At 72.5% G+C, this 40,644-nt stretch carries 31 protein-coding genes and 3 pseudogenes; 16 read left to right on the top strand and 18 right to left on the bottom strand.

Features of this window, described 5'->3' with window-relative positions; translation table 11 throughout:
- The 9 genes and pseudogenes from ACEPPI_RS09560 to ACEPPI_RS09520 all read right to left on the bottom strand — a co-directional run.
- Nucleotides 1–189 (bottom strand): annotated as a pseudogene (locus tag ACEPPI_RS09560) (sulfate adenylyltransferase small subunit); the annotation flags it as partial.
- A complete protein-coding gene (gene cysC, locus ACEPPI_RS09555; RefSeq protein ID WP_373914796.1) occupies nt 186–731 on the bottom strand; it encodes an adenylyl-sulfate kinase in 546 nt (181 codons plus the stop codon). The gene cysC and the pseudogene ACEPPI_RS09560, both read right to left, overlap by 4 nt.
- A 44-nt stretch (nt 732–775) precedes the next feature.
- Entirely contained in the window at nt 776–1,483 is a 708-nt protein-coding gene (locus tag ACEPPI_RS09550; protein WP_373914790.1) for a phosphoadenylyl-sulfate reductase, read from the bottom strand.
- Entirely contained in the window at nt 1,480–1,659 is a 180-nt protein-coding gene (locus ACEPPI_RS09545) for a hypothetical protein (protein ID WP_266843340.1), read from the bottom strand. Before ACEPPI_RS09545 ends, ACEPPI_RS09550 begins: the two co-directional genes overlap by 4 nt.
- The gene (locus ACEPPI_RS09540; protein ID WP_373914788.1) at nt 1,656–3,362 is read right to left on the bottom strand and encodes a nitrite/sulfite reductase; all 1,707 of its coding nucleotides are present in this window, start codon (nt 3,360–3,362) and stop codon (nt 1,656–1,658) included. The genes ACEPPI_RS09545 and ACEPPI_RS09540 overlap by 4 nt, the downstream gene beginning before the upstream one ends.
- A gap of 218 nt (nt 3,363–3,580) precedes the next feature.
- Nucleotides 3,581–3,664, bottom strand: a complete 84-nt coding sequence (locus ACEPPI_RS09535) for a putative leader peptide (RefSeq protein ID WP_312847410.1) — start codon at nt 3,662–3,664, stop codon at nt 3,581–3,583.
- A gap of 373 nt (nt 3,665–4,037) precedes the next feature.
- Nucleotides 4,038–4,601, bottom strand: a complete 564-nt coding sequence (locus tag ACEPPI_RS09530; protein ID WP_373914787.1) for a GNAT family N-acetyltransferase — start codon at nt 4,599–4,601, stop codon at nt 4,038–4,040.
- A 26-nt stretch (nt 4,602–4,627) separates the two neighbouring features.
- The gene (locus ACEPPI_RS09525; protein WP_373914795.1) at nt 4,628–5,899 is read right to left on the bottom strand and encodes a GAF domain-containing protein; all 1,272 of its coding nucleotides are present in this window, start codon (nt 5,897–5,899) and stop codon (nt 4,628–4,630) included.
- 385 nt (nt 5,900–6,284) lie between these two features.
- The gene (locus ACEPPI_RS09520; RefSeq protein ID WP_373914786.1) at nt 6,285–7,928 is read right to left on the bottom strand and encodes an acyl-CoA dehydrogenase family protein; all 1,644 of its coding nucleotides are present in this window, start codon (nt 7,926–7,928) and stop codon (nt 6,285–6,287) included.
- A gap of 17 nt (nt 7,929–7,945) precedes the next feature.
- Between ACEPPI_RS09520 and ACEPPI_RS09515 the strand changes: the two genes are divergently transcribed.
- Together ACEPPI_RS09515 and ACEPPI_RS09510 are read left to right on the top strand one after the other, a co-directional pair.
- A complete protein-coding gene (locus ACEPPI_RS09515; protein ID WP_078950480.1) occupies nt 7,946–9,061 on the top strand; it encodes a YihY/virulence factor BrkB family protein in 1,116 nt (371 codons plus the stop codon).
- Nucleotides 9,062–9,170: 109 nt separating this feature from the next.
- Nucleotides 9,171–9,905 carry a helix-turn-helix domain-containing protein gene (locus ACEPPI_RS09510; protein WP_373914785.1) on the top strand — a complete coding sequence of 245 codons (735 nt, stop codon included), beginning with the start codon at nt 9,171–9,173 and terminating at the stop codon, nt 9,903–9,905.
- On the opposite strand, the gene ACEPPI_RS09505 is transcribed toward ACEPPI_RS09510, so the two are convergent.
- A complete protein-coding gene (locus ACEPPI_RS09505; protein ID WP_373914784.1) occupies nt 9,836–10,237 on the bottom strand; it encodes a VOC family protein in 402 nt (133 codons plus the stop codon). The two genes, ACEPPI_RS09510 and ACEPPI_RS09505, sit on opposite strands and share 70 nt — an antisense overlap.
- 518 nt (nt 10,238–10,755) lie before the next feature.
- Here ACEPPI_RS09505 and rsgA point away from each other — a divergent pair.
- Nucleotides 10,756–11,856: a ribosome small subunit-dependent GTPase A gene (gene rsgA, locus ACEPPI_RS09500; RefSeq protein WP_373914783.1), complete on the top strand. Its 1,101-nt coding sequence runs from the start codon at nt 10,756–10,758 to the stop codon at nt 11,854–11,856.
- 114 nt (nt 11,857–11,970) lie between these two features.
- Here the strand turns inward: rsgA and ACEPPI_RS09495 are convergent, their stop codons facing one another.
- The gene (locus ACEPPI_RS09495) at nt 11,971–12,456 is read right to left on the bottom strand and encodes a DUF456 domain-containing protein (RefSeq protein ID WP_373914782.1); all 486 of its coding nucleotides are present in this window, start codon (nt 12,454–12,456) and stop codon (nt 11,971–11,973) included.
- A 24-nt stretch (nt 12,457–12,480) separates the two neighbouring features.
- Nucleotides 12,481–13,458, bottom strand: coding sequence for a helix-turn-helix domain-containing protein (locus ACEPPI_RS09490; RefSeq protein WP_373914794.1), 978 nt, complete (start codon nt 13,456–13,458; stop codon nt 12,481–12,483).
- A gap of 200 nt (nt 13,459–13,658) precedes the next feature.
- On the opposite strand from ACEPPI_RS09490, the gene ACEPPI_RS09485 reads away from it, so the two are divergent.
- The 4 genes and pseudogenes from ACEPPI_RS09485 (at nt 13,659) to ACEPPI_RS09470 (ending at nt 20,550) form a co-directional block, all read left to right on the top strand.
- On the top strand, nt 13,659–17,420 hold the full coding sequence (locus tag ACEPPI_RS09485; protein WP_373914781.1) for a S8 family serine peptidase: 3,762 nt from the start codon (nt 13,659–13,661) through the stop codon (nt 17,418–17,420).
- 591 nt (nt 17,421–18,011) lie between these two features.
- Nucleotides 18,012–19,022 carry a hypothetical protein gene (locus tag ACEPPI_RS09480; RefSeq protein ID WP_373914780.1) on the top strand — a complete coding sequence of 337 codons (1,011 nt, stop codon included), beginning with the start codon at nt 18,012–18,014 and terminating at the stop codon, nt 19,020–19,022.
- 72 nt (nt 19,023–19,094) lie between these two features.
- Nucleotides 19,095–19,980: pseudogene (locus tag ACEPPI_RS09475) on the top strand (thiamine pyrophosphate-dependent enzyme).
- Nucleotides 19,981–20,112: 132 nt separating this feature from the next.
- On the top strand, nt 20,113–20,550 hold the full coding sequence (locus ACEPPI_RS09470) for an ATP-binding protein (RefSeq protein WP_373914779.1): 438 nt from the start codon (nt 20,113–20,115) through the stop codon (nt 20,548–20,550).
- 88 nt (nt 20,551–20,638) lie between these two features.
- Here the strand turns inward: ACEPPI_RS09470 and ACEPPI_RS09465 are convergent, their stop codons facing one another.
- Both ACEPPI_RS09465 and ACEPPI_RS09460 read right to left on the bottom strand, forming a co-directional pair.
- On the bottom strand, nt 20,639–21,703 hold the full coding sequence (locus ACEPPI_RS09465) for a DUF2637 domain-containing protein (protein ID WP_373914778.1): 1,065 nt from the start codon (nt 21,701–21,703) through the stop codon (nt 20,639–20,641).
- Nucleotides 21,704–21,895: 192 nt separating this feature from the next.
- Nucleotides 21,896–22,771: a (2Fe-2S)-binding protein gene (locus ACEPPI_RS09460; RefSeq protein ID WP_373914777.1), complete on the bottom strand. Its 876-nt coding sequence runs from the start codon at nt 22,769–22,771 to the stop codon at nt 21,896–21,898.
- Nucleotides 22,772–23,018: 247 nt separating this feature from the next.
- On the opposite strand from ACEPPI_RS09460, the pseudogene ACEPPI_RS09455 reads away from it, so the two are divergent.
- Together ACEPPI_RS09455 and ACEPPI_RS09450 are read left to right on the top strand one after the other, a co-directional pair.
- Nucleotides 23,019–24,073: pseudogene (locus ACEPPI_RS09455) on the top strand (RNA-guided endonuclease InsQ/TnpB family protein).
- Nucleotides 24,074–24,168: 95 nt separating this feature from the next.
- Nucleotides 24,169–24,846, top strand: coding sequence for a GntR family transcriptional regulator (locus ACEPPI_RS09450; protein ID WP_373914776.1), 678 nt, complete (start codon nt 24,169–24,171; stop codon nt 24,844–24,846).
- A gap of 50 nt (nt 24,847–24,896) precedes the next feature.
- Here ACEPPI_RS09450 and ACEPPI_RS09445 read toward each other — a convergent pair whose 3' ends face one another.
- Together ACEPPI_RS09445 and ACEPPI_RS09440 are read right to left on the bottom strand one after the other, a co-directional pair.
- A complete protein-coding gene (locus tag ACEPPI_RS09445) occupies nt 24,897–25,655 on the bottom strand; it encodes a hypothetical protein (RefSeq protein ID WP_373914793.1) in 759 nt (252 codons plus the stop codon).
- 197 nt (nt 25,656–25,852) lie between these two features.
- On the bottom strand, nt 25,853–27,532 hold the full coding sequence (locus tag ACEPPI_RS09440) for a PucR family transcriptional regulator (RefSeq protein WP_373914775.1): 1,680 nt from the start codon (nt 27,530–27,532) through the stop codon (nt 25,853–25,855).
- Between the two features lie 254 nt (nt 27,533–27,786).
- On the opposite strand from ACEPPI_RS09440, the gene ACEPPI_RS09435 reads away from it, so the two are divergent.
- The 7 genes from ACEPPI_RS09435 (at nt 27,787) to ACEPPI_RS09405 (ending at nt 37,428) form a co-directional block, all read left to right on the top strand.
- On the top strand, nt 27,787–28,680 hold the full coding sequence (locus ACEPPI_RS09435) for an FAD binding domain-containing protein (RefSeq protein ID WP_356215781.1): 894 nt from the start codon (nt 27,787–27,789) through the stop codon (nt 28,678–28,680).
- Nucleotides 28,681–28,682: 2 nt separating this feature from the next.
- Nucleotides 28,683–29,288 carry a (2Fe-2S)-binding protein gene (locus ACEPPI_RS09430; RefSeq protein ID WP_373914774.1) on the top strand — a complete coding sequence of 202 codons (606 nt, stop codon included), beginning with the start codon at nt 28,683–28,685 and terminating at the stop codon, nt 29,286–29,288.
- A 2-nt stretch (nt 29,289–29,290) separates the two neighbouring features.
- Nucleotides 29,291–31,687: a xanthine dehydrogenase subunit D gene (pucD, locus tag ACEPPI_RS09425; protein WP_373914773.1), complete on the top strand. Its 2,397-nt coding sequence runs from the start codon at nt 29,291–29,293 to the stop codon at nt 31,685–31,687.
- 319 nt (nt 31,688–32,006) lie between these two features.
- A complete protein-coding gene (locus ACEPPI_RS09420; protein ID WP_373914772.1) occupies nt 32,007–33,470 on the top strand; it encodes an NCS2 family permease in 1,464 nt (487 codons plus the stop codon).
- A gap of 72 nt (nt 33,471–33,542) precedes the next feature.
- Entirely contained in the window at nt 33,543–34,694 is a 1,152-nt protein-coding gene (locus ACEPPI_RS09415; protein ID WP_373914771.1) for an XdhC family protein, read from the top strand.
- 181 nt (nt 34,695–34,875) lie between these two features.
- Entirely contained in the window at nt 34,876–36,129 is a 1,254-nt protein-coding gene (locus ACEPPI_RS09410; protein WP_373914770.1) for a YncE family protein, read from the top strand.
- 60 nt (nt 36,130–36,189) lie between these two features.
- Entirely contained in the window at nt 36,190–37,428 is a 1,239-nt protein-coding gene (locus ACEPPI_RS09405; RefSeq protein WP_373914769.1) for a GNAT family N-acetyltransferase, read from the top strand.
- Nucleotides 37,429–37,490: 62 nt separating this feature from the next.
- Here the strand turns inward: ACEPPI_RS09405 and ACEPPI_RS09400 are convergent, their stop codons facing one another.
- Together ACEPPI_RS09400 and ACEPPI_RS09395 are read right to left on the bottom strand one after the other, a co-directional pair.
- Complete coding sequence (locus ACEPPI_RS09400; RefSeq protein ID WP_373914768.1) at nt 37,491–39,707, bottom strand: germacradienol/geosmin synthase; 2,217 nt, start codon at nt 39,705–39,707, stop codon at nt 37,491–37,493.
- Between the two features lie 213 nt (nt 39,708–39,920).
- On the bottom strand, nt 39,921–40,604 hold the full coding sequence (locus tag ACEPPI_RS09395; protein ID WP_373914767.1) for a hypothetical protein: 684 nt from the start codon (nt 40,602–40,604) through the stop codon (nt 39,921–39,923).
- Between the last annotated feature and the right edge of the window lie 40 nt (nt 40,605–40,644).

The raw sequence follows: 40,644 nt of genomic DNA, 5'->3' as shown, positions 1-40,644 counted from the left end.
CGCCTTCAGCGCCAGGTGCAGCATGACGATGGAGTCCTTGCCGCCGGAGAACAGGATCACCGGCTTCTCGAACTCGCCCGCCACCTCACGGAAGATGTGCACCGCCTCGGATTCGAGGGCGTCGAGGTGCGACAGCGCGTAGGGCGCGTCGGAACCGGACTCGGCGTGCAGGTGCGCGGCGGTGGTCATGCCAGACCCCTCTCGGTGAGCAGTGCGTGCAGGGCCGAAGCCGACTCCTGCACGGTCTGGTGGTGCGACTCGATGCGCAGGTCCGGGGTTTCCGGTGCCTCGTACGGGTCGTCGACCCCGGTCAGACCGGAGATCTCGCCCGCGGCCTGCTTGGCGTACAGGCCCTTCACGTCCCGTTCCGAGCACACCTCGACCGGGGTCGCGACGTGCACTTCGAGGTAGCTCGTACCGGCCTCGGCGTGCCGCTTCGCGACGGCCCCGCGGCTGTCGGCGAACGGCGCGATGACCGGGACGAGGGCCTTGACCCCGTTGCTCGCCAGGAGCTCGGCGACGAAGCCGATCCGCTGGACGTTGGTGTGCCGGTCCTCCCGGGTGAAGCCCAGGCCCGCGGAGAGGAACTCGCGGATCTCGTCCCCGTCGAGGACCTCCACCCGGTGCCCCTCGGCGCGCAGCCGCTCCGCCAGCGCGTACGCGATGGTGGTCTTGCCCGCGCTGGGCAGACCGGTCAGCCACACCGTGGCTCCCTGGCCGGTCACGCTCATCCGCTTCTCCGTAAGTTCCGTGGTGTCCGTAGGTGTCGTCGTCATCAGCCGTGGAGTCCGCACTCGGTCTTGCCGCGCCCGGCCCACCGGCCGGCCCGTGCGTCCTCGCCCTCCGCCACCCGGCGGGTGCAGGGGGCGCAGCCGACGGAGGCGTAACCGTCCATCAGCAGCGGGTTGGTCAGCACCCCGTGCTCGGCGACGTACGCGTCCACGTCGTCCTGGCTCCAGCGGGCGATCGGGGAGACCTTGACCTTGCGGCGCTTCTCGTCCCAGCCGACCACCGGGGTGTTCGCCCGGGTCGGGGACTCGTCGCGGCGCAGCCCCGTCGCCCACGCCTCGTACGCGGTCAGGCCCTCTTCGAGCGGCTTGACCTTGCGCAGCGCGCAGCACAGGTCCGGGTCGCGGTCGTGGAGCTTCGGCCCGTACGCGGCGTCCTGCTCGGCGACCGTCTGCCGCGGGGTGAGGGTGATGACGTTGACGTCCATCACCGCCTCCACCGCGTCACGGGTGCCGATGGTCTCCTCGAAGTGGTAACCGGTGTCCAGGAACACCACGTCCACGCCGGGGAAGGCGCGGGACGCGAGGTGGGCGACCACCGCGTCCTCCATCGAGGAGGTCACGCAGAACTTCTTGCCGAAGTTCTCGGCGGCCCAGGTGAGGATCTCCAGTGCGGAGGCGTCCTCCAGGTCCCGGCCCGCCCGCTCGGCCAGTTCCTTCAGTTCCGTGAGACGGGTGTCTTGAGCGGTGGTCATATCTCGTCCCCTCCAGCGGTGTTGGACCGAACACCCCGGGCCAGCAGCCCGAGGTACTTCAGCTGGAAGGCTCGGTTGCAGGCCCTGCATTCCCAGGCGCCGTGGCCCGTCTCGTGGGGAAACAGGTCCTCGTCGCCGCAGTACGGGCAGTAGAACGGTGCGGCGCGCTCGCTCATGAGAGGTCCTCGTCGGCGGCGCGGCCCACCCAGGCGGCGAAGCGCTCGCCGTCCTCGCGCTGCTCCTGGAAGCGCGTGACGACCCGCTCGACGTAGTCCGGCAGCCCGGCCGAGGTGACCTTGAGGCCGCGGACCTTGCGGCCGAAGCCGGCCTCCAGGCCGAGGGCGCCACCCAGGTGGACCTGGTAGCCCTCCACCTGCCGGCCGTCGTCGTCCAGGACCAGCTGGCCCTTGAGACCGATGTCCGCCACCTGGATACGGGCGCAGGCGTTCGGGCAGCCGTTGATGTTGATGGTGAGCGGCTCGGCGAAGTCCGGCAGGCGGCGCTCCAGTTCGTCGATGAGCGAGGCGCCGCGCGCCTTGGTCTCGACGATGGCCAGCTTGCAGAACTCGATGCCGGTGCACGCCATGGTGCCGCGGCGGAACGGGGACGGCTTGACCCGCAGGTCCAGTGCCTCCAGGGCCTCGACGACCGAGTCCACCCGGTCCGTCTCGATGTCGAGCACGATCATCTTCTGCTCGGCGGTGGTGCGCAGGCGGCCGGAGCCGTGCTGTGCGGCGACGTCGGCGATCTTGGTGAGGGTGGCACCGTCCACGCGGCCCACGCGGGGGGCGAAGCCGACGTAGAACCTGCCGTCCTGCTGCTGGTGCACGCCGACGTGGTCGCGCCACTGGCCGCTGGGCTGCTCGGGCGCGGGGCCGTCGGTCAGCTTGCGCTTCAGGTACTCGTCCTCCAGGACCTGGCGGAACTTGGCCGGGCCCCAGTCGGCGACGAGGAACTTCAGGCGGGCGCGGGTGCGCAGGCGCCGGTAGCCGTAGTCGCGGAAGATCGAGATGACGCCCTCGTAGACGTCGGGGACCTCGTCGAGCGAGACCCAGGTGCCCAGACGGACGCCCAGCTTGGGGTTGGTGGACAGGCCGCCGCCGACCCAGACGTCGAAGCCGGGACCGTGCTCGGGGTGGTTCACGCCGACGAAGGCGATGTCGTTGATCTCGTGCGCCACGTCGAGCAACGGCGAGCCGGAGATCGCCGACTTGAACTTGCGGGGCAGGTTGGAGAAGTCCGGGTTGCCGACGATGCGGCGGTAGATCTCGTCGATGGCGGGGGTGCCGTCGATGATCTCGTCCCGGGCGATGCCGGCGACGGGCGAGCCGAGGATGACGCGGGGCGTGTCGCCGCAGGCCTCGGTGGTCGAGAGGCCGACGGCCTCCAGACGGCGCCAGATCTCCGGGACGTCCTCGATCCGGATCCAGTGGTACTGCACGTTCTGGCGGTCCGTGAGGTCCGCGGTGCCGCGCGCGAACTCCTCGGAGATCTCGCCGATGACGCGGAGCTGCTCGGTGGTCAGCCGGCCGCCGTCGATGCGGACGCGCAGCATGAAGTACTTGTCGTCCAGCTCCTCCGGCTCCAGGATCGCGGTCTTGCCGCCGTCGATCCCGGGCTTGCGCTGGGTGTAGAGGCCCCACCAGCGCATGCGGCCGCGCAGGTCGTTGGGGTCGATCGAGTCGAAGCCCGCCTTGGAGTAGATCGTCTCAATGCGTGTCCGCACGTTGAGACCGTCGTCGTCCTTCTTGAACTGCTCGTTGCCGTTGAGGGGCGTGTGGTGTCCGACGGCCCACTGGCCCTCGCCGCGGTGACGGCCGGTCTTGCGGCGCGCTGCGGCTGCGGGGGCGGCTGCGGGCGTTTCGGGGGTGGCGGCCATGACGGGTACGTCCTTCTTCAACGGCTCAAGGCGGGGGCAGGGGGGAGCGGCGGCGCGCCCCTGTCACGCTGGAATCTCTGAGCAGGTGTGGCTGATTACCGCCCTTTTGCCGGGTTTGCCGGCGAGCGTGGGCGGTGTTCGGCCTCAAGGGGCTTGCGGGTGATCGACGTGTCCGCGGCAGCGGGGACCACGGCGATGTGCGGCGGTGGCTGGTTCCGTCAGCGCGCCGGACAGATGGCGCTGGACATGCGGCCGAGGTCGACGTGCCGCCGACTCACCAAGGCAATTCCAGCTCCATTCATGGCGGAAGCGTGTCATGCGCCGATTGGAGGAGTCCACTAGTGTCCACGATCCGGACGAAGTCGTCCCGGATCGTGGGACCGAGTGATCGGCGTCACCCCGGAGGGGACTTTCGCGCAGGTGGGAGCGGGTGGGCCGGGGGTCGGCCGGGCGGCCCCGACGAGGGGCGGAATCCGGCCTCCGGATCCTCTCCACGCTACCCCGGGCCGGGTCCCGTCGCGGCGGGACCCGGGTACGGCCGGAGCCCGGGTCCCCGTGGCGGGGACCCGGGCTCCGGTGGGCGCGGTGTGAGGTGCGGCGTACGGGCGCGGCGTACGGGTGCGCATGCGGTGTACGGGCGCCGCGCGGTGTCGCGGGTGCGGTGCGCGGACGGGCCTACGCGCCCGGCCAGGGGCCCGGGGTCGGGGTCTCCTGCTTCTCCTCGGTCTCGGTCCTGAACACCTTGAAGCCGCGGCGCTGGTAGTTGGCCATCGCCGTCGGGCCGTCCTGGCTGCAGGTGTGGACCCAGACCCGCCGGGTCCGCTCCCGCTCCGGCCAGCGGTCCGCGAGGTCCCAGGCGCGGGCGACCCCGAGCGACAGCAGGTGTCCGCCGATGCGGCGGCCCCGGAAGTCCGGGAGCAGCCCGAAGTACATGATCTCCACCACCCCGTCGGGCTGCGGGTCGAGCTCCACGTACCCGGCCGGGGTGCCCCGGTCGTACGCCACCCAGGTCTCCACCCCGGGCCGGCCGAGCTGCTCCACCCACTGGGCACGGGTCAGCGACAGCCGGTCCGTCCAGTGGATGTCCCCGCCCACCGAGGCGTACAGGAAGCGGCTGAACTCCGGCGAGGGGACCTCCGCGCGCTCCACGCGGATCTCGGGGCCGGGGACGGCCGCGGTGACCAGATCCTCGGGCGAGGTCATTTCGAGGGACCAGGTGGTGAGAGTGATGGTGCTCATGCGCCTCAGGGAATCACACCCCCCGGTCACGGCCGGAGGGTCCCCCGGCCCCCGCCGTGCCCCAGGCGGGACCGGACCACCGCCGGGGCGGTGGAGTGGGGGAGCAGCAGGTCGGGGTCCTCGGGGCGGATCAGCTCCACCTCCACGTCCTGCGCGAAGCGGTACGGCCGGTGGGTCAGCACCCCGGCGAGGTGGCGGCGGACCCGGGACAGCTCGGCGCGGACCGTCACCGTACGGGTCGGGTCCCCGAAGAGTTCCGCGGCGAGCTCGGCGGCGCTGCGCCCGCCCGGGGCCTCCGCCAGCAGGAACAGCAGCTCCGCGTGGCGCGGGGTGAGCTCCTGGGACCAGCTGCCCGCGGCCCCGTACACGGTCGCCGACCAGGCCTGCGGCCGGCTCAGGTCCAGTACGACCCGGCTCACCGCCGCCCCGGCCGCGCAGGGCTGCTCCAGCCGCAGCAGCCAGCCGCCGGGCAGCGGCTCCGCCACGCAGTCGCCGAGCTGCGGGATCCACAGCCGCCCGGGCCCCAGCCCCTTCGGCAGCGGGATCCGGTCGGCGGGGGCCAGCCCGGTCACGGCGGCCGTCCAGCCGTGCGGGTCCACGGCCACGGCCCGCCCGGCCAGCCGGGCCAGCAGCGGGGCGGCGACCGACCGCAGCCGCTCCAGGGACTCCAGGTGGCGCACCCGCAGCTCGTGCTCGGCGAGCCGGGCCACGGAGGTGACCCAGGCCAGGGTCGCCGGGTGCATGGTGGCGAGCGGCCCGCTGACGTCGACCACCCCCAGCAGCCGCCCGTCCCGGGGGTCGCTCACCGGTGCGCCCGCGCAGGTCCAGCCGTGGTGGCTGGAGACGAAGTGCTCGGCCGAGAACACCTGGACGGGCCGCCGGGCCACCAGAGCGGTGCCCACCCCGTTGGTGCCGACCACCGCCTCGTCCCAGTCGGCCCCCACCGCGAAACCCAGCCGGTCCGCCTTGCGCAGGATCGTGCTGTGCCCCTCCCGCCACAGCAGCCGCCCGTCGGCGTCGGCGACGACCATGATGTGCAGGGCCTCGTCGAGGGCGGGCAGCAGTCCCTCGCGCAGCACCGGGAGTATCTCCCGCAGCGGGGAGACGTGCCGGCGTTCCTCGGTCTCGGCGGCGGACAGCAGCCGCGAGCGGGCGTCCCGGTCGGGGTGCACCCCGCCGGCCAGCATGCGCCGCCAGGACTCGGCGATCTCCGGGCGGGGCGCGGCCGGTGGGCGGTCCCCGGCCAGCGCGGCGGCCCGCACGCCCTTGAGCAGACGCGCCGCCTCCCGCGCGTCCATGGCCGCGATGCGCGCCACGTCGACCGTGTCGCCTGAGGTGTGGGCCACCGGATCCTCCCCGTGCTGAACAGGACGTACTGCGCAGGCGTGCCCGCGGTCCCGTCCGTACCCGTTCCCCGGGCACGTGCGGATGGCACCTTCCCCACCGAAGGGTCGCAGGGTTGCAACGGTATGCAACCCTCGCCAAGCCCCGGTCACCCGACCGAAACTATCGGCACGCCGCCGAGCGGCGTGGCAGCTCCTTCCTCGGGGCTTCTCGGATCGCGGGGTGGTGCCGAGTCGGCGCGGCGCCACCCCCGGTCCCACCGTGGCGGGCCCGGATCCCGGCGCTGAGCGGTTCGGGCCGTGGTGGTTTGGGGACCGCGGCGGCCCAGGGGGACCGCTTTCAGCCCGTGATCCGCGCCCGTGCCACCACCGATGCCAGGTCCAGGGTGTGCGGCAGCGTCCCGAAGGCCGCGCCCCGGTCTCCGCCGAGCCGGGAGGCGCAGAACGCGTCGGCCACCTCCGGCGGCGCCCACCGCACCAGCAGCGATCCCTGGAGCACCAGGGCCATCCGCTCCACCACCCGGCGGGCCCGCGCCTGGATCCCGTCGAGGTCGGCCAGGTCGGTCAGCAGGTTCCTGATCGCCGCGTCCAGCCGGTGGTCGGCGCCCCGGGCCAGCCCGACCTCCTGGAGGAAGGCGTTCAGGGCCTGCGGCTCCCGCTGGAGCGCGCGCAGCACGTCCAGGGCCTGGACGTTGCCCGACCCCTCCCAGATCGAGTTGACCGGGGACTCGCGCAGCAGGCGGGGCAGTACGGACTCCTCCACGTAGCCGTTGCCGCCCAGACACTCCAGGGCCTCGGCGACCATCGGCGTGCACCGCTTGGTCACCCAGTACTTGGCGGTCGGCACCGCGAGGCGCAGGAAGGCCCGCTCCCGGTCCGTGCCGGCGTCGTACGCGGCCGCGAGGCGCAGGGTGAGGACGGTCGCCGCCTCCGACTCCAGGGCGAGGTCGGCGAGGACGTTGCGCATCAGCGGCTGGTCGATGAGCGGTGCTCCGAAAGCAGAGCGGTGCTCCGCGTGGTGGACGGCCTGCGTCAGGGCCTGTCGCATCAGCGAGGCCGAGCCGATCACGCAGTCCAGCCGGGTCGCCGCGACCATCTCGATGATGGTCCGCACCCCCCGGCCCTCCTCGCCCACGAGCCGCGCCCACGTCCCGTCGAACTCGATCTCGCCCGAGGCGTTCGACTTGTTGCCCAGCTTGTCCTTCAGCCGCTGGATCGCGAACGCGTTCCGCGTCCCGTCCGGCAGCACCCGCGGCACCAGGAAGCAGCTCAGCCCGCCCGGCGCCTGCGCCAGCACCAGGAAACCGTCGCTCATCGGCGCCGAACAGAACCACTTGTGCCCCGTCAGCAGGTACTCCCCGGAGGCGTCCAGCGGCAGCGCCGCCGTGGTGTTCGCCCGGACGTCGCTCCCGCCCTGCTTCTCCGTCATCCCCATCCCGAAGAGCACCCCGCCCTTCTGCGCGGCGGGCCGCAACCCCTCCTCGTAGACGTGCGAGGTCAGCCGCGGCTCCCACTCCGCGGCCAGTTCCGGATCGGCCCGCAGCGCCGGTACCGCCGCGTGCGTCATCGACACCGGGCAGCCGTGCCCCGACTCGGCCTGCGACCACAGGAAGAACCCGGCCGCCCGCCGCAGGTGCCCCGCGGGCCGGCCCCAGGCGTCGGTGAGCCCCGAGGCCACCGCGTGCCCGAGGAGGCGGTGCCACGCGGGGTGGAACTCCACCTCGTCGATCCGGTGCCCGTACCGGTCGTGCGTACGCAGCACCGGCGGATTCTCGTTCGCCTGCCGGCCCCACTCCTGGGCCTGCGCGGAACCGGCCGCCCGGCCGAGCGCGGTGAGCTCCTCGCGCACCTCGTCCCGGAGTTCGGCCTCCACGTCCGCGAGGTGGCGCTCGACGCCCTCGGTGAGGGCCCGGTCGCCCAGGTAGGCCTCGTACCCGACGAGCGGCGGGGCCTGGTTGCTGACTGTGTGGGTGGTGGCTGCCATGCGGATACGGTAAGGACGTGCAGCCAGCAAAAGAAACAACCGAGCGGATCCCAGGACGGCTCCATCGGGCCCGGGTCCTCTACCGCAACGTCTCCAAGCGAAAGATGGCCTGGCTGCTGCTCAAAGACACCGTCAACTCGTGCATCGAGTACCGGATCCTGGGGCTCGCGGCCGAGGCGGCCTTCTTCACCCTGCTCTCCCTCCCCCCGCTCTTCCTCGGCCTGCTCGGCCTCCTCGGTTACGTCGACGGCTGGACGGACACCCAGTCCGTGCAGAGCATCGAGGAGAACATCCTGCGCGCGGTCGGCACCGTCCTGTCCGACCGGGGCGTCAACGACATCGCGAAACCCATGCTCGACGACGTCACCAGCCGCGGCCGTCCCGACCTGATCTCCCTCGGCTTCGCCTTCGCCCTGTGGTCCGGCTCGCGCGCCGTCAACGTCTTCATCGACACCATCACCGTCATGTACGGGCTCGACGGACAGCGGGGCATCGTCAAGACCCGGCTGCTGGCCTTCCTCCTCTACGTGGTCGCCCTGCTGATCGGCGCGATCGTGCTGCCGCTGATGGTCGTCGGGCCCGACGCGGTGGTCCGGCTGGTGCCCTGGAGCACGGAGGTGATCGCGGTCCTGTACTGGCCGACGGTCACGCTGCTCTCGATCGCCTTCCTGACCACCCTGTACCACGTGTCCGTGCCCGTCCGCTCGCCGTGGATCGAGGACGTGCCGGGCGCGCTCGTGGCCCTCGCGATGTGGGTCCTGGGCTCGTTCCTGCTGCGGATCTACCTCACCAACACCGTCGAGGGGCCCACCATCTACGGCTCCCTCGCCGCGCCCGTCGCGATCCTGCTGTGGATCGGCATCTCGGCCTTCGCCGTGCTCGTCGGAGCGGCCGTCAACGCCGCCATCGACCGGGTCTGGCCCTCGGTGGCCACCGCCGCCGCACGCGAGGCCAACGAACGCGTCCGCGAGGCCGAGGCCGCCCAGCTGGTGGCGCGGGCCGCCGCCTGGCGGGCCCTGGCCGAAGGGGAGTCCGAGGACGACGAGGACGCCGGGATGCCGTCGGAGTTCCCGGAGCGCTGGTCGAAGTTCCTGCCGCCCGAGGACTACACCTCGCGGCTGCGCAAGCACTGACCCGCGCCGGGCCGGGCGGCCCCGGGAGCCGGCCGCCCCGGGGCGGGACGCCGGGCGGGGACGCCGGGACCGGGCGCCGGGACCGGACGGCCCGGCATAGCCTGGTGGCGTGTACGAGGAAGCACCGTCGGCCGCCGTCGCCGGAGCCGTGGTCTGGCGGGCCCGGGGCCCCGGCGGGGTCGTGCTGCCCGACGGGTGCATGGACCTGCTGTGGGTCGGGGGCCGGCTGCTGGTGGCCGGGCCCGACACCGGGCCGCACCCCGCCGGGGAGGTCCCCGGCCGGGCCTTCGCCGGGCTGCGGCTCGCCCCCGGCACCGCGCCCGCGCTGCTCGGCGTACCGGCGCACCGGCTGCGCGACCGGCGGGTGGAACTGGCCGACCTGTGGCCCGCGGCCGAGGTGCGCCGGCTCGCCGAACGGATCGCCGCCCACGAGGACCCGTGCGCGGGCCTCGAAGCGCTGGCGCTGGCCCGCGCCGGTGCCGCGGGCCCGCCCGATCCGCTCCCCGCGCTGGTGACGGCCCTGCTGCGGGCGGGCCGGCCGGTGGCCGGCATCGCCGACGACGCCGGCCTCGGCGAACGCCAGCTGCGCCGGCGTTGCCTCGACGCCTTCGGCTACGGGCCCCGCACGCTGGGGCGGGTGCTGCGCCTCCAGCGGGCCCTGGCCCTGAGCAGGCGCGGGCTGCCCCAGGCCGAGGTGGCCCACACCGCCGGGTACGCCGACCAGGCGCACCTGGCCCGCGAGGTGCGGGCGCTGGCCGGGACCACCCTCGGGGCCTACCGGGCGGCGTCGGAGGGGGCGAACAGCGAGACCCCGCAGCCGTCGGGGTCGAGGACGACCGCGTAGCGCTGCCCCCAGAAGGCGTCCCAGGGCTTCAGATGGCCCGGATGGCCGGCCTCCGTCAGCTCGGCGTACAGCGCGTCCACCTCTGCGGGGGAATCGCACAGGAATGCCAGTTCCCGGCGGACGCCCCCGGTGGGCGGGGTCCAGGAGGGGTCGAAGGAGCGCACGACGTCCTCGGTGTCCCAGGCGATCCGCAGGCCCCCGGGCAGGGTGGCCTCGACGTGCGGCTGGGCGTCGGCGTCGGCGGGCACGTCCAGGCCGAGCCGGCGGTAGAAGGCGAGCGAGGCGGCCATGTCGGAGACGACCAGGCCGATCATGTCGAGTCGTGGAGTCATGGCGGCAGGCTAGGCGGGCCCGCGAGCCCGCGTCTTGAAGGAAACGGACATCTTCCCGGAGGGGGCCGCGGCCGGGCCTGCGGAGGGAGCCGGGCGCGGTTCTGCGGCCGTGTCCGTGGCCGGGTCCGAAGCCGTGCCCGCGGCCGGGGAGCCGTTCCGGCCCGCGGCTGCCTCACCGAGGACGCCGGTGCCGAGGAGATCGCCCGCGTCCTGACCGCCGTCCGCTACGCCTACCGGCACGGGTTGGCCTGAAAACCGCGCCCGCGGCCGGCCGAAACAAATCGGTGGCCGAGTCGTACGGGGTGCCCCTATGGTTTCGCACGTCAGGGAGCGCGACGACGTGCCGCTCCCGCACAGGGAATCAGGAGGTGAGGACATTGATGACTGTCACGGAGACGGGCACGGCCCGCATTCAGGAGTTCATCATCGTTGCCACCTCCGTGGCCTCCGGCTGATCCCATACCTCTCCGCGCGCCCACGGGCGCGCGCTGCCGGGGCCACCCTGTGAAGGGTTCCCCTTGTCTCTCTCTTCTCTTTCCTCCCTCCCGCACGCCCTCACCCCCTTCGGCTGGGACGACGCGTGGGACGCGGACTTCGCTCCGTACGCCGACCAGGGCCTGGTGCCCGGCCGTGTCGTCCGGGTGGACCGCGGGCAGTGCGACGTCATGACCGCGGACGGCGTCGTCCGCGCCGACACCGCCTTCGTCACCCCGCACGACCCGATGCGCGTCATCTGCACCGGTGACTGGGCCGCCGTCGAGACGACCGGCAACCCGCGCTACGTCAAGGCGTACCTGCCGCGCCGGACCGCCTTCGTACGGTCCACCTCCTCTCAGCGCTCGGAGGGGCAGATCCTCGCCGCGAACGTCGACTACGCGATCATCGCGGTATCGCTCGCCGGTGAGCTCGACCTCGGCCGCATCGAGCGGTTCCTCGCGCTGGCGTGGGAGTCGGGGGCGCAGCCGCTGGTCGTCCTCACCAAGGCCGACCTCGTCCCGGACCCGACCGCCCTCGGCTACCTGGTCCAGGACGTGGAGACCGCCGCTCCCGGTGTCCCGGTGCTCACCGTCTCCTCCCACACCGGGGAGGGCACGGACGTGCTCGCAGCCGTCGCCGCCGGCGGCACGAGCGTGCTGCTCGGCGTCTCCGGGGCCGGCAAGTCCACGCTGGCGAACGCGCTGCTCGGCGCGGACGTCATGGACGTGCAGCAGACCCGCGAGGTCGACGGCAAGGGCCGTCACACGACCACCACGCGCAACCTCCTCGCCCTGCCGGGCGGGGGAGTCCTGATCGACACCCCCGGGCTGCGGGGCGTCGGGCTGTTCGACGCGGAGGCGGGGGTCGGGCAGGTCTTCTCGGAGATCGAGGAGTGCGCCGCCCGGTGCCGCTTCCACGACTGTGCCCACGAGGCGGAGCCGGGCTGCGCGGTGCTGGCGGCCGTGGAGGCCGGCGAGCTGCCCGAACGCCGCCTGGAGAGCTACCGCAAGCTGATGCGGGAGAACCAGCGGATCGTCGCGAAGACGGACGCACGGCTGCGGTCGGAGTTGCGGCGGGACTGGCGACTGAAGTCGGCGGTGGGCCGCGCGAACTACTCCGCGAAGCGCAACGGCCGGGTCTGACGGGTCCCTCCGGGGGTGTTGACACGGGGCGGGGTCTGGCTCTCGCAGCCAAACCCAGCCCCGCCGGCGATCGAGGCGCCGGGTCCGGGGGCGGAGCGCCCGGGGCCCGGCCGGTCAGACCCCCGCCAGGACCGCGCCCAGCCACGCCGCCGCGACGCACAGGCAGGCGACGAGCTCCACCAGCACGCTCGTGCCGACGGCCCGCATCACCGCCCGGACCGATGACCAGGCCTCCCCGTGCGTACCCAGGCGGCGGCGTTCGCACAGGTAGATGCCGCCCACGAAGCCGGGGACCGACCCCACCACCGGGATCAGGACGAAGCCCAGGAGCGCGCCCGCGCCCGCGTACACCGCCATCCGCCGGCTCGCCGCGGTGCCGCGCAGGCGCCGCGGCGGGAGGAGCCACTTCACCACCTGCACCACCAGCAGCAGGGCGGTCGCCGCGACCAGCAGGGTCCACGCGGGGGCCGACCGTTCGTGCAGCGCCCACCACAGCACCCCCGCCCAGACCAGCCAGGTCCCCGGTACGCCCGGGACCATCACCCCGAGCACCCCGAGCAGCAGCACCAGCCCCACCAGGAGCAGCTGAGGCAGATCCATCTGCCCAGCCTGACCGAACGTGGGCTATCGGGCCACCCAGCCCCGCTCGTACGCCTGCCAGCCGAGCTGGAGCCGCGTCGTGACCCCGGACAGCTCCATCAGTCCCTTCACCCGACGTTGCACCGTCCGCAGGCCCAGGTCCAGGTGCTTGGCCACGCTGGCGTCCGTCATCCCCGCCAGGAGCAGCGAGAGGATCTCCAGGTCGGTGGTGTCCGGGCCGCCGTCGCCCTCCTCCGCGTAGCCCGTGGTGCCCAGGCGCAGCGGGCGGGACTCCCGCCAGACCGCCTCGAACAGGCCCCGCAACGACTCCAGGAGGCCGGAGGCGTGCACCACCAGGGCGGCCGGTTCCGCCCCCCGTGCGGTCAGCGGCACCATCGCCAGGGTGCCGTCGGCGATCACCAGCTTCGTCGGGACCTCGGTCGTCACCCGGATGTGCTCCCCGCGGGCCAGGGCCGCCCCGGCCTCGCGGATCCCGGTCGGCAGGGTGAGCACCTCCCGCTCGATGACCACCCGGTACGCGACGCCCCGGGCCGCCGCCCGTTCCTCGGCCTCGTTCTCCATGCCCGTCACCACCTGGGGCCGGCCGCTGACCAGCGCGCAGACCTCCGACACGGCGCCGAGCTGGATCTGGTGGAAGCGGTGTGCCACCGCGCTGGCCCCCGTCACCACCTCCACGAGGTCGTGCACCGCCGGTTCGGCCGCCTCCGCCCGGTACTCCTGCGCCAGCAGCGCCGCCGCCAGCTCCGCCCGTTCCAGTTCGTGCCGCTGCTGGGTGAGCAGGGCCCCGAGCGCGACGCCGGGCGGGGCGGCGACCCAGCGGCCCGGCCGGGCCGACGACTGCGCGGCGAGGCCGTGCCGTTCCAGGTGCCGCAGCGCCCGTTCGGTCTGCGGCACCGGCAGCGTCAGCCGGTGCGCGAGGTCCGGGACCTCCGCCGCCCCCAGTGCCACCAGTACGCGGTACGCCGTCTCCTGGCCCTCGTCCAGGCCTATAGCACCCAGCAACCCGTCCACCCCCATAGTCAGTGCCGTTCCTGGCGGGAAGCGGCCACGGCGCAAACCCGCCGCGGACATCATCTCCGCACCTCCCGCCGCTCTGCCAGGGTGGCGCCACCGCAGCACCAACATCCTTCGGCCGGAGGTCACTTGCGGGGCCGTCATGCCCCACAAACGAGCCATTAGCCGGAATTAACCTGGGGAGAGCGATGCGCCCGATATCGCGCGCGGCACTCGGGGCGGCCACAGCGGCCGTCCTCGCCGTCACCGCCGTCGGCCCGTCCGCGGCACAGCCGGACGACGCGGTGCCGGGCGGGAGACCACTCGTCGGCGGCGCGGCGGCCGGCGCACGGCCGACCGCGCCCGTCACCGTCACCCTCGTCACCGGCGACCGGATCCTGGTGTCCACCGACGCCGCCGGCCGCACCGCCGCCACCGCGATGCCCCGCGCGAACGGCACTCAGCCCGTCGTCCAGACCCGCCAGAGCGGCCAGGACCTCTACGTCTACCCCGAGGGCGCCACCCGGGCCCTCGCCGCCGGCACGGTCGATCCGCAGCTCTTCAACGTCACCGGCCTCATCCGCCAGGGCTACGACGACGCCCACGCCGCGAAGCTCCCCCTGATCGCGGTCTACGACGGCTCCGTGAACGTGGCCCGCAGCGCCCCGCCCGCCCCGCGCGGCGCCGAGCGTTCCCTGGTCCTCGGCTCCATCGGCGCCGTCGCCCTCGCCGCCGACAAGGAACACGCCGCCGAGTTCTGGGCCGACGCAGCGGCGGGCGATGGCCGCTCGCGCGCCGCCGGCGGGCTGAAGAAGCTGTGGCTCGACGGCAAGGTGCGGGGCAGCCTGGAGCGTTCCACCAAGCAGGTGAACGCCCCCGCCGCCTGGGCCGCCGGCTTCGACGGGGCCGGCACCAGGGTCGCCGTCCTCGACACCGGCACCGACCTGGAGCACCCCGACCTCAAGGGCCGCGTCGACGCCTCGAAGAACTTCACCGACTCCGACACCGACGCCGACCGCCAGGGCCACGGCACCCACACCATCTCCACCGTCGGAGGCTCCGGCGCCGAGAGCGGCGGCGCCAAGAAGGGCGTCGCCCCCGGCACCCGGCTGCTCAGCGGCAAGGTGCTCAACGACCAGGGCTACGGGCTCGATTCGTGGATCATCGCCGGCATGGAATGGGCCGTCGAGTCCAAGGCCGACGTGGTCTCCATGAGCCTGGGCGACCCCTCCCGGACCGCCTGCGACGACCCGCTCGCCGCCGCCGCCGAACGGCTTTCCCTGCAGGGAACGCTGTTCGTCGTCGCCGCCGGGAACTCCGGCCCCGGCAACAACACCGTCTCCTCGCCCGGCTGCGCCCCCAGCGTGCTGACCGTCGGCGCCGTCGACCGCGACGACACCACCGCCGTCTTCTCCAGCCGCGGCCCCGCCGGACCCGGACACACCCTCAAGCCCGAGATCGCCGCCCCCGGCGTCGGCATCTCCGCCGCCAACATGGGCGGGCGCGGCGTGTACGCGTACCAGTCCATGTCCGGGACCTCCATGGCCACCCCGCACGTCGCCGGGGCCGCCGCGGTAGTCAAGCAGCGCCACCCCGACTGGACCGGGCAGCAGCTCAAGGCCGCCCTCGTCGGCTCCGCGAACAGCGCCGTCCCCGGCGACGTACGGGAGACCGGCGCGGGCCGCCTCGACGTCAAGGCCGCGGTCGATGCCACCGTGACCGGCGCCCCCGCCGTCCAGGGCGGCGCGTACCACTGGCCGCAGGACCGCAGCGACCGCACGGCCGTCGAGGTCCCGTACACCAACACCGGCAGCCGGCCCGTCACGCTGAAGCTGTCGCTCGGCAAGGTCACCGGCAACGACGGCTCGGCGGTGCGCGGCCGGGTCGCCCGGCTGGAGCGCGACACGGTCACCGTCCCCGCCGGGGCCACCGTCAAGGTGCCGCTCGCCCTCGACCCGGCCGTGAAGCTGGAACGCGCCCAGTACGGGGACGTCACCGGCCGCGTCCTCGCCACCGCCGACGGCGTGCACGTCTCCACGCCCTTCTCCCTCTACGTGGAGCCCGAGACGGTCACCCTGCGCGTCAAGCTGATCGACCGCGCGGGGCGCCCCGCCACCGGCCCCTCCTCCCTGGACGTCATCGGCACCGACGACGCCACCGGGGAACGCCGCTTCAACGAGGGCTCCGCCGACCAGGTCTACCGGGTGCGCCCCGGCGCCTACTTCCTCTCGGCCTTCGTCGCCACCCCCGACGCCGGCGAGGGCGCCACCCTGACGGATTCCCTCACCTACCTCGGCCGCCCGCAGACCGAGGTGCGGGGGGACATCACCGTCGTCCTCGACGCCCGCAAGGCCGGCCGCCTCACCGTCGAGGCGGACCGTCCGGTGGAGGTCCGCTCCACCACCCTCGCCTTCGCCCGGAGTTGGGGCGGGGCCTGGCTGCACGCCGGCACCGCCATGGGCGGCCGCACCGTCCGCGGTTACTACGCCGACGTCGAAGGCCGCGCCGAGGACGGCTCGTTCGAGTTCGGCAGCTACTGGCGGGCCGGTGCGCCCGTGCTCTCGGAACTGAAGGCGGCGGGCGGCCCCGTGCTGCACCCCGTCACCGCCTCCACCGGCAGCGACAACCTCGACGGGCACGGCAGCGCCCCGCTCGTCGACGCGGGCACGGGAACCCCCGGGGAGCTGGCCGCGGCCGGGGCCCAGGGGGCGGTCGTCCTCGTGAAGACCGAGGACGGCCGTCTGAACACCGTCGCCGAGGACGCGAAGAAGGCCGGGGCCGTCGCCGTGCTCGGCCACCGCGAGGCCCCCGGCCGCTGGGTCCCCTCCACCGGCTTCGCGGGCGGCGCCCTGCCCGTCCTGGGCGTCGAGTCCGCCGAGGGCAAGGGTCTGCTGGCCCGCCTGGCGGCCGGCAAGGTCACCCTGGAATGGAAGGGCACCGCGAAGAGCCCGTACGCGTACTCCCTCGCCTTCCCCGAGAAGGGACGGGTCCAGGGCGCACACGCCTACCGGGTGCGCGACCGCGACCTCGGCCGGGTCGACGCCTCCTACCGCTCCATGGGCGTGGCCTCCGACTTCATCGACCTGGCCGGCGCCTACCGGCCGATCGGCACCGCCGTCTTCTTCGGCTCGATCGAGACCGTCGCCGTCCCCGGCACGAGGACGGAGTACTACACGGCCGGGGACACCGCCTGGGACCAGACCCTCTCCAGCAGCTTCCCCTGGGGCGAGTTCATGACGGGCGAGCAGCGCACGTACGCCAAGGGCACCCGGACCGCCGCCGTCTGGTACGACGGGGTCACCGCGCCGGTCGCCCCCCGCGACCGCGCCGGGAAGGAGGCCCTGGCCGCCGAACGGCAGGGCAACCTGATCGGCTTCGCCCCGGCCATGTGGGGCGACGGCACGCACTACGCGCAGCCCGGCTCCTTCGGTGACATCGGCGGCCTGCAGCTCAAGCGGGACGGGGAGGTCATCGGCGAGAGCTGGTACCCGTCCGGGGTGTTCGAGGTCCCGGCCGGGGAGGGCCGCTACGAGCTGGTCCAGAACATCGAGAAGATCGGCCCGCCCACCCGCACCTGGCAGCGGTCCACCGCCGTGCGGACCGCCTGGGGCTTCACCTCGGAGCTCGACCCCTCGGCGTACTCGCAGGGCCTGCCCGTCCTCTTCCCGCGGTACGACGCCCCGATGGACGGCCTGAAGACGGTCGCCGCGGCGGACGGACAGCGCATCGGGCTGAGCGCCACCGGGCACGCCGGGTACGCGCCGGGGGCCCTGACGGCGGTGAAGCTGTCGTACGCGTACGACGGTGAGCACTGGACGGAGGCGCCGGTGCTCCACGACGGCGGCCGGTGGACCGCCGTCGTGAACCACGCGGGGGCCTCCGGGAAGCCGGTTTCGCTGAAGGTCGAGATGACCGACGCGAAGGGCGCCACGGTCACCCAGACGGTCGAGCGGGCGTACGAAGTCCGCTAGTCCGCACGGAGCGTGCGGGAGGGGTCCACCGGGCGGCGGCCCGGTGGACCCTTTTCGTGAGTTCGGGGGTTTTCGGGGCCCCCGGAGGCCGACAATGTGGGCATGAGTCAGCAGGGCGCGGAGGACTGGTGGCAGAAGCTCTACGACGATCCCGAGGCGGGGCCCGAACCTGACCCGGGGGACACCCTGGACCAGCGCTTCCGCTCCGCGGCCACCCTCATGACGGGCCCGGCCGCGGACGTCCCCTCCGCACGGCGCGCCCCGGAGCCCGACCCACCACCGTGGCCACCCGTTGCGCCGGGCCTCGTACCGCCCGCCCGCCCGTCCCCCGACGGCCCACCGACCCGGCCCGCCGCGAACGATCCGTCGCCGGGCCCGACGGCGCCGCCGCCCGCTCACGCTCCCGATGGGCCGCCCGCCCCGGGGGTGGTTCCCGTTCCGGACGGGGCGTCCCCAGGGTCCGGCGGGGCTGTCGGGCCGTCCGTGGTACCCCGGTCGGAGCCGCCCGCCGTCGTCCCGCCCGCGGCGCAGACCGGTCGGCCGGATCCTCGGGCGGCCGGGGAGACCGGTTACGCGCGGGGGGACGTGGTGGTGCCTCCCGTCGAGGACGGGGGCGGCGCCCCGCCCGCCCGGCGGTGGCCCCCGCCGCCCTTGCCGGCCGGGCCGCCCGGGCCGGGCCGGGTGCGGGAGGCGGCGGACGAGCCCGATGCGCCGGAGGCGCCGGACACCCCGGACGCGTCGGCGTCCCCGTACGGTCCGCGCCCGGCGGTCCGGCACCTCGGGGACCGCGCCCCCACCTACGCCCCCGAGCCCGGCGCCCTCCCCGCCGCCGACCCGGCCGCGCTGGACTCCCTCACCCCCGACACCGTCCTGGAAGGGGCCCGCTACGGCACGTACGCCCTGCGCGCCGCCTCCCTGCGCGGGGACTCCGCCCGGTTCCGGGGCGAGGCCCGCCGGGACTTCCTGCTCACCGCCCGCTTCGGAGGCGGCGACGACGGCCTGGTCCTGGTGGTGCTGGCCGGCGGGGACCGGGCCGCGCCGGGGGCCCGGGAGGCGGCCGCCGAGCTGGGCCACTCCGTCGCCGCGGCCGTGGGCCGCAGCCGGGAGCGGCTGGCCGACGACATCCGGGCCGGCCGCCGCGAGGCCCTGCTCTCGGGTCTGCAGCGCCTCACCGACCGGGGCTACGGCCGCCTGCGGGCCCGCGCCGCCGAGCTGGGTCTCGCGGAGGAGGCGTACACTGCCGGACTGCGCGGGCTGCTGCTGCCCCTGGACCCCGCGTGCCGCAACCGGGTCTGCTTCGGTGCCGGCGCGGGCGGGCTCTTCCGGCTGCGGGCAGGTCGCTGGCAGGACCTGGAACCCGACGGGCCGACGGCCGGAGCCTTCCGGTTCCGGGCCGCCGTGGCCCGTCCGGGCGACACCCTGCTGCTCTGCTCCGGCGGCCTCGCGGACCCGATGCGCGAGGAGGGCCTGCTCCCGGACGAGCTCGCCGCCCGCTGGTCGCAGGGGGAGGCCCCGGGCCTCGCGGCCTTCCTCGCGGACACCCAGCTCCGCCTCAAGGGGTACGCCGACGACCGGACGGCCGCCGCGGTCTGGGAGGCGTGAGCGGGCGGAACGTGCGTGGATGGGAGGCGCACCCGGACCGGACCGAAGCCGCAGCAGAAGGGGCGACCCTCCATGGCCAAGCAGAACGTCGCGGAGCAGTTCGTGGACATCCTCGTGCGCGCGGGCGTACGACGGATGTACGGGGTCGTCGGCGACAGCCTCAACCCGGTCGTCGACGCCATCCGCCGGACCGGCGACATCGAATGGATCCAGGTCCGCCACGAGGAGACAGCCGCCTTCGCGGCCGGAGCCGAGGCCCAGATCACCGGCCGCCTCGCCGCCTGCGCGGGCTCCTGCGGCCCCGGCAACCTCCACCTGATCAACGGCCTCTACGACGCCCAGCGCTCCATGGCCCCGGTCCTCGCGCTCGCCTCGCACATCCCCTCCGGCGAGATCGGCCTCCCCGAACGGCAAGCGGCGCATCATCGGTTCCTTCAGCCACGGTTCCATGGCCAATGCCCTCCCGCAGGCCATCGGCGCACAGTTCACCGACCGGGGCCGTCAAGTGGTGTCGATGTCGGGTGACGGTGGTTTCTCCATGCTGATGGGAGATTTCCTCACCCTCGTGCAGTACGACCTGCCCGTCAAAGTGGTCCTGTTCAACAACTCATCGCTCGGAATGGTCGAGTTGGAAATGATGATTTCCGGCCTTCCTTCGTACGGAACCACGAACCGGAACCCGGATTTCGCCGCCATCGCCCGCGCGGCCGGCGCGTTCGGGGTCCGCGTGGAGAAGCCCAAGCAGCTCACAGGGGCTTTGCGGGACGCTTTCCAGCACCGGGGACCCGCTCTGGTGGACGTGGTGACCGACCCCAACGCGCTGTCCATTCCGCCTAAGATCAGCGCCGATATGGTGACCGGATTCGCACTGTCCGCCAGCAAGATCGTGCTGGACGGCGGCGTCGGCCGAATGATCCAGATGGCTCGATCCAACCTCCGCAACGTGCCCCGCCCCTGAGGGCGCAGGAGTGCGGATTGCCCCGGGGGGCATGCATTCCGCAGGCCTGTTCGAGCACGTGGGGAAAGTGGGAGGGGCATCGCCGTGCGGGTGGGGGCGAATACCGGGAAGCCGTGGAGAAGAGGGAGCCCGGTGGCGCGCGAGCCGTCCGTCGGGGACGGGGCGGCGAGGACGGGTGCGACCGAGATCAGACGCAGCGTGCGCCGGGCCGATCTGAAGGCGGTCGGCGAGGTCCGCGGGGCCCTGCGGGAGCTGGTGCGGCACCGCTGCCGCGCCGAGACCTCCGACGTGGCGGAACTGCTGGTCACCGAGCTGGTCACCAATGCCCTGGTGCACACCGAGCAGGGTGCCGAGGTGTCCGTGACCCTCGTCGCCGCCCGCCTTCGGGTGGAGGTGCGCGATTTCAACGCCCGCCGCCCCACTCCGTACGTAACGTCCGCCGACGACGGTACGCACGGCCGGGGGCTGGTCCTGGTGCAGGCACTGGCCGACGCCTGGGGCGTGGATCCGCTCGCACCGGGGCGCGGCAAGGTGGTCTGGTTCGAACTGGAGGCGCCCGCCACGGCCTGAGCCGCGGGGCCGGATCCCCGCTGTCCGCCGGGCCCGGACGTGCGACGGCGGGGCGCGTCGCGCCCCGCCGACACGTGTGCGGTCCGGCTCAGCCGAACTGCTGTTCCAGATCCTTCAGTTTGCGCTCCAGCGAGTCGAGCCGGGGGAGGGTCTGGGTGTCGTCCTCGGCGGTGAGGTCGACGGTCCGGGGAGCGGACGGGTCAGGTGATTCGCTTCCGTTCGCGTTCACGGATTGCAGGGAGGGCCTTCGGCGCAGGGGCAGCTGTCCCGCTTCCGATATGGCCGGCTCCGCGCCGACCGGCGCGGAGCCCGATCCGGGGGCCAGCCCCGGCATGTCGACCTGGCGCGCGCGGGCCCGCCCGAACGCCCTGTTCTGCCGGCCCAGCGCCTTGATGTGGGCGCGGTCCAGGCGGTGTTGCTCCCGCCTGCGGTGCCGGTCGTTCTCCTTCTCCTTCTTGTCCTCGCGCACCTCGTCCACGGCCTCGTCGAGGGTGCGTACGCCCTCCAGCAGCATCAGCGACCAGGCGCCGAAGGTCTCCCGCGGGGCCCGCAGCCAGCGGACCATCCGGATCTGCGGCAACGGACGCGGGATCAGGCCCTGTTCGCGCAGTGCCGCGCGGCGGGTCTGCTTGAGGGCGCGGTCGAAGAGCACGGCCGCCGAGAGCGACATCCCCGCGAAGAACTGCGGGGCCCCGTCGTGGCCCGAACCCCTGGGTGCGTGGACCCAGTTGAACCAGGCGGCCGCGCCCGCGAACAGCCAGACCAGCATGCGCGAGCCGAGGGCCGCGTCACCGTGGCTGGCTTCGCGGACGGCGAGCACCGAGCAGAACATGGCGGCGCCGTCGAGGCCGAAGGGAACCAGGTACTCCCAGCCCCCGGAGAGGTTGAGGTTCTGCCGGCCGAAGCCGACCAGCCCGTGGAAGGAAAGTGCGGCGGCCACCGCCGCGCAGCAGAAGAGCAGGACGTAGGAAGCGGTTCCGTAGACGGCCTCCTTGCGGCGCCTGCGTTCCTCGCTGCGTTCCCAGCTGTCGTCGGCCGCGGCCTTCTCGCTCTCCCGCTTGCCCCGGGCCAGCACCGCCACTGCCGCAAGTACGCCCAGGATCAACAGGCCGCCGGGCAGCAGCCAGTCCAGCGATATGTCGGTCAGTCTCATGCGGTTGTCCCTTGCCTCGCGTATGCGGCTTTCCGGGCGCCATAGTGGCGCAGCGGGTCCGTGGTGCACGCGGGTTTCGGGGCAAGAGGACGCCAACGGGGGTGGGGGCCCGCCGGATAGGGCGTTGCGGCTCGAACTGAGGTCTGGGTGACCCGAGTTGTGTTCGAATCGGCTTCATCCCCGGGGGTGGGTTCAGCCGGCGGCGGCCACTGCCGCGAGCCTGCTGACGCGGTCCGTGTCGCAGGTGCGTGGGCAGGTCGTGCAGGTGTCCTCGGGGCGGATCGTGTAGAAGAAGCAGCAGCCGGCCCGGTCGCGGGTGGTCAGCTCCTCGCCGCCGGGGCCGGTCAGGGTGCGGAAGTCGGCGCCCCCCGTGTACGGGGCGGGTCCGCCGGGCAGCAGCCGCCGCAGTTCGGCGACGGCCCGCCGCTCCTCGCCGAGCAGGCTCCCGAGGTACCAGAGGCCCTCGACGACCTCGTCGGTGGCCAGCGCCCACCGGGCCCGCGGGCCGCGCCGCAGGCGGGGGCCGAAACCTTCCAGCACCGGCCCGAGGTGCTGGGCCACCGCTGCCCGCACCTCTTCGCGCAGTGCCTCCTCGTCGGGGACGGTCCGGGCCCCGGGGAGGCCGGCCGCCGGATCGCCGGGCAGGCAGGCGAACTCCTCGACCCGTACGGACATCCGGCCCTCCGTCCGGTGGAAGGCCACCCGGTCCACCGGCAGCCGGGGCACCCGGCGCTCCAGGAACCACGGGACGGTGATCAGCAGACAGGCCGGCCAGGCGTACCGGTGCAGGCCGAAGCCGGCCACCACGTCGGGCCGTGCCGGCCGCCCGTAGTCCCGCAGCACCTGGGCCGCGTCCCAGGCGAGGTGGTCGTCGAGGGCCGCGCCACCCGCGGCGAGCTCGTCCGCGCCGACCCAGCCCGCACCGCGGGGGAGGGGTTCGTGCGCGTCGCGCTCGTCGATCCGCAGGCCCGGGTAGGCAGCCGTCAGGCACCCGTACGCCCCCGCCAGCGGAGAGCCGGCCGGGGCGGGTGCGGGTGGGAGCAGGACGTCGGCAGCCGGGCCGGTCATGACGCATCACCGAATCACGCGATCGTTGAAAGGTAAGCCTAACCTTACCTGATCTTCGTGCTCCGTCCGCCCCCGGCGCCCCCGTCGTGCCGGGGGAATTCACCTGATTTCCCCCAGGAGGCCCCGGCCTTCAGGCCGGGGAGGAATGGGTCCTCGGGGCGGAGCCGTGAAGTGGCGGAGTTCGTTGCACATTTGCTCTGACCTGCACTCTCTTTCGTTGTCAGTGGCGGGCGTTAGGTTGTGGAGCATGACGACGGCGGGATCGGGAGCTGATGGTGGCGGGCATGCCCGGTACACCTTCCGGCTTCGTGTGTCGTCCGCCGCGCGGGCTGCCCTGGAAGGGGAGTGGGCGCGGTGCCGTTGGGTGTTGGAATGAGTGCGTGGCGATGTCCCGCGTCCCGCGCCAAGGCCCTCGAAGACGTCAAGGCGAAGCTGCCCGTCAGGCAGCGGGCCGGGATGCCCCGCATCAAGCGCAGGCGCGAGGCGCTGCCGTCGTTGAACTACACCACCCGCGGGTTCCGGGTGCGAGGCGGTCGCCTGCACCTGGCCGGCGGGATCACTTTGTCGGTGGCGTGGTCGCGTGATCTTCCGTCCGCACCCAGTTCGGTGCGGATCTACCGGGACAGCCTCGGGCATTGGTACGCCTCGTTCGTCGTCGCCACCGAGGCCGTCCCGCTGCCCGCCACGGGACGGGTGATCGGCGTCGACTGGGGCATCAAGGAGACCCCGACCACCACCTCCGATGCCCACGACCTGCCGCATGCCGAGCATGGGAAGACGGCCGCTGTGAAGCTGGCCCGCTACCAGCGGATGATGGCCCGCCGGAAGACGCCGAGGAACCGGCCCGACACTGCCGGGTACCGCAGGGCCCGCCGGGCTGCGGCGAAGGTGTCGAAGAAGATCGCCCGGCAGCGGCAGGACACCGGCCGCAAGTGGGCCAAAGCCGTCGTCCGGGACTTCGACCACCTCGCCGTGGAGGACTTCCGGCCGCGCTTCCCCGCGAAGTCCACCATGGCCCGCAAGGCGGCCGACGCCGCGATCGGCGCCACCAAGACGGCCCTGGTCGAGATGGCCCGCAAGCACGGGCGGACCGTGCACCTGGTCCACCCCGCGCACACCACCATGGACTGCGCACAGTGCGGTGCGAGAGCCAAGCACGCACTCCCCCTCTCCGAGAGAACGTATACGTGCACCGCGTGCGGAGCGGTGTCCCCCAGGGACAAGAACTCCGCCCGCGTGATGCTCGTCCGGGCTGGTCTCAACCCGGCTGGCGCTGAACTTGTAAGACCCGCCACCTGCTAGGTGCCAGGCAAAGCGAGGCAGGAATCCCCATCCCTTCAGGGAGGGGAGGTTTCAACTATCCTCGGTACCGGTCCCGAGACCTGGAGGAGGACCGAGTGCACGAAGCGGCCCACGCCCCGGTGTCCGAGGAACCGCTGGTACCCGCGCAGAAGGTGCTGCGCCATTCGGTGCGCGGGCAGGTCCTGGACGCGCTGCGCGCCGCCCTCGTCGACGGGGAGCTGGCACCCGGGCAGATCTACTCGGGCCCCGCGCTCGGCGAGCGCTTCGGGGTCTCCGCGACCCCCGTGCGCGAGGCGATGCAGCAGCTGGCGCTGGAAGGCGCGGTGGAGTGCCTGCCCAACCGGGGCTTCCGGGTGCTGTCCGGCACCCCGCGCGCACTGGCCGAACTGGCCGAGGTCCGCGCCCTGCTCGAAGTGCCGGTGATGCTCCGGCTGGCCCGCACCGTGCCCGCCGCCACCTGGGAGGCCCTGCGTCCGGCGGCCCTCGCCACCGCGGAGGCGGCCGCCGCGGGCGACCTGCCGGGGTACGCGGACGCCGACCGGGCCTTCCACCGGGCGGTGCTCTCCCTGGCGGAGAACACCCAGCTGGTGCGGATCGCGGAAGAGCTCCACCGCCGGGCGCAGTGGCCCCTGCCGGGCGCCCCGCGGATGCGCGGCGCCGACCTCGTCGCCGACGCGGCGGAGCACTCGGCCCTCCTGGAGGCCCTGATCGCCCAGGACCTCCCGGTGGTGGAGTCGCTCGTACGGGAGCACTTCGCGGGATCCGCCGGCTGACCCGGCGGATCCCGGCCGGCTTCGGCCGGGTCGGATCTGGTCGGACCGGGTCAGGCCGGGGACGGGGCCAGCTGGTCCGCGAGCCAGGTGGGGATGCCGCCCAGCAGGTGGAACAGGCGGCGGGCCTCCGCGCGCAGCCGGGCGGCCTCCGGCTCCGGCTCGGCCTCGGCCAGTGCCGCCAGTGCCGGGGCGGTGCCGACCAGGAACCCCAGGTCCTCCCGGATGCGCAGGGACTCCGCGAAGCCCTTGCGCGCCTCGGCCATCTCGCCATCGCGCAGGGCCAGTGCGGCCAGGTGCCGCCACGTGAACGACAGCAGCAGGGTGTCCCCGTGCGCCTCCGCCCCCGCATGGGCCCGGTGGTACGCCGGCCGGGCCGCCTGCGGGGCGTCCGCCAGGTGCTCGGCGACCAGTCCCCGCCGGAAGTCCAGCAGCGGCCGGGTGCGCGAGGTGGGCGCGAGCAGGGCCGCCGCGCGGCCGAGCGCCGAGCGGGCCTCGTCGGCCCGGTCCCGGACGCCGAGCACCGTGGCGGCGTAGGCCAGTTGGCCCCGCTCGCAGGCGGCGGCGCCGCGTTCGTCGTCGTCCCGGGCCACGGCTTCGGCCACCCGCAGGGCGTCCTCCGCCTCGGCCCAGCCCTGACCGGTGAACAGGCAGCGTTCCACCAGGAGCGCGGTGCGCTGCACCGCCGCCCGGGCCTCGCCCGCGTGTGGCGCCAGCAGGGCCGCCGCGTCGGTCCAACAGCCGCGCGAGCGCAGCCGCCATATCGCCCGCTGGAGGGGGTCGTCGCCCCCGGTTGATCCCGCACCGGACATGGCGGTATCCGCCACATTGCCCTCCCCGAAGCAACCAAGCAGCACGTCTTTGAGCCCTGGGGCGAAATGAGAGCACGGATCGGCTGCCTCGGCCAAGGGGTCGGGTGAACTCTTTCACAAAGTCCGGACGGTTCGTCAGCCGTCTCACGCCGTCCCCTCGGCCGCCGCCCTGCTCAGGAGGGCGGTGGCCTGCGGAATCAGCTCATCCGCAGGGCGAGGAAGAAGTCGAGCTTGTCCTCCAGCCGGGAAAGGTCGCGCGCGGTCAGCTGCTCGATTCGCCCGACCCGGTAACGCAGCGTGTTGACGTGCAGGTGCAATCGGGTCGCGCAGCGGGTCCAGGAGCCGTCGCAGTCGAGGAAGGCCTCCAGGGTCGGGATGAGCTCCGCGCGGTGGCGGCGGTCGTAGTCGCGCAGCGGGTCCAGCAGCCGGGCCGTGAAGGCGCGGCGCACGTCGTCCGGGACGAACGGCAGCAGCAGCACGTGCGAGGCGAGCTCGTGGTGGCCGGCGGCGCAGACCCGGCCGGGCCGGGCCGCGGCGACCCGGCGGGCGTGCCGGGCCTCCTCCAGCGCCCCGCGCAGCCCCTCCGCGGAGTGCACGGCCGCGCTGACGCCGAGGGTGAGCCGCCCGTCGTCGGCCAGACCGGCGGCCAGGGGTTCGCGTACGGCCGCCAGCAGCGCGTCCGCGTGGAGCGCGGAGTCGGGTCCCTTGTCCTCGCCGGAGTCGCCGGAGAGGGCGGGCAGGGGTACCAGGGCGATGGCCTCGTCACCCGAGTGGGCGACCGCGATCCGGTCGGAGGGTTCCGGCCCGGACAGCGACGGGTCGACCAGGATCTCCTCCAGCAGCGACTGGGCCACCGGGCCGCCGGGGATGTCCCCGCCGTCCCAGTCCACCCGGGCCACGACGACCTGCCAGTGCGGGGCGGCGCCCAGGCCGGGCAGCAGTACGGGCGCGGCCACCCGCAGGCGGGCGGCGATCTCGGCGGGCGGGGCACCCGTCTGGACCAGTTCGAGGACTTCCTGTGCGAGCCGGCGGCGCACCGTGCGGGCGCCGTCACGGCGGTCCCGCTCGACGGCGATCAGCTGGGTGACGCCCTGCAGCAGGTCCAGGCGCTCCGCGGGCCAGTCGCCCGCGTCGGCCTCGACGGCCAGCAGCCAGTCCGAGAGCACGCTCTCGCGCACGTCCCGGGAGGCGGGACCCGCTGGTCCGCGCCCGTGTCCCCTGATCGGGAACAGGGAGTAGGTAATACCCTGGATGGACATCCGGTGCGGGCCCCTGCGGCCGGTCCGGACCGCCGCGAGGTGTTCGCTCGCCAGCGTCGAGCAGATGCCCGGAGCCAGTGGTTCCCCGGCCCCGGCGATCTGCCGCCCGGTGGGGGAGAGCACCCAGGCCCGGAGATCGAGGTCCGTGGTGAGCAGATCCAGCACCACATCGGGTCCGCCGCCCGCGGGACCGGATGTCATCAGGCGCCGGTGGCGGTCCACGACGGCCGCGAGATCGCCCGCGCGCTCCCCGGAGACCTGCCGCACCACGTACTCCGTGATGGTGGCGAATGCAACGTCCTCATTGACCACGAAGAGCGGCAGCCGGTTGCGCCGACAGGCTGAAACAAGATCGTCCGGAATGTCTCCCAGTTCCGCCTCGCCGGCCGCGAGGCCCGCGACCCCGGCGCTCGCGAGGATTCGTACGAACGGCTCGGAGTCGGCTGAATTTCTTCGCCAGGCCAGGCCGGTGAGGACGAGTTCGCCCCCGGATAGGTATCGGCTGGGATCCCTCAGGTCGGTCGTCATGACCCCGCGGACCGTCCGGTCGAGTTCTTCCTCGCCGCCCAGCAGCCGCAGCCCCAGCGCCTCGGTTTCCAGCAGTGCGCGCAGCCGCATGATGTCGCCGCCGATCTGTCTCGAATGTTGCCGTTGGAAATCGGGCAGGTCGTCGCATCCTGCCTTTCATACGAATCTACAAGACGAGGGAGGCCGTCAGCCAACTCCTTCATGGTTTCGGTGACTGCACCCGGGGGACGCGCGGCTTGTGTACTGACTACACACCGCGTTAACAGCACGTGAACGACCAGTCGAGGGCCGCCGGCCTCCTGGCTTGAACCGAGCGACCCGATTGAGAATGAAGAGAGCCGCACATGGACTTCCTTCGCCCCGCCAGCTGGGAGGAGGCGCTCGCCGCCAAGGCCGAGTACCCGACAGCCGTTCCCATTGCCGGCGGCACCGACATCATGGTCGAGATCAACTTCGATCACCGCCGTCCGGAATACCTCCTGGACCTCAACCGCATCGAACTGCTGCGGGAGTGGGAGGTCGGCGAGGACGTCACCAGGCTCGGAGCCTCCGTCCCGTACACCCAGATCATGGAGAACCTGCGCGGAACGCTGCCGGGACTCGCGCTCGCCTCGCACACGGTCGCGTCCCCCCAGATCCGCAACCGCGGCGGTGTCGGCGGCAACCTCGGTTGCGCCTCGCCCGCCGGTGACTCCCACCCCGCGCTGCTCGCCGCCGACTGCCGCGTCGAGGTCGAGTCGGTACGCGGTTCCCGCTTGATCCCGATCGACGAGTTCTACACCGGCGTCAAGCGCAACGCGCTCGCCGCCGACGAGCTGATCAAGTCGATCCACATCAAGAACGCCACGGGCCCGCAGCAGTACTCCAAGGTCGGCACCCGCAACGCGATGGTCATCGCGGTCTGCGGCTTCGGCCTGGCCCTGCACTCCGACACCCGCACCGTGCGTACGGGCATCGCCTCCGCCGCCCCGACCCCGATCCGGGCGAAGGCCGCCGAGGAGTTCCTGAACGCCGCGCTCGAAGAGGGCGGCTTCTGGGACAACGGCAAGGTCATCACCCCGTCGATCGCCAAGCAGTTCGGTGCGCTCGCCTCCGGCGCGTGCAACCCGATCGACGACGTCCGCGGCACGGCGAAGTACCGCCGCCACGCGGTCGGCATCCTGGCTCGCCGCCAGCTCGTCTGGACGTGGGAGCAGTACCGCGGCACCAACGGCCGCCCGCTCGAAGGGGCTGCGTAACCATGCGCGTCAATTTCACCGTCAACGGTCGTCAGCAGGAAGCCGACGACGTGTGGGAGGGCGAGTCCCTCCTGTACGTGCTGCGTGAGCGTCTGGGCCTGCCCGGTTCGAAGAACGCCTGTGAGCAGGGCGAGTGCGGTTCCTGCACCGTCCGCCTCGACGGCGTGCCGGTGTGTTCCTGTCTGGTCGCGGCAGGTCAGGTCGAGGGCCGCGACGTCGTGACCGTCGAGGGCCTGGCCGACTTCGCCAAGCAGCGTGCCGAGCACGGCCACGGCGGTGCCTGCGCCGCCGGCGGCGGCTGCGGCGGCAAGGGCGTCTCCACCGACGAGGCCAAGCGCTGGTCCGCCAGGCCGGCCGACTCCCGGACGGGTGAGGGCGTGGAGCTCTCCGACATCCAGCAGGCGTTCATCGACGCCGGCGCCGTCCAGTGCGGTTTCTGCACCCCGGGCCTGCTGGTCCAGGCCGACGAGCTGCTGGAGCGCAACGCCGACCCGTCCGACCAGGACATCCGTGAGGCCCTGTCCGGCAACCTCTGCCGCTGCACGGGCTACGAGAAGATCCTCGACGCGGTCCGCCTCGCGGCCGCCCGTCAGGGAGAGGAGGTCTGATCATGGCCCAGAACACCCGCACCGTGGGTACGCCGACGAAGGTCACCCAGAAGCACGCCAAGGGCGGCATCGGCGAGTCCACGCTCCGCCCGGACGGCACGCTCAAGGTCACCGGTGAGTTCGCCTACTCCTCGGACATGTGGCACGAGGACATGCTGTGGGGCCAGACCCTGCGCAGCACCGTCGCGCACGCCGAGATCGTCTCCATCGACATCTCCGAGGCGCTGGCGATGCCCGGCGTCTACTCGGTCCTGACGTACGACGACCTGCCGGCCGAGATGAAGAACTACGGCCTGGAGATCCAGGACACCCCGGTCCTCGCCCACGGCCGGGTACGCCACCACGGTGAGCCGGTTGCCCTCGTGGCCGCCGACCACCCGGAGACCGCCCGCCGCGCGGCCGCCAAGATCAAGATCGAGTACAGGGAACTGCCGCTCGTCACGGACGAGGCCTCCGCCCTCGCCGCCGATGCGCCGCTGATCCACGAGGGCCGCGACGACCACCACAGCGGTCACGTTCCGCACCCGAACGTCGTGCACCGCCAGCCGATCATCCGCGGCAACGTGGAAGAGGCCCGCAAGCGCGCCGACGTCATCGTCGAGGGCGAGTACACCTTCGGCATGCAGGACCAGGCCTTCCTCGGCCCGGAGTCCGGTCTGGCCGTGCCGACCGAGGACGGCGGCGTCGACCTCTACGTCGCCACCCAGTGGCTGCACTCGGACCTGAAGCAGATCGCCCCCGTCCTCGGCCTGCCCGAGGAGAAGGTCCGCATGACGCTCTCCGGCGTCGGCGGTGCCTTCGGCGGCCGCGAGGACATCTCGATGCAGATCCACGCGTGCCTGCTGGCCCTGGCCACCAACAAGCCGGTCAAGATCGTCTACAACCGGTTCGAGTCCTTCTTCGGCCACGTGCACCGTCACCCGGCGAAGCTCTACTACGAGCACGGCGCCACCAAGGACGGCAAGCTCACGCACATGAAGTGCAGGATCGTCCTGGACGGCGGCGCGTACGCGTCGGCCTCCCCGGCGGTCGTGGGCAACGCCTCCTCCCTCTCCGTCGGCCCGTACGTCATCGACGACGTCGACATCGAGGCGATCGCGCTCTACACGAACAACCCGCCCTGCGGCGCGATGCGCGGCTTCGGCGCCGTCCAGGCCTGCTTCGCGTACGAGGCCCAGATGGACAAGCTCGCCGCGAAGCTGGGCATGGACCCGGTCGAGTTCCGCCAGCTCAACGCCATGGAGATGGGCACGATCATGCCCACCGGCCAGGTCGTGGACTCCCCGGCGCCGGTCGCCGAGCTGCTGCGCCGGGTCAAGGCCCGCCCGCTGCCGCCGGAGCGCCAGTGGGAGTCGGCCGGCGAGAGCGCGGACATCCGCGCGCTGCCCGGCGGCCTCTCCAACACCACCCACGGCGAGGGCGTCGTCCGCGGCGTCGGCTACGCGGTCGGCATCAAGAACGTCGGCTTCTCCGAGGGCTTCGACGACTACTCCACCGCCCGCGTGCGGCTGGAGGTCATCAACGGCGAGCCCGTCGCGATGGTCCACACGGCCATGGCGGAGGTCGGCCAGGGCGGTGTCACCGTCCACGCGCAGATCGCCCGTACCGAGCTGGGCGTCACGCAGGTGACCATCCACCCGGCCGACACGCAGGTCGGCTCCGCCGGTTCCACGTCCGCCTCGCGGCAGACGTACATGACCGGTGGCGCGGTGAAGAACACCTGTGAGCACGTCCGCGAGGCGCTGCTGGAGCTGGGCCGCCGCAAGAACGGCTCGTACCACCCGGCCTGGGCCCACGCGGAGCTGCTCCTGGAGGGCGGCAAGGTCGTCACCGACGGCGGCGAGGTCCTCGCGGACATCGCCGACATCCTGGAGGACGAGGCGATCGACCTGGAGCTGGAGTTCCGGCACCGGCCGACCGTCCCGTTCGACCTGGTCACCGGCCAGGGCGACGGCCACGTCCAGTACACCTTCGCCGCGCACCGCGCGGTCGTCGAGGTGGACACCGAGCTCGGCCTGGTCAAGGTCGTCGAGCTGGCGACCGCGCAGGACGTCGGCAAGGCCCTGAACATGCTCTCCGTGGTCGGCCAGATCCAGGGTGGTACCACCCAGGGTCTCGGCGTGGCGGTCATGGAGGAGATCATCGTGGACCCGAAGACCGCGAAGGTGCGCAACCCCTCCTTCACGGACTACCTGATCCCGACCATCCTCGACACCCCGACCATCCCGGTCGACGTCCTGGAGCTCGCCGACCCGAACGCGCCGTACGGCCTTCGCGGTCTCGGCGAGGCCCCCACCCTGTCGTCCACCCCGGCCGTCCTCGCGGCGATCCGGCAGGCGACCGGTCTGGAGCTCAACAAGACGCCGATCCGTCCGGAAGCCCTCACCGGGACCCTTTAGGACGGCCGGTGGGGGGTCCGATTGGCCCCCGGACCCCCCAGATTTCCGGGCGGTGTGACACGGGAACGTCACACTTCCAGTCGCACCGCCCGGAGCACCAAGTACCGCACCGCTCGCGGTCCTCGAAAAACCGGCAGTACCCCTGCTGAACCCCCACGTAGTACCAGCGGTCACCCCCGCACTACCCGCAGTACACGCAATGCACTTCTCGCGTCGCCTCGGGCCGTCACCCCGGGTCGTGCAGCCAAACGCAGTTTCCCAAATCCCGCGTCTCCAATCTTCAAGCGGGTGCCCCTTTGAACCTTGGGAGTTAGGCACCATGACCCAGTCATCAGTGGAGCCCAAGACCAGTGCGGAGGAGGCCGGCGACGGCTCTCTGGCCCCCGCCGGACGTTCTTGGCTCGACCGGTACTTTCACATAACGCACAGAGGTTCCAACATCGGCAACGAGGTTCGTGGCGGCATCACGACCTTCATGGCGATGGCGTACATCCTCCTGCTCAACCCGCTGATCCTCTCCGGCAAGGACGTCGCCGGAGACACCATGAGCCAGAAGGCCCTGATCACGGCCACGGCCTTCGCCGCCGCCCTGACCACCCTGCTCATGGGCTTCGTCGGCAAGGTCCCGCTGGCCCTGGCCGCCGGCCTGTCCGTCTCCGGCGTCTTGTCCTCGCAGGTGGCCCCGCAGATGACCTGGCCGCAGGCCATGGGTATGTGCGTGATGTACGGCGTCGTGATCTGTCTCCTGGTCGTCACCGGCCTCCGAGAGATGATCATGAACGCGATCCCCCTCGCGCTCAAGCACGCCATCACCATGGGCATCGGCCTCTTCGTCGCCCTGATCGGCCTCGTCAAGGCCGGCTTCGTCGGCAACGGCGGGGAGTTCATGCCCCCCGTGCAGCTGGGTGCGACCGGTGAGCTCTCGGGCTGGCCCGTCTTCCTCTTCTGCATCACCCTGCTCGCCATCTTCATGCTGCAGGCCCGCAAGGTCCGCGGCGCGATCCTCATCGGCATCGTCGGCGGCACCGTCCTCGCGGCCATCCTGAACGCCGTCGTGAACATCGACCCGAAGGCCTGGAAGAACGGTCCGCCGGAGCTCGCGGGCTCCGCGATCTCGATGCCCGACTTCTCGCTGTTCGGCAAGGTCGAGTTCGGCGGCTGGGGCGACGTCGGCGTCATGACGATCGGCATGATCGTCTTCACCCTCGTGCTCGCCGGCTTCTTCGACGCGATGGCCACCATCATCGGCGTCGGCACCGAGGCCAAGCTGGCCGACGACCAGGGCCGCATGCCGGGCCTGTCGAAGGCGCTGTTCATCGACGGCGCCGGTGGCGCCATCGGTGGCATCGCGGGCGGCTCCGGCCAGACCGTGTTCGTCGAGTCCGCCACCGGCGTCGGTGAGGGTGCCCGTACCGGCCTCGCCTCCGTCGTCACCGGCCTCTTCTTCGCCGCCTGCCTCTTCTTCACCCCGATCACCCAGATCGTCCCGGGTGAGGTCGCCTCGGCCGCGCTGGTGGTCATCGGCGCGATGATGATGCAGAACGCCCGCCACGTGGACTGGTCCGACAGCGCGACCTCGATCCCGGTCTTCCTGACCGTCGTGATCATGCCGTTCACCTACCAGATCACGGCCGGTGTCGCCGCCGGTGTCATCTCCTACGTGGCCATCAAGGTCGCGCAGGGCAAGGCCCGCGAGGTCGGTGGCTTCATGTGGGTCCTGACCGGCATCTTCCTGATCTACTTCGCCCTCCACCCCATCGAGGCGTGGCTCGGCGTCAAGTAGGTCCGGACGTGATCCGTACCTGACCCTCCACGCATCCGATACTGGAATCCGAACCCTCCGAGGAGGCCGCACATGCTGGACATCGCCGAAGAACTCAACCGGTGGGTCGAGCAGGGGCGTGACTTCGCCGTCGCCACGGTCGTGGCGGTCGGCGGGAGCGCCCCGCGGCAGCCCGGAGCCGCCCTCGCCGTGGACGGCGAGGGCACGGCCATCGGTTCGGTTTCCGGTGGATGCGTGGAGGGCGCGGTGTACGAGCTGTGCCGCCAGGCGCTCGAAGACGGCGAGACCGTCCTGGAGCGCTTCGGGTACAGCGACGACGATGCCTTCGCCGTGGGCCTGACATGCGGCGGAGTCATCGACATCCTGGTCGCCCCGGTGCCCGTGGACTCCCCGCGGCGCGAGGTGCTGGCCCGTGCGCTGGCCGCCGCCGCGCACGGGGAGACGGCCGCCGTGGCCCGGATCGCCGAAGGCCCCGCCGAGCTGATGGGCCGCGCGCTCCTCGTCCGGGCCGACGGCTCCTGCGAGGGGGGCTTCGGCGGACATCCCCTGCTCGACCGCACCATCGCCGGGGAGGCCCGCGCCATGCTCGACGCCGGCCGGACCGGTGTCCTGGAGATCGGCGCCGACGGCAGGCTCTGCGGAGAGCCGCTGAAGGTGCTCGTCGAGTCCAGCGTCCCGCCCCCGCGGATGATCGTCTTCGGCGCCATCGACTTCGCCTCCGCCCTGGTGCGGATCGGCAAGTTCCTCGGCTACCACGTGACCCTGTGCGACGCCCGGCCCGTCTTCGCCACGAAGAATCGTTTCCCCGACGCGGACGAGATCGTGGTCGACTGGCCGCACCGCTACCTGGAGGGCACCGAGGTCGACGGCCGGACCGTCCTGTGCGTGCTGACCCACGACGCCAAGTTCGACGTACCGCTCCTCGAACTGGCCCTGAAGCTTCCCGTCGCCTACATCGGCGCCATGGGCTCCCGCCGCACCCACGAGGACCGCAACGAGCGGCTCCGCGAGGTGGGCGTGAGCGAGCTCGAACTGGCCCGCCTGCGCTCCCCGATCGGCCTGGACCTCGGCGCCCGCTCCCCGGAGGAGACCGCGCTGTCCATCGCCGCCGAGATCGTCGCGAACCGCCGCGGCGGCACCGGGGTCTCGCTCACCGGCGCGCACATCCCGATCCACCCCGACCCGTCGCAGACCGTGGTCAGCCGGATCGGTTCCGTCGCTTGAAGCGGTGCTGAGCGGCCGTAGCGCCGGGGCATCCGCCCACGCCGAAAGGGCACGACCCCACTGGGGGTTGTGCCCTTTCGACGTACCGTCTATTTTACCCGCCGGTAACAGCAAGCGTTCCGTCCCACCCTTCCGTCCCACCTCTCCCGCTCCACCCTTACCCCCTTACGGAGTTGAACGGATGTTACGAAGCCTGCGCACCCGGTACCCGATGGCCGCGGTCCTCCTCGCAGCCACCGCCGTCACCGTCCTGGCCGCGCCCGGCCGGGCGGCGGCCCCCGCCGAACCCCTGCGCGAGGTGCTGTTCGTCGCGAACAACTGGGACGGCACCGCCGACGCCCTCGCCTCGACCGGCGACCTCGCCCGGATCGGCCGGATCAACGTGATCCCCGACAAGGAGGAGCGGCTGCGGGAGATCTACCTCAACCCCGTCAAGCTCGCCTTCTTCCTCGGCATCCGGGCCGGCGCCGGAGAGGGCCACGACCAGTTCGCGGACGACATGTACACCACCCCGGACGGCTCCGCGGTCGTGGTCTCCCGCCCCAGCTTCGCCGACGTCGTCTCCATCGACGTGCGCACCGGCCGGATCAACTGGCGCTTCGCCGTGGCCGGCTACCGCGCCGACCACATGGCGGTCTCGCCCGACGGCACCCGCGTCGCCGTGTCCGCGTCCACCGCAAACACCGTGCACGTCCTCGACATCGCCACCGGTCGCCAGGCCGGTTCGTTCGCCACCGGCGACAAGCCGCACGAGAACACCTTCAGCCGCGACGGCCGTTACCTGTGGAACAGCTCGATCGGTGACGTGACCTCCGCCCTCGACGCGCCCTGGCTGGACTGGACGAAGGGCGACCGGAAGATCACCGTCGTCGACGCGCAGACCTTCCGCACGGTCCGGGTGATCGACATGCGCGAACGCCTCGACGCCTTCGGCCGCCGCGACCTCTCCGACGCGGTCCGGCCCATGGCCTTCAGCCCCGACGAGTCGAAGATCTACTTCCAGGTGTCCTTCTTCAACGGCGTCGTCGAGTACGACGTGGCGACCGACCGGATCACCCGGATCAAGGAACTGCCCGTCAACCCCGCCACCAGCACCGACCGCACCACCTGGGTCAACGACTCCCGCCACCACGGCCTGTCGATGAGCCCCGACGGCACGAAGCTCTGCGTCGCCGGGACCATGGACGACTACGCGACCGTCGTGGACCGCGCCACCCTCGCCCAGGGGCCGCTCGTCCCGGCCGACAAGCCCTACTGGGCGACGGTCAACGGCGACGGCACGGCCTGCGTCATCTCCGAGAGCGGCGCCGACCGGGTCACCGCCATCGACTTCGCCACCGGAGCCAAGCGGGTCTCCGTCCCCGTCGGAGACCACCCCCAACGGGTCCGTCTCGGGCACGTTCCGGCCGACTGGAGCGGTCCCGCACCCTCCTGAGCGGGTGGATCCGGCCATTATGGGGTGACCAGTCCGCGATGACCGATTAGTCTCCGGATCATGGTGGACATTCGCGAGGTACCCGAGGCCGACATCGACCGCGCCCAGGAGCTCGCGTACCTGGTCTTCCACGACCGCCCGGAACCGGAGGCACGCGAACGCCACCACCGCCTGCTGAGCCGTTGCGACCGGCTCGGCGCCTACGACGGGGAGGCGCTCGTCGGCTTCATGGCCGCGCACGCCTTCCGCCTCTCGGTCCCGGGCGCCGACCTGGACTGCCCCGGACTCACCTTCGTGTCCGTCGCCCCCACCCACCGGCGCCGGGGCGTCCTCACCGCGTTGATGGACGAGCGACTGCGCCGCGCCGGGGCCGCGGGCAGCCCGCTCGCCGCCCTGTGGGCCTCCGAATCGGCCATCTACGGCCGCTTCGGCTACGGGCCGGCCACCCAGGGCGTCACCATCGAGATCGACTCCAGCCGGCCGCTCGCCCTGCGGATCGCCCCCGACCCGCGCCCGCTGCGCCTGATCGACCCGGCCGATGCCCTCGACGTGATCGCCCCGTACCACGAAGCCGCCCGCCGCACCCGGGCCGGCCGGCCGAGCCGCAGCCCCGAACGCTGGGAGCAGGAGTGGCTGTGCGAACGGGACGAGGAGGACGAGGAGTTGGGCCCGCCGCGGATCATCGCACTCGGCCGGCCCGGACAGCCGGTGGCGGGCTACGTCCTCTACCGCACGAAGCCGGAGGACGGCACGGGCCCCTTCCCGGCCCGCACCCCGGGCCTGGTCCGCGTCGACGAACTGGAGGCCGACACGCCCGCCGTCGCCGCCGCGCTGTGGGACTGCGTGGCCTCCCTCGACCTGACCGGTACCGTCCGCGCCCGGTGCCGCCCCGCCGACGACCCGCTGCTGCACTTCGCCGCGGACCGGGACCAGGTCAGGGTCACCGCCCAGTTCCCGGCGCTCTGGCTGCGCCTGGTCGACGTGGCCGCGGCGCTGACGGCCCGGACGTGGGCGGCGCCGGTGGAACTCGTGCTGCAGCTGGCCGACGTACGGCTGCCCGCGAACGCCGGGCGGTTCCGCCTCAAGGCCGGGCCGGGCGGGGCGACGTACGAGCCCGCCCGCGCGGCCCCCGACCTGACCCTGGACGTACGGGAGTTGGCCGCCTGCTACCTGGGCGGGACCAGGGCGACGGAGCTGGTGGCCGCCGGGCTGGTGACCGAACACGCCCCGGGCGCCGCCGCCGCCCTGGACGCGGCCCTGGGGGCGGGGCCGCTCCCGCACACGGGGGACGAGTTCTGACCTGCTCGTGCCGCTTCCCCGCTTCCCCGCTTCCCCGCTTCCCCGCTTCCCCGCTTCCCCGCTCAGGCGGGGAGGCGGATCCGGGCCGCGGACATGCCGAACCCGGAGCCCCAGACACCCGTGGACAGGCCGTCGGCCGGCCGGTGCAGGTCCTCCTCGCGGTAACGGCGGCACTTGCGGTGCCAGTTGAGGATCCCCGACAGCCAGTCCTTCAGCTCGCCGACGTACGCGTCGAGCCCGGCACGCGCCTCCCGGTCCAGCTTCCAGTCGTCGTAGAGCAACGGCAGCTGCGTCGCGACGATGTGCTCGAACTCCTCGGTGCGCTGCGTCATCAGGTCGTGGCAGATGTGCAGGGCCTGCTCGTAGCCGATGTCGAAGAAGTTCCGGGTGACGAGCACGTAGTTGTGCACCTCGCCCTCGACCTCCACCTCCTTCTGGTACGAGAAGATGTCGTTCAGCATGCAGGCGGTGTCGGCCGCCGCGTTCTCCAGCGACCGGATCGTCCCGGAGCGGTAGATCTCCTCGGGGATGCCGCGGCCGGCCTGGCCGAGCCGGCACAGGTACATCGTGAGGTGCGAGCCGAAGGTGTGGCGGCGCATCTCGGCGTAGTCCACCGGGTCGGGGATGCGGTTCTGGATCTGGTTCTCCATCTCCCACACCCAGCTTTCCAGCATGCTCACCAGCGTCGCCCGGAACTCGGCGCGGACCTCCGGGGTCATGCCCTGGCTGGTGCGCACCCACAGGTCGGCGAGGGAGCGCTCCATCGCGGTCAGCGGCAGCGGCTGTTCGGCGTGGTCGACCGGGATCATCGAGACCAGCCGGGCCGTCGTCGCCTTGGCGGCCGAAAGGTTCCTCGACTGGGCGAACACCACCGGGTAGTAGTCGTCCCCGTACGTCCCCCAGGTCAGCCAGCACGCGTTGAGCAGCAGTGCCTCGGGCGTGGCGTCGGGGTCGATGCCGGCCGAGCAGAGCGCGAAGTCGTAGCCGCGCAGCTTCTGTTCGTTCCAGATCGCGGAGCCGGGATCGCCCGGCTGCGGGTCGATCAGGCCCATCCGGCGCGCCCACTCCACCGATCCCTCGCGGGCGGAGACGAGGTGCGGGCTGAGGGAGAGCTCGAACGGCATGTGGATGTCCGGGATCACGGACGGGCCGGTGCGTTCGAAGGGGACGTGGGTGAAGGAGCGGCGGCGCAGTTCCATGGACCGCCGGGTGAACAGGGAACCGAGGCCGAGGGCCGTGGTGCCGAGCCCGCTGGGGAGGAAGGGCAGGGTGAGCGGGGCGGTGGCCTTGGCCTCCTTGTTCATGTAGCGGCTGGAGACCATGTGCCATTCGTGGCCGCCCGACTGCCAGTCCTGCAGGCCCTTGGCGTAGGCGAGGACGGCCGCGATCTCGGCGGGGTTCATGGCGTGGTCGGCGAAGAGCTGGGGGAGTTCGGCGAGCGCGGTCTGCTCGAACTGCTGGAGGCGGGAGGTGAGCAGGTCGTTGGAGGCCTCCGCGGCCTCCTGGGTGGTGCAGCCGAGGAAGGTCTCCAGCACCAGGATGGCGTTGGAGAGCTCGCCCTCGTCGGCGACCTCGCGTTCGTAGGAGAAGATGTCGTTCCTGATGTGCACGGCGTCGGAGAAGGCGTCGCGCAGCACGCCGAGCGGCCGGGAGTGCGCCACGCGCGCGGGCACCTCGGCGGAGACGTACTCGATCAGTCCGGCCGACCAGGGGGCACCGCCCACCTTGCGGCGCATCTCGATGTACTCCAGGGGGTTCGCCACCCGCCCGATGTTGATGTTGGCGAGCTCCCACATCGACTCGTCGAGCAGGTTCTTCGTCGACAAGGAGAACCGTTCCCGCCAGTCCATCGACATGGCCGGAACGGTCCGCGCCCACAGGTCCGCGAGTCCCGCCTCGACGGGGTTGGTGGCCTCGGGGAAGCCGTCCGCCAGGTCCATCGGCATGAAGGCGGCGAGCCGGTCGAGGTACGCCTTGGCGCCCTCGCGGTCCTGGGAGCGCTTGTACATCTCCAGGAAGTGGTCGTCGAAGAAGAAGACCCACACGTACCAGTCGGTGACCAGGTCCAGCGCGTCACTGTCGCAGTCGGGGTGGGTGTACGAGCACAGCAGGGCGTAGTCGTGCGAGTCGAGGTCCTTCTCCTCCCAGACGCCGGAACCCTCCAGCATGTCGAAGTCGCGCGCCCACTGCTTGGTGTGGACCCTCGCTTTCTCCAGGTGGGGGTTGAGTCGCGCCGGATAGGGCACGTAGAACTCCGGCAGTTGGAACGGCTGCGTCACGGCGGGGCGGGCCTTTCGCTCAAGGGCGCGGGGACCGGCGGTTCCCGCCCCCCGCACGAGATCAGCAGGGCCCTACCCGTGGCGGCGGTGAGATAAGGGGGAGTTCACTTCATCAGGTGACACGAGCCCTGTTTCCCGGCGCTCACCCCCCGGCACGGGCTAGAAGGGGGCCCTAGTAGGGGGGCCGGGAGCATGTGCGCGTGAGGGCCGTGGTCAGTGGAGCTTCTCGACCTGGGCCGTCACCACCGCGGTGGGCCGTTCCGCGGCTCCGGACGTGCTGCGGGCGGTGAAGGTCGCGGTGGTGGTGCCCTGACGTACGACGACCACTTCGATCGAGGACTTCTCGCCGTCCTGTTCCTGTTCGGCGCTGTAGGCCACGCTCTCGTCGCCGCCGGTGGCCGGAGCCGCTACGACCTTGGAGATCTTCACCTTGTCGGTGCCGACGGCTGTGAAGCCGCCACCACATGCCTGGCCGCCCGCTTTGACGTCGGCGAGGACGCTGCCGGCCTTCGTGCCGGACCAGGAGTGGAGGGAGACCTTCGTTGCGGTGACGCCCTTGGTCGCCGTGGTGTGGACCTGGCCGAGTGTGCCGGTCATCGCGCCGCCGAGGAGCACGGTGGCAAGGTCGCGGCATTCTGGCTTGTCCGAGGAGACGACCGCTCCTTGAAACGCCTCCTCGACCTTGTGGTCGGGCAGGTCCTGGGACGTCAGCGAGCGGGCCGCGAGTTCGTCCTCGGTGAAGGGCTTGGGGGCCTGCGGCGTCCGGGACACGGCTGCCGACGAGGGTCCGGTACCGGAGTGGGCGCCGGTGCCGGTGCCGGTGCCGGTGCCGCAGGAGGTGATCAGCAGGATCACGGATGCCGCGGGGACGACACGGCGGGCGTACGGGAATCGCATGGAGTGCCTATCTGGTGGAGAAAGGCGAGCGCCTGGCCGG

Origin of the sequence: Streptomyces sp. AB3(2024), assembly GCF_041862025.1 — a bacterium.
GTDB lineage: Bacteria > Actinomycetota > Actinomycetes > Streptomycetales > Streptomycetaceae > Streptomyces.
This window is presented reverse-complemented; position numbering and strand designations above follow the sequence as displayed.

Excerpts from the sequence above, each read along its gene's own strand:
- cysC (WP_373914796.1), bottom strand. The coding sequence starts at position 731 with ATGAGCGTGACCGGCCAGGGAGCCACGGTGTGGCTGACCGGTCTGCCC.
- ACEPPI_RS09550 (WP_373914790.1), bottom strand. The coding sequence starts at position 1,483 with ATGACCACCGCTCAAGACACCCGTCTCACGGAACTGAAGGAACTGGCC.
- ACEPPI_RS09545 (WP_266843340.1), bottom strand. The coding sequence starts at position 1,659 with ATGAGCGAGCGCGCCGCACCGTTCTACTGCCCGTACTGCGGCGACGAG.
- ACEPPI_RS09540 (WP_373914788.1), bottom strand. The coding sequence starts at position 3,362 with ATGGCCGCCACCCCCGAAACGCCCGCAGCCGCCCCCGCAGCCGCAGCG.
- ACEPPI_RS09535 (WP_312847410.1), bottom strand. The coding sequence starts at position 3,664 with ATGAATGGAGCTGGAATTGCCTTGGTGAGTCGGCGGCACGTCGACCTC.
- ACEPPI_RS09530 (WP_373914787.1), bottom strand. The coding sequence starts at position 4,601 with ATGAGCACCATCACTCTCACCACCTGGTCCCTCGAAATGACCTCGCCC.
- ACEPPI_RS09525 (WP_373914795.1), bottom strand. The coding sequence starts at position 5,899 with ATGGACGCGCGGGAGGCGGCGCGTCTGCTCAAGGGCGTGCGGGCCGCC.
- ACEPPI_RS09520 (WP_373914786.1), bottom strand. The coding sequence starts at position 7,928 with ATGGCAGCCACCACCCACACAGTCAGCAACCAGGCCCCGCCGCTCGTC.
- ACEPPI_RS09505 (WP_373914784.1), bottom strand. The coding sequence starts at position 10,237 with ATGACTCCACGACTCGACATGATCGGCCTGGTCGTCTCCGACATGGCC.
- ACEPPI_RS09495 (WP_373914782.1), bottom strand. The coding sequence starts at position 12,456 with ATGGATCTGCCTCAGCTGCTCCTGGTGGGGCTGGTGCTGCTGCTCGGG.
- ACEPPI_RS09485 (WP_373914781.1), top strand. The coding sequence starts at position 13,659 with ATGCGCCCGATATCGCGCGCGGCACTCGGGGCGGCCACAGCGGCCGTC.
- ACEPPI_RS09465 (WP_373914778.1), bottom strand. The coding sequence starts at position 21,703 with ATGAGACTGACCGACATATCGCTGGACTGGCTGCTGCCCGGCGGCCTG.
- ACEPPI_RS09460 (WP_373914777.1), bottom strand. The coding sequence starts at position 22,771 with ATGACCGGCCCGGCTGCCGACGTCCTGCTCCCACCCGCACCCGCCCCG.
- ACEPPI_RS09445 (WP_373914793.1), bottom strand. The coding sequence starts at position 25,655 with ATGTCCGGTGCGGGATCAACCGGGGGCGACGACCCCCTCCAGCGGGCG.
- ACEPPI_RS09440 (WP_373914775.1), bottom strand. The coding sequence starts at position 27,532 with ATGCGGCTGCGCGCACTGCTGGAAACCGAGGCGCTGGGGCTGCGGCTG.
- ACEPPI_RS09435 (WP_356215781.1), top strand. The coding sequence starts at position 27,787 with ATGGACTTCCTTCGCCCCGCCAGCTGGGAGGAGGCGCTCGCCGCCAAG.
- ACEPPI_RS09430 (WP_373914774.1), top strand. The coding sequence starts at position 28,683 with ATGCGCGTCAATTTCACCGTCAACGGTCGTCAGCAGGAAGCCGACGAC.
- pucD (WP_373914773.1), top strand. The coding sequence starts at position 29,291 with ATGGCCCAGAACACCCGCACCGTGGGTACGCCGACGAAGGTCACCCAG.
- ACEPPI_RS09420 (WP_373914772.1), top strand. The coding sequence starts at position 32,007 with ATGACCCAGTCATCAGTGGAGCCCAAGACCAGTGCGGAGGAGGCCGGC.
- ACEPPI_RS09415 (WP_373914771.1), top strand. The coding sequence starts at position 33,543 with ATGCTGGACATCGCCGAAGAACTCAACCGGTGGGTCGAGCAGGGGCGT.
- ACEPPI_RS09410 (WP_373914770.1), top strand. The coding sequence starts at position 34,876 with ATGTTACGAAGCCTGCGCACCCGGTACCCGATGGCCGCGGTCCTCCTC.
- ACEPPI_RS09405 (WP_373914769.1), top strand. The coding sequence starts at position 36,190 with ATGGTGGACATTCGCGAGGTACCCGAGGCCGACATCGACCGCGCCCAG.
- ACEPPI_RS09395 (WP_373914767.1), bottom strand. The coding sequence starts at position 40,604 with ATGCGATTCCCGTACGCCCGCCGTGTCGTCCCCGCGGCATCCGTGATC.